The 42,113-nt window shown below is 50.6% G+C and carries 37 protein-coding genes, 1 other RNA gene and 1 other annotated feature (1 of these 39 running past the window's edge); of the genes, 22 read left to right on the forward strand and 16 right to left on the reverse strand.

The features are described 5' to 3' along the window. Nucleotides 1-68, reverse strand: the 5' portion of a protein-coding gene (locus tag ACOZIO_RS11525) for a PLP-dependent cysteine synthase family protein (RefSeq protein WP_129952830.1). Its footprint begins 976 nt before the window's first position; only the first 68 of its 1,044 coding nucleotides appear in the window; the start codon lies at nucleotides 66-68; its stop codon lies off the left edge, out of view. A 120-nt stretch (nucleotides 69-188) separates the two neighbouring features. Here ACOZIO_RS11525 and ACOZIO_RS11530 point away from each other — a divergent pair, with 120 nt between their 5' ends. The 5 genes from ACOZIO_RS11530 to amtB all read left to right on the forward strand — a co-directional run bounded on the left by ACOZIO_RS11530 (nucleotide 189) and on the right by amtB (nucleotide 6,400). Further along, nucleotides 189-644: an Lrp/AsnC family transcriptional regulator gene (locus tag ACOZIO_RS11530; RefSeq protein ID WP_217220238.1), complete on the forward strand. Its 456-nt coding sequence runs from the start codon at nucleotides 189-191 to the stop codon at nucleotides 642-644. A gap of 136 nt (nucleotides 645-780) precedes the next feature. Then, on the forward strand, nucleotides 781-2,553 hold the full coding sequence (locus ACOZIO_RS11535) for a SmdA family multidrug ABC transporter permease/ATP-binding protein (protein WP_421595283.1): 1,773 nt from the start codon (nucleotides 781-783) through the stop codon (nucleotides 2,551-2,553). Next, nucleotides 2,513-4,345 (forward strand): SmdB family multidrug efflux ABC transporter permease/ATP-binding protein, encoded by a 1,833-nt coding sequence (locus tag ACOZIO_RS11540; protein WP_238485910.1) that lies wholly within the window; start codon nucleotides 2,513-2,515, stop codon nucleotides 4,343-4,345. The genes ACOZIO_RS11535 and ACOZIO_RS11540 overlap by 41 nt, the downstream gene beginning before the upstream one ends. Nucleotides 4,346-4,686: 341 nt before the next feature. Next, nucleotides 4,687-5,025 (forward strand): P-II family nitrogen regulator, encoded by a 339-nt coding sequence (gene glnK / locus ACOZIO_RS11545; RefSeq protein WP_009639071.1) that lies wholly within the window; start codon nucleotides 4,687-4,689, stop codon nucleotides 5,023-5,025. Between the two features lie 85 nt (nucleotides 5,026-5,110). Then, the gene (amtB, locus tag ACOZIO_RS11550; RefSeq protein ID WP_015698311.1) at nucleotides 5,111-6,400 is read left to right on the forward strand and encodes an ammonium transporter AmtB; all 1,290 of its coding nucleotides are present in this window, start codon (nucleotides 5,111-5,113) and stop codon (nucleotides 6,398-6,400) included. A gap of 151 nt (nucleotides 6,401-6,551) precedes the next feature. Here amtB and tesB read toward each other — a convergent pair whose 3' ends face one another. After that, a complete protein-coding gene (gene tesB / locus ACOZIO_RS11555) occupies nucleotides 6,552-7,418 on the reverse strand; it encodes an acyl-CoA thioesterase II (protein ID WP_129992082.1) in 867 nt (288 codons plus the stop codon). A gap of 269 nt (nucleotides 7,419-7,687) precedes the next feature. Between tesB and ACOZIO_RS11560 the strand changes: the two genes are divergently transcribed. Further along, the gene (locus ACOZIO_RS11560) at nucleotides 7,688-8,269 is read left to right on the forward strand and encodes a YbaY family lipoprotein (protein WP_421595284.1); all 582 of its coding nucleotides are present in this window, start codon (nucleotides 7,688-7,690) and stop codon (nucleotides 8,267-8,269) included. 70 nt (nucleotides 8,270-8,339) lie between these two features. Here ACOZIO_RS11560 and ACOZIO_RS11565 read toward each other — a convergent pair whose 3' ends face one another. Then, nucleotides 8,340-8,648: an MGMT family protein gene (locus tag ACOZIO_RS11565; RefSeq protein WP_129952824.1), complete on the reverse strand. Its 309-nt coding sequence runs from the start codon at nucleotides 8,646-8,648 to the stop codon at nucleotides 8,340-8,342. A gap of 192 nt (nucleotides 8,649-8,840) precedes the next feature. On the opposite strand from ACOZIO_RS11565, the gene ffs reads away from it, so the two are divergent. Further along, nucleotides 8,841-8,937, forward strand: an RNA gene (gene ffs / locus ACOZIO_RS11570) — signal recognition particle sRNA small type. A 127-nt stretch (nucleotides 8,938-9,064) separates the two neighbouring features. On the opposite strand, the gene ACOZIO_RS11575 is transcribed toward ffs, so the two are convergent. Then, a complete protein-coding gene (locus ACOZIO_RS11575; protein WP_421595285.1) occupies nucleotides 9,065-10,414 on the reverse strand; it encodes an NCS2 family permease in 1,350 nt (449 codons plus the stop codon). Nucleotides 10,415-10,488: 74 nt separating this feature from the next. Beyond that, nucleotides 10,489-12,276, reverse strand: a complete 1,788-nt coding sequence (locus tag ACOZIO_RS11580) for an adenine deaminase (protein WP_377424269.1) — start codon at nucleotides 12,274-12,276, stop codon at nucleotides 10,489-10,491. A 136-nt stretch (nucleotides 12,277-12,412) separates the two neighbouring features. Between ACOZIO_RS11580 and ACOZIO_RS11585 the strand changes: the two genes are divergently transcribed. Further along, nucleotides 12,413-13,372, forward strand: a complete 960-nt coding sequence (locus ACOZIO_RS11585) for a LysR family transcriptional regulator (protein ID WP_240782839.1) — start codon at nucleotides 12,413-12,415, stop codon at nucleotides 13,370-13,372. 75 nt (nucleotides 13,373-13,447) lie between these two features. Here ACOZIO_RS11585 and ACOZIO_RS11590 read toward each other — a convergent pair whose 3' ends face one another. The 3 genes from ACOZIO_RS11590 to ACOZIO_RS11600 all read right to left on the reverse strand — a co-directional run bounded on the left by ACOZIO_RS11590 (nucleotide 13,448) and on the right by ACOZIO_RS11600 (nucleotide 14,650). Beyond that, on the reverse strand, nucleotides 13,448-13,651 hold the full coding sequence (locus ACOZIO_RS11590; protein WP_013576617.1) for an HHA domain-containing protein: 204 nt from the start codon (nucleotides 13,649-13,651) through the stop codon (nucleotides 13,448-13,450). Nucleotides 13,652-13,696: 45 nt separating this feature from the next. Then, nucleotides 13,697-14,065: an Hha toxicity modulator TomB gene (gene tomB, locus ACOZIO_RS11595; protein WP_129952820.1), complete on the reverse strand. Its 369-nt coding sequence runs from the start codon at nucleotides 14,063-14,065 to the stop codon at nucleotides 13,697-13,699. Between the two features lie 231 nt (nucleotides 14,066-14,296). Continuing rightward, nucleotides 14,297-14,650, reverse strand: a complete 354-nt coding sequence (locus ACOZIO_RS11600) for a hypothetical protein (protein WP_421595286.1) — start codon at nucleotides 14,648-14,650, stop codon at nucleotides 14,297-14,299. 380 nt (nucleotides 14,651-15,030) lie between these two features. On the opposite strand from ACOZIO_RS11600, the gene ACOZIO_RS11605 reads away from it, so the two are divergent. Genes ACOZIO_RS11605 through ACOZIO_RS11615 form a run of 3 tightly spaced genes read left to right on the forward strand, consistent with a single transcriptional unit; the run spans nucleotide 15,031 to nucleotide 17,520 of the window. Next, on the forward strand, nucleotides 15,031-15,759 hold the full coding sequence (locus tag ACOZIO_RS11605) for a metal ABC transporter ATP-binding protein (protein ID WP_421595295.1): 729 nt from the start codon (nucleotides 15,031-15,033) through the stop codon (nucleotides 15,757-15,759). After that, nucleotides 15,756-16,613: a metal ABC transporter permease gene (locus ACOZIO_RS11610; protein WP_129992077.1), complete on the forward strand. Its 858-nt coding sequence runs from the start codon at nucleotides 15,756-15,758 to the stop codon at nucleotides 16,611-16,613. The genes ACOZIO_RS11605 and ACOZIO_RS11610 overlap by 4 nt, the downstream gene beginning before the upstream one ends. 28 nt (nucleotides 16,614-16,641) lie before the next feature. Further along, nucleotides 16,642-17,520, forward strand: a complete 879-nt coding sequence (locus tag ACOZIO_RS11615) for a metal ABC transporter substrate-binding protein (RefSeq protein WP_129992124.1) — start codon at nucleotides 16,642-16,644, stop codon at nucleotides 17,518-17,520. A gap of 122 nt (nucleotides 17,521-17,642) precedes the next feature. Here ACOZIO_RS11615 and ykgO read toward each other — a convergent pair whose 3' ends face one another. The 4 genes from ykgO to ACOZIO_RS11635 form a co-directional block, all read right to left on the reverse strand. After that, nucleotides 17,643-17,783, reverse strand: a complete 141-nt coding sequence (gene ykgO, locus ACOZIO_RS11620) for a type B 50S ribosomal protein L36 (RefSeq protein ID WP_013576611.1) — start codon at nucleotides 17,781-17,783, stop codon at nucleotides 17,643-17,645. A gap of 21 nt (nucleotides 17,784-17,804) precedes the next feature. Continuing rightward, nucleotides 17,805-18,059, reverse strand: coding sequence for a type B 50S ribosomal protein L31 (locus ACOZIO_RS11625; RefSeq protein WP_120506405.1), 255 nt, complete (start codon nucleotides 18,057-18,059; stop codon nucleotides 17,805-17,807). Nucleotides 18,060-18,178: 119 nt separating this feature from the next. Beyond that, nucleotides 18,179-21,331 carry a multidrug efflux RND transporter permease subunit AcrB gene (acrB, locus tag ACOZIO_RS11630; RefSeq protein WP_129952815.1) on the reverse strand — a complete coding sequence of 1,051 codons (3,153 nt, stop codon included), beginning with the start codon at nucleotides 21,329-21,331 and terminating at the stop codon, nucleotides 18,179-18,181. Between the two features lie 16 nt (nucleotides 21,332-21,347). Further along, on the reverse strand, nucleotides 21,348-22,523 hold the full coding sequence (locus ACOZIO_RS11635; protein ID WP_129952814.1) for an efflux RND transporter periplasmic adaptor subunit: 1,176 nt from the start codon (nucleotides 22,521-22,523) through the stop codon (nucleotides 21,348-21,350). Nucleotides 22,524-22,664: 141 nt separating this feature from the next. On the opposite strand from ACOZIO_RS11635, the gene acrR reads away from it, so the two are divergent. Next, nucleotides 22,665-23,303 carry a multidrug efflux transporter transcriptional repressor AcrR gene (gene acrR / locus ACOZIO_RS11640; RefSeq protein ID WP_129952813.1) on the forward strand — a complete coding sequence of 213 codons (639 nt, stop codon included), beginning with the start codon at nucleotides 22,665-22,667 and terminating at the stop codon, nucleotides 23,301-23,303. A gap of 171 nt (nucleotides 23,304-23,474) precedes the next feature. Beyond that, a complete protein-coding gene (gene mscK / locus ACOZIO_RS11645; protein WP_129952812.1) occupies nucleotides 23,475-26,870 on the forward strand; it encodes a mechanosensitive channel MscK in 3,396 nt (1,131 codons plus the stop codon). A 60-nt stretch (nucleotides 26,871-26,930) separates the two neighbouring features. Here mscK and rsmS read toward each other — a convergent pair whose 3' ends face one another. After that, entirely contained in the window at nucleotides 26,931-27,104 is a 174-nt protein-coding gene (gene rsmS / locus ACOZIO_RS11650) for a pleiotropic regulatory protein RsmS (RefSeq protein WP_129952811.1), read from the reverse strand. A gap of 95 nt (nucleotides 27,105-27,199) precedes the next feature. Further along, a complete protein-coding gene (gene priC / locus ACOZIO_RS11655; RefSeq protein WP_129992076.1) occupies nucleotides 27,200-27,736 on the reverse strand; it encodes a primosomal replication protein PriC in 537 nt (178 codons plus the stop codon). A gap of 114 nt (nucleotides 27,737-27,850) precedes the next feature. On the opposite strand from priC, the gene ACOZIO_RS11660 reads away from it, so the two are divergent. Next, on the forward strand, nucleotides 27,851-28,219 hold the full coding sequence (locus tag ACOZIO_RS11660; protein ID WP_129952809.1) for a DUF454 family protein: 369 nt from the start codon (nucleotides 27,851-27,853) through the stop codon (nucleotides 28,217-28,219). A gap of 184 nt (nucleotides 28,220-28,403) precedes the next feature. Then, a complete protein-coding gene (apt, locus tag ACOZIO_RS11665) occupies nucleotides 28,404-28,955 on the forward strand; it encodes an adenine phosphoribosyltransferase (RefSeq protein WP_013576602.1) in 552 nt (183 codons plus the stop codon). Nucleotides 28,956-29,018: 63 nt separating this feature from the next. Here the strand turns inward: apt and ACOZIO_RS11670 are convergent, their stop codons facing one another. Next, on the reverse strand, nucleotides 29,019-31,082 hold the full coding sequence (locus tag ACOZIO_RS11670; protein WP_421595287.1) for an alpha-amylase: 2,064 nt from the start codon (nucleotides 31,080-31,082) through the stop codon (nucleotides 29,019-29,021). A 320-nt stretch (nucleotides 31,083-31,402) separates the two neighbouring features. Between ACOZIO_RS11670 and dnaX the strand changes: the two genes are divergently transcribed. The 7 genes from dnaX to ACOZIO_RS11705 all read left to right on the forward strand — a co-directional run bounded on the left by dnaX (nucleotide 31,403) and on the right by ACOZIO_RS11705 (nucleotide 39,963). Beyond that, nucleotides 31,403-33,349 (forward strand): DNA polymerase III subunit gamma/tau, encoded by a 1,947-nt coding sequence (gene dnaX / locus ACOZIO_RS11675; RefSeq protein WP_421595288.1) that lies wholly within the window; start codon nucleotides 31,403-31,405, stop codon nucleotides 33,347-33,349. Further along, nucleotides 32,685-32,749 (forward strand) — a sequence feature (DnaX frameshifting element). (Overlaps the previous gene by 65 nt.) A 41-nt stretch (nucleotides 33,350-33,390) precedes the next feature. Continuing rightward, complete coding sequence (locus tag ACOZIO_RS11680; protein WP_013576599.1) at nucleotides 33,391-33,720, forward strand: YbaB/EbfC family nucleoid-associated protein; 330 nt, start codon at nucleotides 33,391-33,393, stop codon at nucleotides 33,718-33,720. Next, entirely contained in the window at nucleotides 33,720-34,325 is a 606-nt protein-coding gene (gene recR / locus ACOZIO_RS11685; protein ID WP_015698289.1) for a recombination mediator RecR, read from the forward strand. The genes ACOZIO_RS11680 and recR overlap by 1 nt, the downstream gene beginning before the upstream one ends. A 174-nt stretch (nucleotides 34,326-34,499) precedes the next feature. Continuing rightward, entirely contained in the window at nucleotides 34,500-36,368 is a 1,869-nt protein-coding gene (gene htpG / locus ACOZIO_RS11690) for a molecular chaperone HtpG (RefSeq protein WP_165383732.1), read from the forward strand. A 278-nt stretch (nucleotides 36,369-36,646) separates the two neighbouring features. Beyond that, nucleotides 36,647-37,291, forward strand: a complete 645-nt coding sequence (gene adk, locus ACOZIO_RS11695; RefSeq protein ID WP_129952805.1) for an adenylate kinase — start codon at nucleotides 36,647-36,649, stop codon at nucleotides 37,289-37,291. A 351-nt stretch (nucleotides 37,292-37,642) separates the two neighbouring features. After that, the gene (hemH, locus tag ACOZIO_RS11700) at nucleotides 37,643-38,605 is read left to right on the forward strand and encodes a ferrochelatase (RefSeq protein ID WP_129992073.1); all 963 of its coding nucleotides are present in this window, start codon (nucleotides 37,643-37,645) and stop codon (nucleotides 38,603-38,605) included. Nucleotides 38,606-38,643: 38 nt separating this feature from the next. Beyond that, nucleotides 38,644-39,963, forward strand: coding sequence for an inosine/guanosine kinase (locus ACOZIO_RS11705; RefSeq protein WP_129952803.1), 1,320 nt, complete (start codon nucleotides 38,644-38,646; stop codon nucleotides 39,961-39,963). A gap of 38 nt (nucleotides 39,964-40,001) precedes the next feature. On the opposite strand, the gene ACOZIO_RS11710 is transcribed toward ACOZIO_RS11705, so the two are convergent. After that, on the reverse strand, nucleotides 40,002-42,113 hold a 2,112-nt coding region (locus ACOZIO_RS11710), incomplete at its 5' end, for a metallophosphoesterase family protein (protein WP_421595289.1).

Genomic DNA, 42,113 nt, shown 5'->3' on the forward strand with positions numbered 1-42,113 from the left:
GTGTCGGCTGAACGCTGATAATCGGCGTCGATTTCTCTGATGGCGTGATTGACCCAGGAATTACGCATGTTGCAGGCTCGTAAGTAAGTTTTGATAAGATAAAGAATAACGTAATCATTAGAGAAATAAGTTACTCTTTTTGCCATGAATACCCTTATTGAGAGAAAATATTTCTCCGGGAGAGCGAAATGATAGATAAAACTGACCGCACACTTTTATCGTTGCTACAGAAGGATTGCACCCTTTCTCTCAACACACTGGCGGAGGCCGTCAATCTCACGACCACCCCTTGCTGGAAAAGAATAAAGCGTCTTGAAGATGAAGGGATTATTTGCGGGAAAGTGGCGTTGCTCGATGGTGAGAAACTGGGGCTGAGCCTGACGGCATTTGTGCTGATTAAGACGCAGCATCACAACAGCGAGTGGTATCAGCGATTTGTTCAGCAAGTCGAAGCGTTTCCGGAGGTGCTGGGTTTTTACCGGATGGCGGGCGAATACGATTACCTGCTGCAGGTTCAGGTCTCCGATATGAAAAGCTACGATAACTTTTACAAGCGACTTGTGAATGGCATTCCAGGACTGAACGATGTGACCTCAAGTTTTGCGATGGAGCGCATAAAATCGACCACTGCATTGCCGATTTAATGCAAAAGTTGCAGTAAAAAGTTTCATCAGAAACACTTGTTAACTCTGGTATCCTTGTCGGCCTGAAGAGGAAACGGGGAGTTCGGCTGCCGGTTTAACTCAATAAAATCATTATTATTTGTATGGAAAATGCTGCGTGAGATTGTTTGCACAACTGGGCTGGTACTTCCGGCGTGAATGGCGCCGGTATCTGGGAGCCGTCGCCTTACTGGTCATTATCGCCGTTCTGCAATTACTGCCGCCAAAACTGGTGGGGGTCATTATCGATGGTGTTACGTCAAAACAAATGTCTTACAGCATGCTTTTTGCGTGGCTTGGCCTGATGCTGGGTACGGCTGTTGTGGTCTACCTGCTGCGTTATGTCTGGCGTGTGCTGCTCTTTGGCGCGTCTTATCAGCTTGCAGTTGAACTGCGGCAGGACTTTTTTCGTCAGCTGAGTCGCCAGCATCCTGCTTTTTATCTGCGCCATCGCACGGGCGATTTAATTGCACGTGCTACGAATGACGTCGACCGTGTGGTGTTCGCTGCGGGGGAGGGCGTACTGACGCTGGTGGATTCTCTGGTCATGGGGTTGGCGGTACTTATCGTTATGGCAACCCAGATCAGCTGGGAACTGACATTACTCTCGCTGGTGCCGATGCCGGTAATGGCCATCATCATCAAGCGCTATGGCGACCAACTTCATTCCCGCTTCAAGACTGCACAAGCTGCGTTTTCCTCGCTTAACGATCAGGCGCAGGAAAGCCTGACCAGTATCCGCATGATCAAAGCTTTTGGCCTGGAGAATCATCAGTCATCGCAGTTTGCTGACGTGGCTGCGGATACCGGTGCAAAAAATATGCGTGTCGCGCGCGTTGATGCCCGCTTTGATCCGACCATTTATGTTTCTATCGGCATGGCAAATCTGCTGGCCATCGGCGGCGGTAGCTGGATGGTCGTTAATGGTCACCTGACGCTGGGTGAACTCACCAGCTTTGTCATGTACCTTGGCCTGATGATCTGGCCGATGCTTGCGCTCGCCTGGATGTTTAACATCGTCGAACGTGGCAGTGCGGCTTACAGTCGTATTCGTAGCCTGTTGCAGGAAGCCCCCTCTGTTGTGGATGGCATCATCCCCCTACCGGCAGAGCGTGCGGTGCTGGAAGCCCGCATCACTGATTTCCATTATCCGGAAAATAGCCACGCTGCGTTAACGTCGGTCAATTTTTCCCTGCAACCTGGGCAAATGCTGGGGCTATGCGGTCCGACAGGTTCCGGTAAAAGCACGCTGTTGGCACTCCTTCAGCGCCAGTTCGATGTCACTGACGGGGATGTGCGTTATCACGGATTATCCCTTAAAGAAATTCAGCTTGATGACTGGCGTGCCCGTCTGGCTGTTGTCAGCCAAACGCCTTTCCTGTTTTCAGACACTGTCGCGCAGAATATCGCGCTCGGAAGACCTGATGCCACGCAGGAAGAGATTGAAGGAGCCGCGCGTCTCGCCAGCGTTCATGACGATATTCTGCGATTGCCTCAGGGATATGACACTGAAGTCGGCGAGCGTGGCGTCATGCTTTCCGGTGGTCAGAAGCAGCGTATTTCGATTGCACGTGCACTGCTCCTCAAAGCTGAAATTCTGATCCTTGATGATGCTTTATCCGCCGTTGATGGCCGGACAGAGCACCAGATCCTGCACAATCTTCGCCAGTGGGGCAGTGACCGTACGGTGATCATCAGTGCTCATCGTCTTTCAGCACTGACCGAAGCCAGTGAAATTTTGGTGTTCAGTCAGGGGAGTATTTCACAGCGTGGCAATCATGATCAGCTTGCTGCAGAACCCGGCTGGTACCGCGATATGTTCCGTTATCAGCAATTAGAAGCCGCGCTGGATGATGTGCCGCAGGAAAAGGAGCCGGAACACCGTGGCTGAACAAAAAATAATTAAAATTCAGAAGCTTTGGCCAACGCTAAAGCGCCTGTTAAAATACGGAAAACCCTACACTACACCGCTGTCTTATGCGGTGCTGATGCTATGGATTGCCGCTGCAGCGGAAGTGACCGGCCCTATCTTAATCAGCTTCTTTATTGATCATTACGTGGCTAAAGGTGAGATGCCGTGGGGGAAGGTTAGTTTGCTCGCGTTAAGCTTTCTTTTCCTGCAATTCCTGGCGGCAAGCCTGCATTATTTTCAGGCACTGTTGTTCAACCGTGCTGCGGTGGGTGTCGTTCAGCGCCTGCGCACCGAAGTTATGGATGCTGCACTACGGCAGCCGCTGAGTGCATTCGATACTCAACCTGTAGGTCAGCTGATTTCCCGCGTGACAAACGACACGGAAGTTATCCGTGATTTGTATGTGACTGTGGTATCGACAGTCTTGCGCAGTATTGCCCTGATTGGGGCAATGCTGGTGGCGATGTTCAGTCTCGACTGGCGTCTGGCATCGGTGGCGATTTGTATCTTCCCGGCCGTGTTTGTTGTGATGGGGTTGTACCAGATTTACAGTACGCCGGTGGTGCGCAAAGTACGTGCTTACCTGGCGGATATTAATGATGGTTTCAATGAAGTCATCAACGGTATGAATGTCATTCAGCAGTTCCGCCAGCAGAAAAGATTCGGGGAACGGCTTGCCCGCGCCAGTCAGTCGCACTATATGGCCCGTATGCAAACGCTGCGGTTGGAAGGATTCCTGTTGCGTCCTTTGCTCAGTTTATTCTCCTCGTTAATTTTATGTGGTCTGCTCATTCTCTTTGGATTCAGCGCAGAGGGCTCTGTGGGCGTTGGTGTTTTATACGCCTTCATTAATTATCTCGGACGGCTCAACGAGCCTCTGATTGAACTGACCTCACAGCAATCGATTATGCAGCAGGCAGTGGTTGCCGGTGAGCGTATCTTTGATTTGATGGACAGGACGCAGCAGCAGTATGGACCCGATGATAAATTGCTGACCAGCGGTGAGATTGATATCAAAGACGTCAGCTTTGCTTATCTGCCGGATAAATGGGTGCTGGAAAACATTTCTTTGCACGTCCCATCACGCGGATTTGTCGCGTTGGTCGGGCATACCGGCAGCGGTAAAAGCACGCTGGCAAATCTGCTGATGGGCTATTATCCGCTAAACAAAGGTGAGATCCGGGTTGACGGGCGTAACCTCGCCGATTTATCGCACACCAGCCTGCGTAAAGGTATTGCGATGGTGCAACAGGATCCGGTCGTTCTGGCAGAGTCCGTATTTGCCAATGTCACGTTAGGCCGTGATATTGATGAAGCACAGGTTTGGCATGCGCTGGACATTGTCCAGCTCTCACCGCTGGTGCGCGAAATGCCCGAAGGTATCAATACGCGTCTGGGAGAACAGGGCAATAATCTTTCTGTAGGGCAGAAGCAATTACTGGCGATGGCGCGCGTTTTGGTGCAGGCACCGGAAATTCTGATCCTTGACGAGGCAACGGCCAATATTGACTCCGGCACAGAGCAGGCAATTCAGCGCGCATTACGGGCTATCCGTCAGCAGACTACACTTGTGGTTATTGCACACCGGCTTTCAACGATCGTAGATGCCGATAATATTTTGGTATTGCACCGCGGACAAGCCGTTGAGCAGGGTAATCACTTGCAGCTGCTGGCAGAAAAAGGCCGGTATTATCAGATGTATCAGTTGCAACTTGCCGGGCAGCAATTGGCTTCTGCCGGACAGATTACACCCGCAACAGAAAACGCATAATCTTATGCCGGTGCCGTCCTCCGCGGTACCGGCTATCTTTTTTCCCCGGTTTTCTTTTCCCGTTTTTAGCTTTCCCCGCACTGTATTCATGCAGGCAAAACCTTTTTATCAATCCGGATGCACTAAAAAGCAGCGATGAGCACTTAAATGGTGCGAGCGCTGCTGTGCTGAACAGGATTTGGCAACTGTGCGCAGGGTCACGATTATTCTGAAAATGCCGTATTACGTGGGAATTGCATGAATCTGTGACCAATTTCAACTCTGGCACACCCTTTGCTTTATTCAATCCGTATCGGGCGTGAATCCTCTCACGGCAGGCCCTTAATTCGAGGAGTGGCACAATGAAGCTGGTTACTGTGGTGATCAAACCTTTTAAGCTGGAAGACGTGCGTGAAGCGCTGTCTGCTGTTGGAATTCAGGGGCTGACCGTAACGGAAGTTAAAGGTTTTGGCCGTCAGAAAGGTCATGCAGAACTTTACCGTGGCGCGGAATACAGCGTGAACTTCCTACCAAAAGTAAAAATCGACATTGCTATCGCTGACGATCAGCTTGATGAAGTGATCGACGTGATCAGCAAAGCGGCCTACACCGGCAAGATCGGTGATGGCAAAATTTTCGTTGCTGAGTTGCAACGTGTTATCCGTATTCGTACCGGTGAAACCGACGAAGCAGCACTGTGATTTCAGGTTCTTTTCTCTCACACCAATCGGTTTGAGATAAATCAGATGAGAAAAAACAGTTTTGAGAAACAGGGGTGGGTTAATAATGAAAAAACTTTTATCCATGATGGGGCTTGGTGCAGTGGCTTTGCTGCCTTCGCTGGCCATGGCGGCAGCACCAGCAGCGGCAAACGGCGCTGATAATGCCTTTATGATGATTTGTACTGCGCTGGTATTGTTCATGACCGTACCTGGCGTAGCGTTGTTCTACGGCGGCTTACTGCGTTCGAAAAACGTTTTGTCCATGCTGACTCAGGTTATTGTCACCTTTGCTCTGGTCTGCGTTCTGTGGATCCTCTACGGCTACAGCCTTGCTTTCAGCGAAGGTAATGCGTTCTTCGGTGGTTTCAGCAACGTCATGATGAAAGGCATTGGACTGGATTCTGTGACAGGCACCTTCTCGCAGATGATTCATGTTGCATTCCAGTGCTCATTTGCCTGTATCACGGTGGCGCTGATCGTGGGCGGTATCGCTGAGCGTGTACGTTTTTCAGCGGTTCTGATTTTCACGGTGATCTGGCTGACTTTCTCTTACATCCCGATGGCTCATATGGTGTGGGCAGGCGGTTTCCTGGCTGCTGATGGTGCGCTGGACTTTGCCGGTGGTACTGTTGTCCACATTAACGCCGCAATTGCAGGCCTGGTGGGAGCGTATCTGCTCGGTAAACGTGCCGGTTTTGGTAAGGAAGCTTTCAAACCACACAACCTGCCAATGGTCTTCACGGGTGCCTCAATCCTCTACGTGGGCTGGTTCGGCTTCAACGCGGGTTCAGCAAGTGCCGCAAGTTCTGTTGCCGCACTGGCTTTCCTGAACACGGTAATTGCTACCGCTGGCGCAATCCTGTCCTGGACGCTGGTTGAGTGGATGGTACGTGGTAAGCCTTCACTGCTGGGCGCAAGCTCTGGTGCTATCGCGGGTCTGGTCGCTATCACGCCGGCATGTGGTACGGTGGGCGTTGGCGGTGCTTTGATCATCGGTCTGGTCGGTGGTATCACTGGCCTGTGGGGTGTGGTTACCCTGAAAAAATGGCTGCGTGTTGATGACACCTGTGACGTATTCGGTGTTCACGGCGTGTGCGGTATCGTAGGTTGCCTGCTGACTGGCGTGTTCACTTCCAGTTCCCTGGGCGGCGTAGGTTATGCAGAAGGCGTGACCATGGGCCATCAGGTGTGGGTGCAGTTCTTCAGCGTATGCGTGACCTTGGTGTGGTCCGGTGTTGTGGCCTTCATCGGTTACAAAGTGGCTGATATGATTGTAGGTCTGCGTGTTCCTGAAGAGCAGGAACGTGAAGGTCTGGATGTTAACAGCCACGGTGAAAATGCTTACAACCAATAAGCCAGTAGTAATCTGATTTCAGAGAAAGTAGTGCGCTAACTCTCTCATTAAGCAGTACAGAACAATAAAATAATGATGATATGCAAAAGGGGCGATAGTGATATCGCCCCTTTTTAATGCGCCATTTTCACAGGACGTTTTTTAATAAAGATTATTCAGGCTTTCGCTGACGAATAACGCCTTCCTGGACCGTAGAGGCGACCAGAACGCCATCGCGGGTATAAAACTGCCCACGCACAAAACCGCGCGCACCGGAAGCAGAAGTACTTTCAACGGCATACAGCAACCAGTCATCCATGCGGAACGGACGGTGGAACCACATCGAATGGTCGATGGTCGCGACCTGCATTCCCGGTTCAAGGAAGCCAATGCCATGAGGTTGCAGCGCCGTAGGCAGGAAATTGAAGTCAGATGCATAGCCCAGCAAATACTGATGAATTCGCAAATCATCTGGCATCTCACCGTTGGCCCGGAACCACACGGCACGGTTAGGTTCTTCGACGCTTCCTTTCAGCGGGTTATGAAACTTCACCGGACGCATTTCAATAGGCTTATGGCCGATAAATTTTTCGCGGAATTTTTCCGGTATCAGATGCGCCAGATTTTTAGCAATATCGGATTCTGATACCAGCGTTTCCGGTGGTGGTACATCCGGCATGGCGTTCTGATGCTCAAAGCCACTTTCCTGGCTCTGAAACGACGCTGTCATATAGAAAATCGGTTTTCCATGCTGTACGGCTTTTACACGGCGTGCACTGAAGCTGTTGCCATCGCGCAGGATTTCCACGTCATAGATGATGGGCTTACTGCTGTCGCCTGGGCGCAAAAAATAGCTGTGGAAAGAATGGATACCCCGCTCCGCCGGGACAGTCTGCTTGGCGGCATACAATGCCTGTCCGACCACCTGACCGCCAAAGACCTGACGTAAGCCTAAATCTTCACTTTGGCCACGGAACAACCCTTCTTCAATTTTTTCCAGATCGAGCAGATCCAGCAGATTTTTTAATGCCTGACTCATAGTGGCCTCATGAAAGTAACCAGAGAAATCGACCTCAGTTGTTCGGGGTAATGCAGGCAGGAATCTTCTGAAATACGCCTTCACCGACAGGTCTAACCTGTTAATCATAGTGGATCTTCCGTTTTGCCAGAAGATCTGTTTGGCCGTTAACAGGAAAACCTCAGATTCTTGTGCCATGATTAATAGGTAAGCTGGTTAAAGTCACTACATTCATCGTCGGCGCTTATTACGGCTTGTCGACAAGCGACTATAAAAAGGGAGTACGATCAATGAAACTTTGGCAGATAGTAGGTGGAACCGCGCTGTCTCTGACTCTTGCCGGATGTGCACAGCATCATGAGGCACCAGCGCAGCAACCTCCTGTGAATACGGCGGCCAGTCCGGTCACTCAACCTGCGATCACCGGCCCGAATGTATCGGGTAGTGTGTTCATCAATCAGCGTGTTGCTTTGCCACCGGATGCTGTCCTGACGGTGACATTGTCTGATGCTTCGGTGGCGGATGCGCCATCCCGGGTGATTTCGCAAAAAGTAGCAAGAACGCAAGGGAAACAGGCTCCGTTTACCTTCATCCTGCCATATAACCCGCAGGAAATTGCTCCTGACGCCCGTATTCTTCTGAGTGCAGCGGTAACCATCAATGGTCAGATGACCTTCATCACTGATTCCATTAAAGAAGTGATTAACCATGGTCAGGGTACACGTGCTGATCTGCAACTTGTCCCTGTTGTCGCCGTACCTGTCGCGACTAAACCGAGCACTTTGGGGCCAATGAGCAACCCGTCAAATCCGCGGCTGGGCACGTCACCGGCACCGGTAAGTTCGGCACCCGCGCAACCCATGACCTATTGATTCATGACTTGTGATGGCTAAGCACCGCTCCGGCGGTGCTTATCTGTAAGATGGTTTAGTGAACGCAACATCACCATTTCCAGCCATATTTCTCTAAATCCACTTTGCCTTGCTTAAAGGTAATGCCTTCTGCCAGCAGTGCCTGACGTTGACGCTTAAAGTCTTCGCCCTGCAGGGATATTTCGCCGTGCCGGTTAATCACCCGATGCCAGGGAAGGGTGCTGCCTTCCGGCAGCTTCTTGAGTACGCCGCCGACCTGCCGCGCTGCACGCGGTGAACCGGCCAGTTGTGCGACGTTACCGTAAGTTGTAACTTGCCCGACCGGAATGGCGGCGATAATCTGAAATACGCGCTGGCGAAAGTTATCGGGTTCCGACATGACATCCTCCTCGGTGATTTGCGCCAGTATGACGCAAAAATTAAGGCATTGTTGGCTCTGATTTAGGCATATCGTTTAAGAAAACAACGGTTGTCGGCGGTTAACTTGCTTTTGCCTCGGGCATCGCAGATAATGCCCGTCGCTTCAATTCTCTTAGCAGAGAAATGAAGCCGACAACGTCAATGGGGGCCCTGTTGGTTCTCCCGCAACGCTAACTTGTCAACTTGGTCAGGTCCGGAAGGAAGCAGCCATGGCAGGTGTCGTGTGTGCCGGGATGTAGCTGGCAGGGCCTCCACCATTTCAGGTGTCTACCGATTCTTCTTATCTTCCTCATTTCTTCTTAAACATCCGTAAAGCCAGGCTGCGCCCGTAAAAAAGGGCACGTTTTCACGCACCCTCTGTTTGATTCGTTAGGGTCAGTGATGTACCAGCGTCGCAAAATAATAGACCAGCGGGATCGCCAGAATATAAAGGCTCATCGGTACCTCACGTGCCTTGCCGGCAACGACCTTAATGCTGACGTAAAACAGCAATCCGCCGGCGATACCTGTACCGAAGCTGTTGGAAATCAGCGTAATCATCACCATCATCAGTACTGGCAGCGCGTCGGTAAAATTCGCTAAGTCCACTTTTCGTAAATTACTGAACATGTTCAGGCCAATCAGAATCAGCGCCGGAGCGGTCGCCTCTTTCGGGATCATCAGCGCAATGGGGGTAAATAACAGCATCAGCAGAAACATCATGGCTGCAGCCAGCGCGGTCAGGCCAGTTTTTCCGCCTGCTTCAGCCGCTGCAGAGGACTCGATCAGTGCGGTGGCGGCAGGAATACCGACGATCGGGCCCAGCGCCGCCGCAATGGAATCCACCATGAAAGGCCGGTTGATATGTTTCATATTGCCGCGCTCATCGAGCAACCCGGCTTCACCGCCAACAGCCAGTGTGGTGCCCATTGTCGAGAAGAATTCTGAGGCGAAAAAGATAAACAGGAATGGCAGGAAGGCGATGTTGATGGCACCGGTAAGATCGACTTTGCCCAGCAGCGGAGCCACAGAATGTGGTACAGAGATCCATTGTTCAGGTAAATGTGTTACACCAAACGGTATGCCAGCCACCGTCGCCAGCAAAATGGCCCACAAAATAGCACCGGGTACTTTTCGGGCCTGTAAGCCCACGGCGACCAGCAGACCAAGAAGCGCGATTAAGGCACCCGGCGCGGTAAAATCTCCTAAAGCCAGTGCATGCGTTTTGGCATTTGCCATGACCAGTCCGGCATTGCGGAAGCCGAGCAGGGCGACAAAAATGCCAATAGAAGCGGTCAGTCCAAGTTTGATCGACTGCGGAACAGAACGGGTGACCACTTCACGCAAACCAAACACTGTCATCACGAAAAATAAAACCCCCGACCAGCATGCAATACCCAGTGCGACGGGCCAGGTAATGCCGTCGCCCGCCAGCGTAATACCCACCAGTACCGAGCCGCCAATGCCAGGCCCGACCATAAAAGGCAGGTTGGCGTAAAAGGCCATCAGCAGAGAACCCAGCACAAACACCAGGATCACACCGGTGGTGGCTGCACCTTTATCCATACCGCTGACCGCCAGTAAGCCTGGGATCACCACCAGTAAATACGCTGCCGCCAGGAAACCGGTGATACCTGCCAGACATTCCGTTTTAATTTTGGTCCCGCGCTGACGCAGATGGAAACGGCGTTGTAACCAGCTTTCGTCAGCTGAGACGGTAACATTTTTCACAGAACTTTCGGACATGCTTAAATACCCCTGAAAACAATCATTTATATTATTGTGTTTGCTGTCTTTTTGACGTGTAGTGGTTTTCTGCTTCAGATTTCTTCTGGCCAGATTTCCAGAACCGGATCGACGATTTCACGTAATCCGCCATCTGTAAGTCCTAAATCGGTCAGATGCGGGCCGGCATTACAGGCGAGACATGTCCCTTCGATAGCTTTGAAAACGCGATAAGGGGGTTCCCAGTCGGCGACCTGTGCGCTGAGGTCGCGCAGGTTTTTAAACTGCTTCGCTAATTCTGGAGCCGGTAAATCAGACAGCATGCCGCCAATCGGCATATCGATGCTTGCCAGTAATTTCCCATGCTGACTGAGGGCCATACCGCCTCCGCTGGCAATCAGTTGATTGGCTGCTACCACCATATCAGCAGGATCCCGGCCGATAACCACCAGATTATGGGAGTCATGCGAGTAAGAAGTCGCAATGGCGCCGCGCAAAGCTCCCCAGCCTTCGAGTAATGCCATTTTCGGTGTGGCCTCGTGGCGGCCATGCCGGTGCTGTACCCAAATCAGGCTGAAATCGTCGGGTATCTGCACGACACCGTTCCTCACATTCACGGTCACTTCACTCCATTGTGTAAAGCGCGCGCCTTTAATATTGCGCAGACGCGCTTTACCGTTGTTCAGACCCGGAATTTTCAGTTGGAAATCATCGGCGCTTAAGGCACTTAGCCGCATAGTATTGCGCGGAGGTGTCACGTCGCGGGCTGCCGAAGGGGTAGATAACAGTTTGCCTTGTCTGGCAACGCAGCTACCCGCAACGTACACCGCGCACGGATGCAGAGTATCCAGCGAATCAAACGCGATAATATCTGCCGTACGTCCTGCGGCAATAAGGCCTAAATCTGAACGTTGCATGCGGATCGCTGCATTGAATGTTGCCATCCTCAGTACATCTTCCGCACGTAACCCGTGTGAAATCAGAAGCCTGATTAAGGCAATCAGCCCGCCTTTTTCCAGCAAGTGATCGGGTGGAACATCATCAGTACACAGTGTTATCTGCGATGAAAGGTGGGGAAGTGCCAGCAAAGCTGCGGCGATATCGGGCAGAAGATAAGGATGTGAGCCGCGAATTTGCAGTGTCAGGCCAGCACGCAGCTTTTCCAGCGCATCTTCAGCTGAAGTCAGTTCATGATCGGATGTCACACCCGCAGCCAGATACGCCTGTAATTGTTCGTCTTTAAGGCCGCGGGCGTGGCCTTCAATGAGTTTCCCACTGTTTAATCCCGCCTCAAGAATTTCCAGCATTCGCTCGCTGCCATTGAGCACGCCATACATATCCATCACTTCGGCCACACCGGCAATTTCCGGCCAGCTAAGCATTGTCTGCATTTCCTGGCCTCTGAAATCTGCGCCGGACATCTCTAAGCCCGGCGTTGACGGCACGCTGGAGGGAGCAGCACATATCACACGTAATGGCAGATTACGGCTGGACCGGACGGCGTACTGTACACCGGCAACACCCAGTACATTCGCCAGTTCATGCGGATCCCAAAACACTGTTGTTGTGCCCTGAGCAACGACGATTTCTGCATACTTTTCCGGTGGTAAATGAGAGCTTTCGATGTGAACATGCGTATCGATAAGGCCGGGGGAGAGATAATTTCCTGATAAATCATCGACATTTTCAGTCTGCGAGAATTTCCCCCGCGGATGGACGCTGGCAATCATATTTCCGGTGATACCGACATCGGCTTCGCGGATCTCTCCTGTGACCATGTCGATGACTTGGGCGTTAATCAGCAGGCGGTCAAAAGGGATCTTCCCCAGTGCAGCGTTTATTGCCCTCTGTCGCAGAGGGCGGGAGGCGATGCTGTCGGTCATATCAGTTTCCGGATTTAAACAAGATGAAGTTAATGTAGGGAGCGGCAGGGGCTTTGCACAGATGAATTATTTTATCCGTTTATAAGATGCGGTTATGCTGAGCAAACGTTTACTATTTTTAGCGGAAGAGCTGCTCATTATGTCTGAACCCTGGCGCCGGTTGCCGGCCCTTTCCCTCAAGCAAATTCAATACTTTGTGACGCTGGCGCAACTGCGCAGTTTCACCGATACGGCAAATCGTCTGGCGATAAGTCAGCCCGCACTGAGCAGCGCGCTTCGTCAAATTGAATCCGTATTAGGCGGGAAATTACTTAACCGGACGGCACAAGGTGTGAGTCTGACAGAGCAGGGGGAAGCCGTTTTGCCTTATGCAGAACGCTTATTGAATACTGCACTTAGCGTTTTCGACGATATGCAGCAAATTATGCTTCAGGGCGGGGATGGCACATTACGCATAGGATTGGTGCCTTCGGTCAGCACGTTATTATTTCCGGTCGTTCCGCAATTACTGGCAGAATATTTCCCTGATATGCGTGTTGAATTCCATGACCTCACAAACGACGCACTATTGCTGGAACTGGAGAACGGCTCGGTGGATTTTGGTATCGGTGCAACCGACAGTACCGTGCCGGAATCCCTGGTAGTCTACCCATTGCTGGAAGATCCTTTTGTGGCCGTTATCAGACGAGATGATCCGCTTTCTCAAGGCCACAATATTCCCTGGCGGCAACTGCTGAAAAGAGATATTGCTTTGTTTTCAAAGGGGAATGTCAGCAGGCTGGTGACATCACTGAGTGAGAGCCATCGTCTGAATTTACGGGTCAGTTATCGCGTGGATTTTCAGGAGACATTATATGGGCTGGTTCGTTCGCGTCTGGCATTAGCAATATTACCAGAGTTATATACTGCAACACTCAACGATAATGAATTAACGGTGATTCACTTGCAGCAACCCACATTAAGCAGAACGGTGGCAATGATGCGTAAACCTGCACCATTACGTTCACCCAAAACAGAAGAATGTTTTCAGTTTCTATTACGGACATTTCATCGTCAGATCAACGAGAAAGCGGAACACCTTAACCCGCAGATATAGTTAAAGAATATTAACGTTATTTTGGTTAAATATTAAGCGGCCAGGCCGGAAGATATTACGGCCTGGCGTTATAGATCAGCGTACAAATTTCCAGACTGATACCGGAATTTTATCGTACAGTTTGTTCATCGTTAGCTCCGCTAAACGATGGTCAGCTGCCGAGTAAAACAATTCCAGTTCGTCGTCGGAAAGTTCATACTTATTTTTCTCAATAACACGTTCGAGTGTATCGATTGTGGTGCATTTTCTTAAACGCATCAAATAGTCGATTTTGTTCATCTTAGCCTTTTGATTTTTATCTGATGACTGCATATAAATTATTACTCAAGTCTTCATTAGGGTACAGATGTAGTCCCCTGAGAACATTCTGAATAAGCGCTTCTTGGTCTTTTGCCATTGACGCAAATCAGAATCGTTAATTCCATAATTGCTGAACAGGGTGTAGGTATCATCCAGATACTCTTCAACCAGATCACTTAAATGGTTATCAGCCGGATACTTAATTTTAAAACTCATCACAAAGGATGCAATGTGCTCAATCAGTTCATTGAGCTGTAGGTTAACGGCCGAAGTCGGATCATTAACCCAGCCATGATGGCTGTCACCCAGTGTTGCAATCCCTTCATCGTACAGCATTTCATTCAGGTAGCGTAACTGAGCGATATCGTGCCGCTTAGGCGAGTACTCATCCATATCATCCCCTCCGTAATGGTTTATTCGGTGTTGATAACACTCTGTGAGTAAACAACAAAACTTAATGGCTTACAGGAAACGGCTCTCACTAAAAACGCTATGAACTGGCTTAAACATCAAAGACAATCACAATGAGCTGTCTTCGGGATGAGGTTTAAAGGATTTTATTATATAGCCGGTATTTTAAATATAATTCATTTTTAGAAAGCTGTGCAAACGTATTACTCAAACTTACAATTCTTCGGAAGCGGAGCCTTTGAGACAATCAATAATATCAAACTCCAGTCCGTCAGGTTTAACCTGGAATGCGACGCTTTGCTTCGTTAACTCATCAGCATTAATGTCCAGACAAGCATTGAAAATCGTCCATTTGAACTGGTAAGTCATTGAATAATAGTTTTTGCCAATTTCCATTATTGACACAATCTGCAAAGAATTTGTTTCATAACGTGCATTTTCTGAAAAGTAAGTTAAATCTCCAATTAGAGGCTCTTCAATTTCAGATAAAGCAGGCTCAATAATCTGCTGTAACTCGTCAACCGTCAGAACGTTCCCCTTAATAAGGTAAGGGATTAGTATCTTCAAGGCGTTTACCTCTTAACCGTATTCCTTTTCATTATCGCATACTTTCCTCAGGATGTGTTTTGAGGGAAGAAAAAAAATTCTAAAGAAAAATTCCATAACCTGCTGATTATAAAGTGGATTGCAACTCGCTCATCATTTTTTACTTTTTTTTTACACTCGGGGGCCTCGTCCTTCGAAGATCTCCGGTTGCATCTGTACCCGTAAAAAACTGAAACAGTTGCTGTATTGATACCGAAGCTCTATTGTGATGTTATATTATAACTTTTCGGAGGGCGCATGACAAAAACACTGTTTACACTTTCTTCGCCGGTACGCTGCATTGTTGTACTGGCTGTGCTCGCTGTTTTATGGGCAGCTATCTACTGGGCAATTTCATTACCATGATTTTTGTTAACAATGTCGAAGTGGGGTATGACCGTCTGGCAGTAGCCATGCCGCTAAACGGACAGTTCTGTTCTGGCTCCCTGACGGCAGTTATCGGTGCCAACGGTGCAGGAAAATCCACCTTTCTCAAAACACTGGCCGGTTTGCAGCAGGCTGTTGCAGGGAATATTACTTTTACTGGCGGGAAACGTCCCCGGCTGGCGTATTTACCGCAGCAGGCTGAGTTGGATCGCGGTTTCCCTATCAGTGTATTTGACCTGGTTGCAATGGGATGTTGGCCGCAAAGCGGGCTATTCGGTGGCATAAACCGACAGTCAGCGACAGCCGTCGATAATGCACTGCATACGGTGGGCATGAAGGAAATGTCGCACCTGCCTGTAGGATTGCTTTCCGGCGGGCAATTACAACGTACGTTGTTTGCCCGCTTACTGGTTCAACAGGCACCTCTCATTATGCTCGATGAACCGTTCACGGGTATCGACACTCAAGCCACTGATTTACTGCTAAAAGTTATCGCGCAATGGCATCGGGAAGGCAAAACTGTCATTGCGGTTTTGCATGATATTTCGATGGTTGCCCGGCACTTTCCACATGTGCTTTATCTCAGTGCGCAGCAGAATTTATGGGGAAGCACGCCGGATGTCCTCGGGCATTTCCCTCATCAGGCACATGCCTGCATTTCGACAGAACCTTTCTCCCTGACGACGGGAGTCGCGAATTCATGATGCTTTTTCATTTGCTTGCTGACCCTTTTATTGAATTCGGCTTTATGCGCCGGGCTTTAATTGCTTGTATCGCATTATCAATCAGCGCCACGCCATTGGGTGTTTTCCTGTTATTACGCCGGATGAGTCTGGTGGGAGATGCACTGTCGCATGCTGTCTTGCCTGGCGCGGCGATTGGCTATCTGCTCTCGGGAATGTCGCTGGTCGCTATGGGGATTGGCGGTTTTATCGCAGGTCTTGCTGTTGCGATGTTGTCCGGACTGGTGAGCCGCCGTACGCAATTAAAAGAAGACGCCAGTTTCGCTGGCTTCTATCTTGGCTCTCTGGCGCTTGGGGTCACGCTGGTTTCCCTGCGCGGCTCGAGCGTTGACCTTTTACATGTGCTGTTCGGCTCAATTCTTGCCATCGATTCCTCCGCCATGATCATGGTCGGCATTATCACCAGCCTCTCTTTAGTTGTACTGGCATGCATCTACCGCGCACTGGTCATTGAGTCATTTGATTCGCTGTTTCTGCGCGTCAGTGCCGGGAAATGGCTGGCAGCAATCCACGGCATTTTCCTGGCGCTGGTGGTACTCAATCTGGTGGCGGGTTTCCAGATCCTCGGCACTCTGATGTCTGTGGGGCTGATGATGTTACCTGCTGCCAGTGCCCGTTTCTGGGCCCGTGACCTTCCTCATACCTTACTGAGTGCGATGATCATTGGTGTGATTGCCAGCGCCGTAGGCCTTATCTGGTCTTATTATGCCTCGCTGCCCGCCGGGCCCGCGATTGTCCTGAGTGCAACGGTTATCTTCTTTATTTCGGTTTTATTTGGAAAGCGGGGCGGGATGTTAACAGCTTCGCGAAATTAAGCAGCAGTACCACAATTAAGGGGACATGATGAAAGTATTACCTGTATCACTCGCAGTAGCTGCCCTGCTGTCGAGCCCGCTGGCAATGGCGAAAACCATCGATGCGGTAGCCAGTTTTTCAATTCTTGGGAATATCGTGCAGGAAGTCGGAGGTGATCATGTGAAAGTCACGACGTTAGTCGGGCCGGACGGTGATCCGCACAGCTTTGAACCTTCACCCAAAGACAGCAAAGCGATCAATGCGTCTGATGTCGTGTTTGTCAGCGGCCTGGGGCTGGAAGGGTGGATCGATCGCCTGGTGACGGCGTCGGGTTATAAGGGGCATCTGGTGACAGCATCGAAAGGCGTAAATTCCCGTAAAATGGAAGAAGACGGTAAGCAGATCACCGATCCACACGCCTGGAACAGTATGGCAAATGGCGTGATTTATGCCACTAACGTGATGAATGCACTGATCAAAGCGGATCCGGAAGATGCGGATTATTTCCGTCAGCGCGGCGCTGCCTATATTGAACAATTGCAAAAGCTGGATGCGTGGGCAAAAACTGAATTTGCCGGTATTCCGCAGTCAAAACGTAAAGTGCTGACCAGCCATGATGCCTTCGGATATTTTGGTCAGGAATATCATGTCAGCTTTATGGCGCCTGTTGGATTTTCTACTGAAGCTGAAGCCAGTGCCAGCGGAGTGGCTTCTCTGATTAAGCAGATTAAAGCGGAGAAAGTGAAAACTTACTTCATCGAAAATCAGACCGACCCGCGACTGGTTAAGCAGATCGCTGCAGCCAGCGGGGCTGTACCCGGCGGTGAGTTGTACCCAGAAGCATTGTCCGGTCCGCAGGGACCCGCGACAACGTACGTGAAGGCATTTAAGCATAATGTTGAAACGATTGTGGCCAGCATGAAATAAGATCTTTCCTCCTCACCGCAATACGGTGGGGAGGTTTACATCATGTCTTAGCATAAGAAAAGCCCCGCCGGGCAAGCGGCGGGGCTTTTTTATTGAGCAACCATGGGCATGAAGAGGCGTTGTTAACGTTTTTTCTTCTTACCCTGTACAGCTTTAAAACGTGGATTGCTTTTGCAAATCACATAAACCCTGCCTTTACGGCGAACAACGCGACAATCCGGATGACGATTTTTTGCTGAACGTAATGAACTCAGAACCTGCATAACGATTTCCCTGATGTAATTTTATTTTTTACCGAGGAAGCTACCGAAACGTTGGTTGAACCGCGCGGTGCTGCCTTCCTTGGAATACTCTTTCTGCTTACCGGTGTAGTAAGGGTGAGAGGCTGAAGACACTTCAATCGTGATATACGGGTAGGTTGCCCCTTCCAGTTCAATGGTGCGGTCCGTTGATATGGTAGAGCCGACTTTGAAGTATTCGTCAGCACTGGTGTCGTGAAAAACCACGGTGCGATATGCAGGATGGATAGTGGGTTTCATGATGCCTCTTTATGTAATGTTATACTATAACATAAATTATGCACTCATCAGGTTTAAGGTTCAAGTCTTAGGGGCGAAAAAAAGGCCGCATAAGCGGCCTTTTCAGAGTAGATATCCGGTTATAGCGTCGGATGCTCTACTTTGTGGGTATGTTCGGTATTCTCATTCTTCTTACCAAAGCGGCGGCGAACCACCACGAAGAAGACCGGAACAAAGAAGATCGCCAGCAGAGTGGCTGTGATCATCCCGCCCATAACGCCGGTACCTACAGCATTCTGAGAACCGGAACCTGCACCAGAGCTGATAACCAGCGGCATAACACCGAGGATGAACGCCAGGGAAGTCATCAGAATCGGACGCAAACGCATACGAACCGCTTCAAGCGTTGATTCGATAAGGCCCTTGCCTTCTTTATCCATCAGATCTTTGGCGAACTCAACAATCAATATGGCGTTCTTCGCGGACAGCCCGATGGTAGTCAGCAGGCCCACCTGGAAGTATACGTCGTTGCTCAAACCACGCATTGTCGCTGCCAGAAGTGCACCCACAACACCGAGCGGAACCACCAGCATGACCGAGAACGGTATTGACCAGCTTTCGTACAATGCTGCCAGACACAAGAATACGACGATCAGAGAGATAGCATACAAGGCCGGAGCCTGGTTACCTGACAGACGTTCCTGATAAGACAGGCCGGTCCAGTCATAGCCGATACCGTTTGGCAATTTAGAAGCCAGAGACTCCATCATTGCCATGGCAGCACCCGAACTTTTGCCCGGCGCTGGCTGGCCCAGAATTTCCATTGATGGCAAACCGTTATAACGTTCAAGACGCGGTGAGCCGTATTCCCATTTCGCACTTGAGAAAGCGGAGAACGGTACCATCTGTCCAGCGCTGCCACGGACATACAGATTGTTAATGTCCGAAGGCAACATACGGTATTTATTTTCAGCTTGCACATACACTTTCTTCACACGACCACGGTCGATGAAGTCGTTGACGTAGCTACCACCAATCGAAGCACCCAATGTGGTGTTGATGTCGGAGATAGAAACGCCAAGTGCCGTTGCTTTTTCCTGATCAATTTCGATTTTGAACTGTGGCGTATCTTCCAGACCATTTGGACGAACCTGAGTCAGCAAGTCAGGGTGTTGAGCAACCATGCCCAACAACTGGTTACGTGCCTGCGTCAGTTTGTCATGCCCAAGGTTAGCCTGGTCAATCAGCTGGAAGTCGAAGCCTGTCGCCGTACCTAACTCAACAATAGCCGGTAAGTTGAACGGGAACACCAGTGCATCTTTAATGGTGCTGAATGCGCCCATTGCACGGCCTGCAATGGCAGGAACTTTGTTTTCAGCGCCGCTACGTTCTGACCAGTCTTTCAGACTGACAAACGCGATACCGGTGTTCTGTCCACGACCTGCAAAACCGAAGCCGTTAACCGTAAACACGGAATTCACGTTAGCTTTTTCTTTCGTCAGGTAGTAGTTGCTGACTTCATCGAGCACTTTCTGTGTACGTTCCTGGGTTGCACCTGCTGGCAACTGCGCCATGGTCAGGAATACACCCTGGTCTTCTTCCGGCAGGAAGGAGGTTGGCAGGCGGATAAACAGGAATGCCATGCCGACAACGATCAGCAGATAAATCACCAGATAACGACCGGTGCTGCGCAGAATGTTACCCACGCTGTCGGTGTAGTGGTGCGTACTTTGCTCGAATTTTTTGTTGAACCAGCCGAAGAAACCTTTCTTCTCGTGATGCTCACCTTTAGCGACCGGTTTGAGCATGGTCGCACAAAGCGCAGGCGTCAGGATCATCGCCACCAGAACCGACAGCACCATGGCAGAAACGATGGTGATGGAGAACTGGCGATAAATAACACCGGTTGAACCGCCGAAGAAGGCCATCGGGATGAATACGGCAGACAGCACCATCGCGATCCCGACCAACGCTCCCTGGATCTGTTCCATGGATTTTTTGGTGGCTTCTTTTGGTGGCAAACCTTCTTCGACCATGACACGTTCGACGTTTTCGACCACGACGATGGCGTCATCGACGAGCAAGCCTATCGCGAGCACCATCCCGAACATCGTCAGGGTGTTTATCGAGTAACCGAACGCTGCCAGAATGGCAAAGGTACCCAGCAAGACCACCGGGACCGCGATCGTTGGGATCAGGGTTGCACGGAAGTTTTGCAGGAACAGGAACATCACCAGGAATACCAGGACGATGGCCTCGAACAGCGTTTTACCCACTTCTTTAATCGAGATTTTAACGAACGGCGTGGTGTCGTACGGATAAACAACTTGCAAGCCAGACGGGAAGAATGGCTCCAGTTTAGCCAGCGTAGCTTTCACAGACGCTGCAGTATCCAGGGCGTTAGCACCGGTCGCCAGTTTAATCCCCAGACCTGAAGCCGGCTGTCCGTTGAAGCGGGCAATAACGTCGTAGTTTTCACCACCGAGTTCAATTTTTGCCACATCTTTCAGGCGAACCTGAGAACCGTCCTGATTCACTTTCAGGATAATTTTGCCGAATTCATCCGGTGATTTCAGACGTGTCTGAGCCACGATAGAAGAGTTCAGTTGCTGTCCCGGAACCGGTGGCGTACCGCCTAACTGACCGGCAGCAATCTGGTTGTTCTGGACTTTAATGGCATTGATGACATCAACCGGCGTCAGCTGGAAGTTGTTCAGCTTGTTCGGATCCATCCAGATACGCATTGCGTACTGAGCACCGAACAGCTGAACGTCACCCACACCGGCGGTACGGCTGATAGGGTCCTTGACGTTGGAACCGACGTAGTCGGCAATATCATCCTGAGTCATTGAACCATTGTTAGAAATAAAGCCGGCAACCATCAGGAAGCTACTGCTCGATTTCTCAACGGAGATACCCTGTTGCTGAACTTCCTGCGGCAGCAACGGCGTTGCGAGCTGCAGTTTGTTTTGCACCTGTACCTGTGCGATATCCGCATCAGTACCGGAAGCAAAAGTCAGGGTAATCTGAACAGTACCGGACGAGTCACTCGTCGACGACATGTACATCATGTTGTCGATACCGTTCATGTTCTGTTCAATAACCTGAGTGACGGTATCCTGTACCGTCTGCGCATCCGCGCCCGGGTAAGTTGCGGTCAGCTGGATAGCCGGTGGCGCAACGGTTGGATACTGTGCAATCGGCAATTTAAGAATTGCCAATCCCCCGGCCAACATGATGATGATCGCAATCACCCATGCAAAGATGGGACGATCTATAAAAAACTTAGCCATGAATTACCGGCTCCTATTAAGACTTCGTCGCTGTAGCGGGCGCTGCTGCGTTTTGATCGACTTCCTGTGCAGTAACCTGTACGCCTGGCTTAATTTTTTGCAGACCTGTCACGATAACTTTATCGCCACTTTTCAGGCCCTCTGTCACAACCCATTTGTCGCCAATCGCCTGTGTCGTCGTCACAGTTCGAAGTTCAACTTTATTGTCCGCACCGATAACCATCGCTGTTGCATCACCGCGTGGGTTACGGGTGATACCTTGCTGCGGTACCAGCAGCGCGTTGTTGTTAACACCTTCATCAAGACGCGCGCGTACAAACATACCCGGCAGCAGGGCATCATTTGGATTCGGGAAGATGGCGCGTAAAGTAATGGAACCGGTAGTTTCATCAACCGTCACATCAGAGAATTCTAATGTACCCGGCTGTGAATATTCTTTACCGTTATCCATCAGCAGCTTGACTTGCGCTTTACCGTCTGTCTGTTTCAGTGAACCGTCAGCCAGTTCCTGTTTCAGGCGCAGGAAATCATTACTGGACTGCGTCACGTCAACATAAATAGGATCGAGCTGTTGCACGGTCGCTAGCGCATTGGTCTGGCCGTTAGACACCAGCGCACCTTCTGTCACAGACGATTTACCGATGCGTCCGCTGATCGGGGAGGTGACTTTGGTGTAAGCCAGATTGATGCGTGCAGACTCAACGGCTGCTTTCGCACTGACTACCGCCGCATCAGCCTGTGCCGCCGTAGCGACAGCCGTATCGTAATCTTGCTTACTGATATAGCTGGTGCCGAGCAGAGGCTTGTAACGGGTAACGGTAAGACGGGAAATTTGTGCGTTTGCCTGAGCTTTTACCAGATCGCCTTTAGCGCTGTCATACGCGGCCTGATAAGTGGCAGGATCAATTTGATATAATGAAGTACCGGCTTTAATGTCGCTGCCTTCAACAAAGTTGCGTTTGAGAATGATACCGCTAACCTGTGGGCGTACTTCAGCAATGCGAAAAGCAGCAGTACGACCTGGAAGTTCGGTAGTCACATTAAGCGGTTCAGTTTTCAGGGTAACGACGCCAACCTGCGGAGCCTGTGGCGCACCTTGTTGAGCTTCTTTATCGTTACATCCTGTAAGTGCTAAGCTTCCGGATAGCATCAGAACTACCGCCAGAGGCGTTAACCCTCTGTTTTTGTTCATAAATAAACCTCAAGTGTCCGATTTCAAATTGTCCAATGGATCACAACATTCTAAATCCATTGCTGCGCTTTTAGTATGTGCGTGCTATGTTACATACATTCAAGAATGTATGTAAATCAAACTCCCCTGAAAGATAAACCTATGGCACGAAAAACCAAATCACAGGCGCTGGAAACCAGACAACACATTCTGGATGCTGCTGTGCGCGAATTTTCTGCCCGTGGGGTATCGTCGACATCACTGACTGATATTGCTAATGCAGCCGGTGTGACGCGGGGCGCAATTTATTGGCATTTCAGGAACAAAGTGGAACTGTTTAACGCGATCTGGGAAGCTTATGAATCCCGGATAAAAGTGCTCGAAGTAGAGTATCAGACAAAGTTTCCGAATAATCCACTGCGTATTTTGCGCGAAATCCTTATTTACATACTGGTCGCCACCGTCACGGATAGCCAGCGTAAGGCATTGATGGAGATTATATTCCATAAATGTGAATTTGTTGGGGAGATGACTTCAGTCCATGAAGCCCGTAAAGCGCTCTATATGGAAGGGTACGGTAAAATCGAACGTATTCTCCTGCGCTGTATAGACGAAAAGCAACTACCCGCTAATCTTGATACCCGCCAGGCTGCCATTATTTTACGTGCCTATCTGACCGGCTTAATGGAAAACTGGTTATTTATCCCTGAAAGCTTTGATTTAGAAGGTAATGCCGGGAAATTTGTGGATACCTATATTGATATGTTGCGACACTCGTCCTTTCTCGCCGTAGTAAAGTAACGCTCTGATACTTTCTCCTGTATTAATAAGCCTGCAAATTTTTTCTCCTGTTGATGATTAAATAACCACCCTGATGTTGTATTCAGATACGCTTTTCTCCTTCCTTTCATTGTTAACACTGTTATTGTCGTTACCATATTATTCATTTGGTAAATGAGTTGGCACAGACGTATGTGTATCCGGTTTTTGACCGCTTTTTCTGATGTAATTTCTCCCCGCAAAAAAAAGGGGATGACAGGGTTTTTTACGGGGATGATTTGCATTGCCCTGTTTCTTTTCTCCCTTCCCGGTCACGCGGCCAGTAATGATATTCCCAGCCGGAATGAAGTTCAGAACCAGCTTGATGCATTAAATCGCCAAAAAAACCTGACGCCGGTCGATAAACTTTCGCAACAGGATCTGATCCACACGCTGGAATATCTTGATGCGCTTGACCGGGTGAAGCAGGAAGTTAATCAGCTGCAAAAACAGGTCGCTGAAGCTCCGCAAAAATTGCGTAGCGCGATGGATGGCCTGGATCAAATCAAAAACAACCCGAAAGATGATGCGAATAAAGCGCAGCTTTCTGCGCTGTCGCTGCGTCAGTTGGAAAATCGTCTTAACGATACGCTCGATGATCTTCAGTCCTCTCAGGAAGATTTATCGACGTTTAATACCCAACTGATTTCCCTGCAAACCCAGCCGGAACGTGTACAAAACGCGATGTACACCTATTCACTGGCCATCCAGAAAATTCGTAATCAGCTCAACGGGATGTCGCCCGGTCAGCAGGATCTCCGGACTACTCAGCAAAATATGCTGGTGACGCAACAGGCGTTGCTGACTGCGCAGATTGATCTGCAACGCAAGAGCCTTGAAGCCAACACGACGTTGCAGGATCTCCTGCAAAAACAACGCGATTACACCAATGCACACATCAGTCAGTTGGAACATACCGCACAATTGTTGCAGGAAGTGGTCAACGGAAAACGGCTGATTTTGTCTGAACGTACGGCAAAAGAAGCCCAGAGTCCGGATGACACCTCTAACATCCAAAATGATCCGCTGGTCGCGCAGGAACTGGGGATTAACCGTCAGCTCAGTGAACGCCTGATTGCCGCAACGGAAGAGGGCAATCAGTTGGTGCAAAAAAACATCACGGTGAAAAACTGGCTCGACCGTTCGGCTCAGGCTGAGCATGACCTCAAAGAGCAAATCACTGTGCTGAAGGGCAGTTTATTACTGTCGCGCATTTTGTATCAGCAACAGCAAAATACCATTCCGCCTTCCGGCCTGATAACCGACATGAGCACACATATTGCCGATCTGCGTCTTGAACAATTCAAGATCAATCAGCAGCGTGATGCCTTATTCCAGGGCGACAGTTATATTCAGGGCGTTGTCAGCAGCAGTAAAGAAACCATTAATGGCGATATCAGCGATGCGCTGGATCAGATTGTCGACATGCGACGGGAGTTGCTTGATCAACTGAATAAACAACTCGGTAATCAGCTTTCGCTGGCCATCAGCTTACAGATTAACCAGCAACAATTACTGAGCATCAATCAGTCGCTGACCGAAACGCTGACCCAGCAAATTTTTTGGGTGAGCAGCAACAAACCGATGAACTGGGAGTTCATCAAGTCTCTGCCCGATGAAGTGAAAAATCAGCTGAGCGGCCTGCATGTCAGTATTCCGCCGGGCGAACTGATGCTGGGTGCACTGCATTCTCTGCCGGTGACCATCCCGCTGTTAACTGTCATTTTGTTGCTGTTATGGCGCCGGAAATATATCAATCAGCGGATTGAAATGCTGGGTAAAGATGTCGGACAGCTCAAGCGGGACAGCCAGTTGCATACACCGCAGGCGCTGGCATTGATGGCACTGAATGTGTTGCCGGGCGTCCTGCTTATACTCGGCATCGGCTACTGGCTTTCAGTGTGTGATATCGATCCGAGTGATTTCTTATGGACACTGGCGCAACGGCTGGCGGTTTTCCTGCTGGTGATGGGCTTTTGTTATCGCATTCTCAAACCTGGCAGCATAAATGAACGGCACTTTACTATGCCGGCAACCACCTGTGCTCACTATCGTCGTTCTGTCATTCGTCTGAGTCTGATGATGTTGCCCGTGATTTTCTGGTCGGTACGCGGTGAGAAAGCGCCGCTCGGGCTGGTGGATGACATCATCGGTCAGGTCGTGATTTTCCTGACAATGCTTGCTCTGGCCGTTCTGGTCTTCCCGATTGCGCGTGATGGCTGGCGTGAAAAAGATTCACACAGTATTCGTCTGGTGGTGGTGACGGCCATTGCGCTGGCACCGCTTTTCTTTGTCGGATTGATGGTCACCGGTTATTTTTACACCACGCTGCGTCTGGCTGGCCGCTGGATTGACAGCCTTTATCTGCTGATTTTCTGGAACATTACCTATCTCACGGCATTGCGTGGATTAAGCGTGGCCGCACGGCGCCTGGCTTATCGCCGAGCGCTGGCGCGACGCCAGACCATAGCGGCGAAAGATGGCGCGGAAGGCAGCGAGCCGGTCGAAGAGTCGCAGATCGGGTTAGATCAGATCAACCAACAGTCATTGCGCCTGACCACGATGGGTCTGTTCTTTATTTTCGCGACCATATTCTACTGGATCTGGTCGGATTTACTGACGGTCATTTCGTATCTGGACAGCATTACCTTATGGCATTACTCCAGCACGGTAGCGGGTGCGGTCATTCAGCAAACGGTGACGCTGGGTAATTTACTGCTCGGTTTTCTGGCGGTGATTGTGGCCTATGTGTTAACACGAAACTTACCGGGGCTGCTTGAAGTCGTCGTGCTATCACGGCTGCAATTGCGGCAGGGGACGTCCTATGCCATCACGACTATCCTGACCTATTCGATTACGGTGATTGGCGCAGTCACGGCACTCGGATCGCTCGGCGTCTCGTGGGATAAATTGCAATGGCTGGTGGCAGCGCTGTCGGTCGGGCTCGGCTTTGGTTTGCAGGAGATCTTCGCGAACTTTGTTTCAGGTCTGATCATACTTTTCGAACGTCCGGTACGTATTGGCGATACCGTCACCATCGGGACATTCTCGGGCACCGTCAGCCGCATCCGTATCCGTGCGACCACGATGATCGATTTTGACCGCAAAGAAGTGATCATCCCGAATAAAGCCTTTGTGACTGAGCGGCTGATTAACTGGTCGCTGAGCGATACCGTCACCCGGGTGTTAGTCAAAATTGGCGTGGCGTATGGTTCTGATCTCGACAAAGTGAAGGAAATTTTATTGCAGGCGGCACATGAAAACTCTCGTGTGATGAGTGACCCCGCGCCCTTGGTGTTCTTCCTCAATTTCGGAGCCAGTACGCTTGATCATGAGCTACGGGTGTATGTGCGTGAGCTGGGGGATCGCAGTTATACCGTGGATGAACTCAACCGCAGCATTGATAAGCTGTGCCGCGAGAACAACATTAATATCGCGTTCAATCAGCTGGAAGTGTATCTGCATAATCAGGACGGTAGCGAAGTTCAGGAAGTGAAAAGGGTGCTGAGACAGCCCGGCGATCAGCAGGACCATTTCTCACCGGTCTGAGGCGTAGCGTGCCAGTCAGGGGAAAGCGACGGGTTCCCCTGAAACAGGCAGCCGGCTGGCTTAAAGGTAGCTGATCGACAGCGTACTTTTACTGTTCTTTAACTTTTCCTGATAATCGCGATGTACAATTTCCAGCGCCGCAAGAGCGGTTTCAGGGGCAATCTCATTGCACTCAAGCAGGTAAATCAAATCGACAGCAAGCTGAAGTTCGGGGGGCGCATTTTCTACGGACATATAGGCCAACGTTATGATTAGCAGGTTTTGGACTTACTATTATAGATAAGAAAAGGCTTAGCCTGAATGCCGGATTAAAAAAATGTGATAAAGATTCAAAAACCTTTTTCCTGCCGCTCGATTTGTCTCTCAATTTTGGCCAGTGCCTGCCGACAACGCATTAAACGTCCTTCGAGTGCTGCCAGCTCCTTCTGCACCCGCTGCTGATCGCTGAATGTAGCCAGCTGGCCCAGCGTCGTCTCCCGGTCTTCAATCATCGCGATCAGACGCCGCTCGAACTGCTGAGTTTCCGCCAGTTTGGTATAATTATCATGGCTTTTGCGTTCGGGTGCCTGGTGTATTTTACGCAAAGACTGGGTCGCCAGTTCGCGCTGCATGGCGGTAATTTGTGCCACCAGCCGTTCAGCAATAAATGCCACCTGTGCGGAACGTTTCTCGAGTACTTCCTGATTAAGTTGCTGCAAATTGGTTTTAATTTCTGCCAGATAGTCGCGCAACCGGGTACCTTTGGTTGAGAAAAGTGCGACATCAAACCGCGCCTGCGAGGCGGAAACATGGCCGATCGGTTCAATTTCCCTGGCCAGTGTTTCGATCTGCTGATCGAGGACATGTAAAATTCGTTCTGTGCTCACGATAATCTCCCTTAAACTCTGGCGTAGCTTACCGGTATGCCAGCTTCTGCGCACTTGTTTACACTGAGAATCCGCAAACCGGCTACACAGTCTGTTTGAAACCGAAGGAAATGCATGAAACGCGTACTACTGATTATCCTAGGCTGGTTGTGTGTGGTGCTGGCGACGCTCGGGGTGGTGCTACCGCTGTTGCCGACGACCCCCTTTTTACTGCTTGCCGTCTGGTGCTTTGCCCGCTCATCACCACGCTTTCATCAGTGGTTATTGTATCGCTCATGGTTTGGCAGCTATCTGCGCCACTGGCAGACACATCGCGCATTACCGAAAGGTGTAAAACCGAAAGCGATCGTACTGATTGTGGTGAGTCTCTCGGTTTCGATCTATTTTGTGCCGTTATTGTGGGTGCGTATTTTACTGGTTTGCATGATGTTTGCGTTACTGATCATGATGTGGCGATTACCAGTGGTTGACCTTGAGCAATAAAACAGGCGATCATGTCCGGCTGCGGGTTGCTTTTTAAAGCAGCTTTGCATAGATTTGGGCATCTCGTACGTCGGTGCGCTCCCAATTTCCTTCCTTGAACGACATGCTTTATCACGGCATGACGGGGGACATTTGACCGCCCGCGTTTAAGTATGAACAGCAGCTTTATCAGGCAATTAACATTATGACCGCTACCGCACAGCAGCTACAGTTTATTAAAGACAGTATTAAAACCATCCCTGACTATCCTAAGCCAGGCATACTGTTCCGTGACGTCACCAGCTTGCTGGAAGACCCAAAAGCTTACGCTGCAAGCATTCAGTTACTGGCTGATCGTTACCGTGATGCCGGCGTCACCAAAGTGGTAGGCACCGAAGCGCGGGGCTTCCTGTTTGGCGCACCGGTTGCGCTGGTTCTGGGCGTGGGCTTTGTTCCCGTGCGTAAGCCGGGCAAGTTACCGCGTGAAACCATCAGCGAAACCTACGATCTGGAATACGGTACTGACAGCCTTGAAATCCACGTTGATGCTATTCAGCCTGGCGAAAAAATTCTGGTGATCGACGATTTGCTGGCAACGGGTGGCACGATTGAAGCCACGGCGAAACTGATCCGCCGTCTGGGCGGGGAAGTGACCGATGCCGCATTCATCATCAATCTGCCGGAACTGGGCGGTGAAAAACGCCTGAATGATTCAAATATCAACTGTTACAGCCTGGTCTGTTTCGACGGCCACTGATTTTTACCCGTTGGTAATGAACTGGCCTCGCCGTTAACGCGAGGCCTTTTGCTTTCTGCGCCGTTATTTCCCGCTTTCTCCGGTCCAGACCACCATGACTTTATCCTCACCTTGCTGACGGCTGAAGGCATAATATTGCGCGGTTTGCTGTGATTTCTGCACGCCTGCGCCAACCGCGGGGTGTTGTTCCCTGAACGTTCCCAGTTTTTGCCAGTGCCTGAGTAAAGCCTGTTTCGGGCCAGTCAGTTCATGCCAGTTCATGTCGGACCGCGTTCCTTGTAAAGGATCTGAACCCGTCGGGCCAAACTGACGGCCACTTTCATCGCCGTAATAAATCTGTACCGCGCCCGGTGCCAGTAATAATAAATCTGCGGCACGCTGCTGTAATGCCAGAGACTCTCTGGCATCGGCAGTGAAAAACAGCCGGGTATCATGTGATGACAAATAACTGAGAACGTTAAAATCCCGCATTTTCTCCGCCATCTGCTGATAAGTTGTGTCGATATTGGCAAAACAACTCAGCGCCGCTGCTGCCTGATCCTGAAAATCAAAATTAATCATGGCATCAAATCCACTGGCGTAATAATCGCTTTTCATCACGCCATGACCCCACGCCTCGCCGGTCATCCAGAATGGCGCGTCATCAAGCACCTTTGAAGGATTGGCGGCTTTCCATTGTTTCAGGGCTTCGGCTGAACGCTCTTTAAGTAAGGCCAGTGTTGATTTTTCGACGTGTTTGGCGGTATCCACACGGAACCCGTCTATGCCGTAGTCCCGTACCCACTGACTGAGCCAGGTGACCAGATAATCACGCGGTGTTGCACCGGGAATTTCACGTGCGGCCGTATCGGGTTTGTTGCGATAGAAAACGGGCAGGCCGCTGACCTGACTGGATTCCGTTTTAATATCCGGCAGGAAGGCTAATGACATGGTCAGATCGTCATAACCGGGCGAGTCATAATCGCCAATGTCGGTACGGATCCATTTTTCACCCCACCAGGTACGCCAGCCGTCCTTGTCGCCGAAATTGATATAATCATTAAAGCTGTGCCAGTTCTGACCAGGGCCGGGCTTCCAGTCCGTCCAGTTTTTGCCGAGCATTTTTGCGATATCATCACCTTTCAGATACAACGAGCCAAAATGGAAGGTTTGCATATCCGCCAGCGTGGCGTAACCGGTGTGATTGACGACAACGTCAAATAAAATGCGGATCCCACGCCGGTGGGCTTCACTGACCAGCTTTTGCAAATCTTCCCCGGTACCCATATTGGCATCGAGTTTTGTCCAGTCGAGGGTGTAATAGCCATGATAGGCATAATGCGGAAAATCGCCTTTGGTGCCGCCGCCAACCCAACCGTGGATCTGTTCGAGCGGCGAACTGATCCACAGCGCGTTAACGCCCAGCTGTTGCAGATAATCGAGTTTGGTTGTGAGTCCGGCCAGATCGCCACCGTGGAAAGTACCGATTTCCTGCAGGCCGTCATTGTGGCGACCATAGCTGTGATCGTTTTCCGGATTGCCGTTTTCGAAACGATCGGTCAGTACAAAATACACCGTGGCATTTTTCCAGTTGAATGTGGCTGGCGTTTTACGCTCTGCTGATTCCAGTAACAGCAAACCCCCGCTGGCCGGGTCGGGCATCATGGTGATGTGGCCTTTTGTTACTGTGGCGCTCTGGCCGGAATAAAAATCGCGAACAGTTTCACCCTCAGCAAAAGTGCCGGAGACATCGACAATCAGCGGTTTCCCATCCTGACGCGGGCAGGTTTTCGCCACGGCAGCGACAGATTCCTCCGCCGTATTCAGACTGAGCTGAAGCGTAGGCGTACCGCTGCGGGTATCAATTCGAACCTGATAATCTCCGGAGCGGAACTGTTTCCAGTAAACCGGCGGGTGGCTTTTGCAGGGTTGCAGCGACAGCACCTCGTTAAGCTTTATCGCGGTAGACGGTTGCCAGCACTGATTATCCTGATGTAATTCAAGCGTACGTTGCCCTTTTGGTAACGTGGTGTGGCTGGTGAATATGCCGCTGACCGGTTCGGCGAAACCGGGAAAGCCTTGCAGCGTCCAGCTGGCCTGTGCGGCGGGGCAAACGAGCAATAATAAAGGCAGTGTCAGGGGTTTCATGGCTCTCCTTACAAAAGGCAGGAAGCATTATCAGAACAGAGGTGAATCCAGTTTAGTAAGTGCGCAAAATTTGCCCTCATCCTGTGAGACGAATTGTCAGGAGGAGAAGGAAGGGGGAGAAACTGCGACGCGGTATGCAAAAGTAAAGTAATAGGAATGAGGGCGACCCTGCTGGTACACTATGCAGTGGCAGTCTGGCTCAGGCATCATTATGCTGAGTCTTCAGTCTCCGTTTCGCAGACCCGCGCAGAAAGACGGGTTAAACGATGTTTTTTCGTGTATCGTCAAATTAATCATTATAAATCAACGATGAAGTGTTAATGAGCTATCAGGTTCTTGCCCGTAAGTGGCGCCCCCAAACTTTTGCCGACGTCGTCGGACAGGAACATGTGCTGACCGCACTGGCCAATGGCCTGTCGCTCGGGCGCATCCATCACGCCTACCTGTTTTCCGGTACCCGTGGCGTGGGCAAAACCACCATCGCCCGCCTGCTGGCGAAAGGGCTTAACTGCGAAACCGGGATCACCTCCACGCCTTGTGGCGTGTGCGATAACTGCCGTGAAATCGAGCAGGGCCGTTTTGTCGATCTGATTGAGATCGATGCCGCATCGCGTACTAAAGTCGAAGACACCCGCGATTTGCTGGATAACGTGCAATACGCACCGGCGCGTGGCCGCTTCAAAGTTTACCTGATTGACGAAGTGCACATGCTTTCGCGTCATAGCTTCAACGCGCTGTTGAAAACGCTGGAAGAGCCGCCTGCACACGTCAAATTCCTGCTGGCGACCACGGATCCGCAAAAGCTGCCGGTCACCATTTTATCGCGTTGTTTGCAGTTCCATCTGAAAGCGCTGGATGCTGAACAGATCCGCAAACAGCTCGAACATGTATTAACGCAGGAAACCATCACCACTGAGCCGCGTGCCTTACAACTGCTTTCCCGCGCTGCCGACGGCAGTATGCGTGATGCGTTAAGTCTCACCGATCAGGCAATCGCGATGGGGCAGGGTGCCGTCACCACTGAAACCGTGGCACAAATGCTTGGTACGCTGGACGACGAGCAGCCGCTGGCCATGCTCGAAGCGCTGGTCAGCGCCGACGGTAGTCAGATGATGGCGCAGGTCGAACAGGCCGCATCCCGTGGGGTCGACTGGGAAAATTTGTTGGTGGAGACGCTGGCGCTGCTGCACCGTATTGCAATGGTTCAGCTCCTGCCGTCTGTGCTGGATAATCATTACGCAGCTATTGAGCAACGCCTGCGTGAGCTCGCGCGTGTTATTCCGCCAGCTGATGTGCAGCTTTATTATCAGACTTTACTGATTGGCCGCAAAGAGCTGGCGTATGCGCCCGACAAACGCATGGGCGTCGAAATGACGCTGCTGCGCGCTCTGGCCTTCCATCCGAAAGTGATTATTGCTGAACCGGCTCCGCAACCCGTCGCAGCCCCGGTAAACGTGGCGACACCAGCGCCATCGCAACCGGCAGCGCCGCGTAACGCACCGCCGCAACCAAACTATAATGCTCCGCCGCCGGGGAATGCAGAACCGGCGGCGATGCCGGATACCACTGCGCAACTTCTACAGGCGCGAACACAATTGCTCAGGCAGGGGAGTACCACCCCAAAAAAAGCTGAGCCGGCAGCGCCAGGAAAAGCGCGGCCGGCAACCTCAGCACTGGAGCGCCTCGCTTCGGTGACTGAACGTGCGCAGACATTGGCCGTGAAGAAAGAGCCCGCCGCGCCAATAAAAGAAGAAGCCTATCGCTGGAAAGCGATGACGGAACCGGAAGTCGCACCGGAACCGGTGGCGACGCCGAAAGCGTTGCGCACCGCGCTCGAACATGAAAAATCGCCGGAACTGGCTTCCCGTCTGGCAGAAGAAGCAACTGAACGTGATGAATGGGCGGCTGAAATCAGCCGGATGTCCATTCCGAAACTGGTGCAACAACTGGCGCTGAATGCCTACCGCGAGCAACCGGAACCGGGCAAAATCTGCCTGCATCTGCGTTCGTCGCAAAAGCACCTGAATTCGCCGTCTGCACAAAAGGTACTGACGGAGGCCTTATCGGCACTGCATCAGATGCCGGTTGAACTGACCGTGCTGGAAGATGATAATCTGGCGGTGAAGACGCCGCTGGAATGGCGACAGGCCATTTATGAAGAAAAACTGGCGCAGGCGCGTCAGTCTATTATTGCGGATAACAACATTCAGACTTTGCGCCGTTTCTTCGACGCGGAGCTGGATGAAGAAAGTATTCGCCCAATTTAAACGCCGCGATTGTGACGCGGCCATTGCTGAGAGAGAAGACTATGTTTGGAAAAGGCGGCATTGGTAACCTGATGAAACAGGCCCAGCAAATGCAGGAAAAAATGCAACAGGCTCAGGCGGAAATCGCTCAGCTGGAAGTGACCGGTGAATCAGGTGCGGGTCTGGTGAAAATCACCATCAACGGTGCGCATAACGTGCGTCGTGTTGAAATTGATCCAAGCCTGCTGGAAGACGATAAAGATATGCTGGAAGACCTGATCGCTGCGGCGTTCAACGATGCAGCACGCCGTATCGATGAAACTCAGAAAGAAAAAATGGCAGCCGTGTCTGGCGGTATGCAATTGCCACCAGGCTTTAAGATGCCGTTCTGATGCAAACCAGCCCTCTCCTTGAATCTTTAATGGAGGCGTTGCGTTGCCTGCCGGGCGTTGGCCCGAAGTCCGCGCAACGAATGGCATTCCAGTTGTTGCAACGTGATCGCAGCGGCGGAATGCGGCTGGCACAGTCTTTAACGCGTGCCATGTCTGAGATCGGCCATTGCGCCGATTGCCGTACCTTCACCGAGCAGGAAATCTGTACTATTTGTGCCAACCCACGGCGCAAAGAAAATGGTCAGATTTGTGTGGTGGAAAGTCCGGCTGATATTCATGCGATAGAACAAACCGGTCAGTTCTCTGGTCGCTATTTTGTGCTGATGGGCCACCTGTCCCCCCTTGATGGCATCGGGCCTGACGACATCGGTTTAGGTCGCCTGGAAGAACGACTTGAAAGTGAAAATATTCAGGAAGTGATCCTCGCGACTAACCCGACGGTTGAAGGTGAGGCGACCGCCAACTATATCGCTGAAATGTGCGGCCAGTACGGTGTGCTGGCCAGCCGCATCGCGCATGGTGTGCCGGTTGGTGGTGAACTGGATATGGTGGACGGTACCACGCTGTCCCATTCCCTCGCCGGACGTCATCCCTTCCGGTTCTGACTGTCGACTGTCATGCGGGCGCGATTCTCTGCGCCCCGTTTTGTTCCGTTATCCCTCTGCATTTCTTCTTAAAAATTTTTCCCTGCGCTTGAAAAGCCTGACGCGTAACCCCACTTATTCCTCAACGTCTGATTTGGTCAATAACAGTATCTGGATTGAGGTAATTTGATGAGTATGAAAGGACAAGAGACACGCGGATTCCAGTCTGAAGTAAAACAACTGCTTCATCTGATGATCCATTCCCTGTATTCAAACAAAGAAATTTTCCTGCGGGAGCTGATTTCTAACGCCTCCGATGCCGCTGATAAACTGCGTTTCCGCGCATTATCTGCGCCTGAACTTTATGAAGGTGATGGCGAGCTGCATGTCCGTCTGGCATTTGATAAAGAAAAACGCACCCTGACGTTGAGTGATAACGGTATCGGTATGAGCCGTGATGAAGTGATTGATAACCTCGGGACAATCGCTAAATCCGGTACCAAAGCCTTCCTGCAATCTGTCGGTTCGGAACAGGCGAAAGACAGCCAACTGATTGGTCAGTTTGGTGTGGGATTCTACTCTGCCTTTATCGTGGCAGACAAAGTCACCGTGCGCACCCGTGCAGCCGGTGCCAGCGCTGAAGAAGGCGTATTCTGGGAATCTGCCGGTGAAGGTGAATACACCCTGGCGGATATCGAGAAAGCCGATCGCGGCACTGAAATCACTTTGCACCTGCGCGAAGATCAGGACGAATTCCTTGATGACTGGCGCGTACGCTCCATTATCAGCAAATATTCCGACCATATTGCGTTGCCGGTGGAAGTCGAAACCCGTAACGAAGAAGACGGCACCGTAACCTGGGAACAAATTAACAAGGCGCAGGCCCTGTGGACGCGCGGTAAAGCGGAAGTCACGGACGAAGAATATAAAGAATTCTACAAACATATTTCTCATGATTTCAGCGATCCGCTGAGCTGGAGCCACAACCGCGTTGAAGGTAAGCAGGAATACACCAGCCTGCTGTATATCCCTTCACAGGCACCGTGGGATATGTGGAATCGTGATCATAAACACGGCCTGAAACTGTATGTTCAGCGCGTGTTTATCATGGACGAAGCCGAGCAGTTCATGCCGAACTACCTGCGTTTCGTGCGTGGTCTGATAGATTCCAACGATCTGCCGCTGAACGTATCCCGTGAAATTCTGCAGGACAGCCGCATTACTCAGAATCTGCGCAGTGCGCTGACCAAACGCGTTCTGCAAATGCTGGAAAAACTGGCCAAAGATGACAATGAAAAATACCTGCAATTCTGGAAACAGTTTGGTCTGGTATTGAAAGAAGGCCCGGCAGAAGACGGTGCGAACAAAGAAACGATCGCCAAACTGCTACGTTTCGCCAGCACCCGCAACGACAGCAGTGAGCAGACGTTGTCGCTGGAAGACTATGTGACGGCGATGGTAGAAGGTCAGGACAAAATTTATTACATCACTGCCGACAGTTATGCGGCGGCGAAGAGCAGTCCGCACCTGGAATTGTTCCGCAAAAAAGGCATTGAAGTCCTGTTGTTGTCTGACCGCATCGACGAGTGGATGATGAGCTACCTCACTGAGTTTGAGGGTAAAGTCTTCCAGTCCGTCAGCAAGGCCGACGAGTCACTGGATAAACTGGCTGACGAAGAAAACGAACAGCAGAAAGAAGCCGAAAAAGCGCTGGAGCCGTTTGTTGAGCGTGTGAAAACCCTGCTGGGTGACCGTGTGAAAGAAGTGCGTCTGACGCACCGTCTGACTGATACACCGGCTATCGTCACCACGGGCGCTGACGAAATGACCACGCAAATGGCAAAACTGTTCGCGGCGGCCGGTCAGGACGCGCCGGAAGTCAAATATATCTTTGAGCTTAACCCGGAGCATGCGCTGGTAAAACGTGCTTCGGACGTCGCTGATGAGACTCAGTTCAGTGAGTGGATTGAACTGCTGCTGGATCAGGCACTGTTCGCCGAACGCGGCACGCTGGAAGATCCAAACCTGTTCATCCGTCGTATGAATACGTTGCTTCAGGCGTAATTTGCACATTGAACCGTAAACCGGAAGGGTGTCGTTAACACGACACCCTTTTTTTGTCTGTAAAAGACCCCGATTTCATGTTGTCGTGTGGTTTTGCACTGCAGGCGGTACAACGCTTCTGCTGGCCGTAGCCAGCCCGAAACAGGGGATAAAACGCCAGTCTGCACCGGCTTAACCCCCATTTCAGCAGGGCTTGTTCCTTGAGCAAAAGTGCTCAGAATGGTATGGTTGAGCGTTTTTCGAGATTCATAAAAATTACATGCAAGGGGATTTACGCAATGCGTATCATTCTGCTGGGCGCTCCGGGCGCAGGTAAGGGTACTCAGGCTCAATTCATCATGGAGAAATTTGGTATTCCGCAAATTTCTACCGGTGATATGTTGCGCGCCGCTGTGAAGGCCGGAAGTGAACTCGGCAAGAAAGCAAAAGAGATTATGGATGCGGGTAAACTGGTGACCGATGAATTGGTTATCGCACTGGTGAAAGAGCGTATTCAGCAGGAAGATTGCCGCAAGGGTTTCCTGTTAGACGGTTTCCCTCGTACCATTCCGCAGGCTGATGCCATGAAAGACGCGGGCATCAAAGTTGATTATGTGCTGGAATTCGATGTGCCGGACGAACTGATCGTCGATCGCATCGTAGGTCGTCGCGTACACCCTGGCTCTGGCCGTGTGTACCACATCCAGTACAATCCGCCGAAAGTGGAAGGTAAAGACGATGTCACCGGTGAAGAACTGATCACCCGTAAAGACGATCAGGAAGAAACCGTGCGTAAACGTCTGGTGGAATACCATGAACTGACGGAGCCGCTGGTGTCTTATTACAGCAAAGAAGCCGAAGCGGGCAACACCAGATACGTCAAAATTGACGGCACACAGCAGGTCTCTGCTGTGCGTGACGAACTGGCTGCCATCCTCAGCTGATCGTCTGCTCTGCACGCCATCACGGGGTGACTTCGGTCGCCCCGTTTGTATTTTAAGGCTCCTCACCTTCCTCATAACCCCAATATTCCAAGTGGCAGAACGGCGGCAAGCGGGCGGAGCCCCGATGAGCTTACTAAAGTAAGTGATTCGGGTGAGTGAACGTAGCCAATGTATCAGCCTTTGAAATAGAAAGGGTATTAATAACAATTCGCATTGATAGCTTCTGCCGTTGTTCCGATCGTCATTGTTTTCGTTACAATGGCCTGCGCTTCTTTACTGCATCTCCAAATAAACGGTGGCGCCCATAACTTTTTGCACTGGCTTCAGTGCCTTCAATTTAGGAAATTCAGCATGACGCAGACCAAATTCGGTGTTCTTCTGGTCAACCTCGGGACTCCGGAGGCTCCGACTCCGCAGGCCGTTAAAAAATATCTGGCTGAATTTTTGAGTGATATTCGTGTGGTTGATACACCCCGTTGGCTGTGGTGGCCTGTACTGAATTTAGTGATCCTGCCGCTGCGTTCTCCACGTGTGTCCAAACTGTACAAAGCCGTGTGGATGGAAGAAGGTTCACCGCTGATGGTATATAGCCGTCGTCAGCAGAAAGCTCTGGCAGAACGCCTGCCGGGTACGCCGGTCGAGCTGGCCATGAGCTACGGTAAGCCGGGCATGAAAGAGCCTATTGAAAAACTACTGGCGCAGGGGGTGACCAAAATGGTGGTGTTGCCGTTGTATCCGCAATACTCCTGCTCCACCAGTGCTGCAGTTTTTGACGGTGTTGCGCGCGTGCTGAAATCGCAGCGTCGTCTGCCTTCAATGAGCTTTATCCGTGATTACGCCACGCATCCGGCGTACATTTCCGCACTGAAAGCCAGCATCGAACGTTCGTTCGCTCTGCATGGCGAACCGGACCGTCTGGTGTTGTCCTTCCACGGTATTCCAAAGCGTTTTGTGGCGGAAGGTGATGACTATGAACAGCGTTGCCGCGATACCGTGCAGGCGCTCACAGACGCGTTGCAACTGCCTGTGGGCAAAATAATGCTGACTTTCCAGTCCCGCTTTGGTCGTGAGCCCTGGCTCACGCCATACACCGATGAAACACTGAAAGGCCTTCCTGCTCAGGGAGTTAAACATATTCAGATCCTTTGTCCGGGCTTCGCGGCAGACTGTCTCGAGACCCTGGAGGAAATTAAAGGCGAGAATCGTGAAGTTTTTATTCATGCAGGCGGCGAGCGCTTCGAATATATTGACGCCTTGAACGACCAGCCGGAGCATATTGATTTGCTGCAACAACTGGTCACTCAGCACTTCTGAATGAAGCCTGAGCTTTTTGAACTCCCCGAGAATAATGAATGAAATTTCCTGGTAAACGTAAGTCCAAACACTATTTTCCGGTCAGCGCGCGCGACCCTTTATTACGTGATTCTATGTTGCAGGACATGCTGCCGGAGTCAGAAGCCGGTGCTTCGTACATCACCGGCATTGACCAGACGATGGTCGATATCGAAGCGCGTGTTGATGAAAATTTTGTTGCCCGCTACGGGCTGACACCGGGTGAATCCAATATTCTTGATGATGAGATGTCGGAAACGCTGTATCAGGAACTGATGAGCAACGCGCTTATCACGCATCAGTTTGCGGGCGGCACCGTCGGTAACACGTTGCATAACTATTCGGTGCTGGCGGATGACCGCTCCGTTTTGCTTGGCGTAATGTGCAACAATGTCAAAATAGGTGATTATGCCTATCGCTATCTGTGCAACACCTCCAGCCGTGTGGATCTTAACTTCCTGCAAGGCGTGGACGGTGCAATTGGCCGCTGCTTTACCCTCATCAGTGACACTGGCGAACGTACCTTTGCTATCAGCCCCGGTAAAATGAACGATCTGCGTGCACAAAGCATACCGGAAGATGTGATTGCCGGTGCATCAGCACTGTTACTGACATCGTATCTGCTGCGCAGTAAGCCAGGTGAACCCATGCCGGAAGCGACTATGCAGGCGATTGAATACGCGAAAAAGTATCATGTGCCGGTGGTACTGACGCTGGGCACCCAGTACGTTATCGCGGAAGATCCCCAGGCATGGCGCGATTTCCTGCGTGATCACGTCTCGATCCTGGCAATGAACGAAGATGAGGGATTTGCGCTAACGGGTCTGAGGGATCCGCTGATGGCGGCTGATAAAGCGCTGGACTGGGTTGATTTGGTGCTGTGTACCGCCGGGCCAAACGGCCTGTTTATGGCGAGTTATACGGAAGAAGAATTCAAACGCACCACCCAACATCCACTGCTGCCTGGCGCAATAGCTGAATTTAACCAGTATGAATTTAGCCGCGCCATGCGCCATGACTGTTGCCGTCAACCGTTGAAGATTTATTCCCACATTGCACCCTATATGGGCGGGCCTGAAAAGATCATGAATACCAACGGAGCAGGAGACGGCGCGCTGTCAGCATTGCTGCATGATATTGCCGCGAATGGGTTCCACCGGACTTCAGTGCCGAATTCCAGCAAACATGCCCGTGAATATCTGACCTATTCCTCTCTGGCCCAGGTGTGCAAATATGCAAACCGCGTGAGTTATCAGGTGCTGAACCAGCATTCTCCGCGTCTGACGCGTGGCCTGCCGGAACGTGAAGACAGTCTTGAAGAAAGTTACTGGGAACGTTAAATAAACTAGGCGGGGATTTTCATCCCCGCCGATACTTTTTATCCGCAATAACCCCAACGAAGGTTTTTAGGTAGTGTTCCCCAGCTCTTAATGCAGACATCTTTATAATTGTTCAGACTGACGTTATAAATCGACCGACCGGATTTTGATTTCCCAATAACCTGAACATTTTTAGCCCCACGTGGCACTTCGACAGTGACGGTGTTGCCCAATGCCAGACGATGATCAATGGTTGCATTTGATCCGTCTTCCCGGACGTATTTAACTTTATAAATACCAATGTAACCGCCACCGTTTTTCAGTGTAACCCTGAAAGCATTTTCCTTAATGGTCTTATCTACCACGGAAAGTTTAAGTGGGATAGTGGCTTCCAACTTTTTCGTTTTCAGGTCGTTATCTGAAACCTCATAAATGGACAATTCTCTTTTAAGGTTATTAACTTCAACCAATAAAAATGTTTCTTTGAATGTCGCACCACTGTTGGCGTAATAGTCACCTACAGACATTTCATGAGTATGGCCGTTGAAAATAGCGGTAATATCATAATCGCTATTTTTCGCCGTCATCTGTTGCAGACGTGAACTTGCTGCACCCATATTTTTAATATGCGAAAGTAATATAACAGCTTTGCCTTGTTTACGGGCATCAGCGAGTTGTTGTTCCAGCCAGTCGACAGAAGGGGTGACTTTTACTGTATATTTGCGGGCATCTTTCATACTGAAGCCGCTAAATTCCTTGGTATATTCGGCATAGTTGTTCAGTTGGATAAAGCGAATGCCTGACATATCAAAGCTATAAGAGAAACTCCCAATATAGTTCGTCGATAGTGAAGGGAATGAATAACCTGAAATTACGTTGTAATCGATCGCATTAATATTTTTACGCGATTTAAGATTGTTGGTAAGTTCGCGGATACTGCGTACGGCACAGTTATTGGTGAAACAATCATTGACATTGTTTTCGTAGTCATGATTGCCTAGTCCATACCAGTAATCATGGTTAAGCGTTCCCAGGGCCTTTTTCATTTCTGACCACTGCCAGTCATGACCAAAATCCGTAATATCACCGTTAATGATGGTGCCCTTAAAGGCATCACCATAGGTGCTTTTCAGACTGTTGAGCACTTGGTACTGATTGTAGATTGCCGGTTTTGCCTGCTCTTCCTGGTCAACACCGTTGGGAGTACGGGCATACTGCGGATCAGAGGTAATCGCGTAATACTCAATCGGGTGAACAATTTTCCACCAGGTATTATCTTTATTATTTTCCGGATAATACCATTTGTTTTGCCCAGGCGCACCGTCTTGTTTAGCTTCAAAATAGTGACGACCATCCGACCAGTCCGCGTAGTAAATCTCACCTTTGGTCCCTGCTTCATTCCAGGTTTTAGGTGAACCGAGTGAACCAAAATGGGCAGTACTATTTCCCTGCTCATTTTTGATTTTTTCAGCCATTCGGGTTTTAAATGTCGTCAGCGACATTTCCACATCATCTACAGAGTCTGACAGTATTTCATACTTTTCAGTCTGTTTGCCGCCATGGGCGGTATAATTCACTTCACCGGAAGTAAAGGCATAATCCCCATTGCTGACATTATTTATCTGCGTAGGGGCGGACAATACAGGATATAAAGTATCTAACTTATCTGACATTACAGCATAGGTATCATTATCTGGCTCGATATTAGCCTCGCCAGACTCCACATCGACAGAAGGAACATTGTGTTCAGGATTTATGCAATTTAGTTGATCAGGGGCGGTTGTACCCTTATTGGCCTGTAGGGAATGTGTTTCGTTATTACGGGATATGCCGCCTATGTCCGTTGTTCCCGCCGGGGTTACTGCTCCTCCGGTTCCTGTATCATCGTTTCTGACGCTTACATCCGTTGAACGGGTGCAATTATAAGGGGTTATATCTGCGCTCGTTCCCGCCGGGACAGTTGCCCCCGATGGGATACCTGCACCGTCGCGCTGGACGGTTGCATCCATAGAGCTGGCGTTATTATGAGAGGTTATATCTATACTCGTTCCCGCCGGGACAGTTGCCCCCGATGGGATACCTGCACCGTCGCGCTGGACGGTTGCATCCATAGAGCTGGCGTTATTATGAGAGGTTATATCTATACTCGTTCCCGCCGGGACAGTTGCCCC

The organism is Rahnella sp. PD4 (assembly GCF_049199325.1).
In the GTDB taxonomy this organism is placed as follows: domain Bacteria; phylum Pseudomonadota; class Gammaproteobacteria; order Enterobacterales; family Enterobacteriaceae; genus Rahnella; species Rahnella perminowiae.

Excerpts from the sequence above, each read along its gene's own strand:
- ACOZIO_RS11530 (WP_217220238.1), top strand. The coding sequence starts at position 189 with ATGATAGATAAAACTGACCGCACACTTTTATCGTTGCTACAGAAGGAT.
- amtB (WP_015698311.1), top strand. The coding sequence starts at position 5,111 with ATGAAAAAACTTTTATCCATGATGGGGCTTGGTGCAGTGGCTTTGCTG.
- ACOZIO_RS11575 (WP_421595285.1), bottom strand. The coding sequence starts at position 10,414 with ATGTCCGAAAGTTCTGTGAAAAATGTTACCGTCTCAGCTGACGAAAGC.
- ACOZIO_RS11610 (WP_129992077.1), top strand. The coding sequence starts at position 15,756 with ATGATGCTTTTTCATTTGCTTGCTGACCCTTTTATTGAATTCGGCTTT.
- ACOZIO_RS11540 (WP_238485910.1), top strand. The coding sequence starts at position 2,513 with ATGATGTGCCGCAGGAAAAGGAGCCGGAACACCGTGGCTGAACAAAAA.
- acrB (WP_129952815.1), bottom strand. The coding sequence starts at position 21,331 with ATGGCTAAGTTTTTTATAGATCGTCCCATCTTTGCATGGGTGATTGCG.
- recR (WP_015698289.1), top strand. The coding sequence starts at position 33,720 with ATGCAAACCAGCCCTCTCCTTGAATCTTTAATGGAGGCGTTGCGTTGC.
- adk (WP_129952805.1), top strand. The coding sequence starts at position 36,647 with ATGCGTATCATTCTGCTGGGCGCTCCGGGCGCAGGTAAGGGTACTCAG.
- tomB (WP_129952820.1), bottom strand. The coding sequence starts at position 14,065 with ATGGATGAGTACTCGCCTAAGCGGCACGATATCGCTCAGTTACGCTAC.
- ACOZIO_RS11705 (WP_129952803.1), top strand. The coding sequence starts at position 38,644 with ATGAAATTTCCTGGTAAACGTAAGTCCAAACACTATTTTCCGGTCAGC.
- apt (WP_013576602.1), top strand. The coding sequence starts at position 28,404 with ATGACCGCTACCGCACAGCAGCTACAGTTTATTAAAGACAGTATTAAA.
- ACOZIO_RS11590 (WP_013576617.1), bottom strand. The coding sequence starts at position 13,651 with ATGAACAAAATCGACTATTTGATGCGTTTAAGAAAATGCACCACAATC.
- ACOZIO_RS11680 (WP_013576599.1), top strand. The coding sequence starts at position 33,391 with ATGTTTGGAAAAGGCGGCATTGGTAACCTGATGAAACAGGCCCAGCAA.
- rsmS (WP_129952811.1), bottom strand. The coding sequence starts at position 27,104 with ATGTCCGTAGAAAATGCGCCCCCCGAACTTCAGCTTGCTGTCGATTTG.
- ACOZIO_RS11625 (WP_120506405.1), bottom strand. The coding sequence starts at position 18,059 with ATGAAACCCACTATCCATCCTGCATATCGCACCGTGGTTTTTCACGAC.
- ACOZIO_RS11615 (WP_129992124.1), top strand. The coding sequence starts at position 16,642 with ATGAAAGTATTACCTGTATCACTCGCAGTAGCTGCCCTGCTGTCGAGC.
- mscK (WP_129952812.1), top strand. The coding sequence starts at position 23,475 with ATGTGTATCCGGTTTTTGACCGCTTTTTCTGATGTAATTTCTCCCCGC.
- glnK (WP_009639071.1), top strand. The coding sequence starts at position 4,687 with ATGAAGCTGGTTACTGTGGTGATCAAACCTTTTAAGCTGGAAGACGTG.
- htpG (WP_165383732.1), top strand. The coding sequence starts at position 34,500 with ATGAAAGGACAAGAGACACGCGGATTCCAGTCTGAAGTAAAACAACTG.
- ACOZIO_RS11660 (WP_129952809.1), top strand. The coding sequence starts at position 27,851 with ATGAAACGCGTACTACTGATTATCCTAGGCTGGTTGTGTGTGGTGCTG.
- ACOZIO_RS11635 (WP_129952814.1), bottom strand. The coding sequence starts at position 22,523 with ATGAACAAAAACAGAGGGTTAACGCCTCTGGCGGTAGTTCTGATGCTA.
- ACOZIO_RS11670 (WP_421595287.1), bottom strand. The coding sequence starts at position 31,082 with ATGAAACCCCTGACACTGCCTTTATTATTGCTCGTTTGCCCCGCCGCA.
- ACOZIO_RS11560 (WP_421595284.1), top strand. The coding sequence starts at position 7,688 with ATGAAACTTTGGCAGATAGTAGGTGGAACCGCGCTGTCTCTGACTCTT.
- ACOZIO_RS11580 (WP_377424269.1), bottom strand. The coding sequence starts at position 12,276 with ATGACCGACAGCATCGCCTCCCGCCCTCTGCGACAGAGGGCAATAAAC.
- ACOZIO_RS11605 (WP_421595295.1), top strand. The coding sequence starts at position 15,031 with ATGATTTTTGTTAACAATGTCGAAGTGGGGTATGACCGTCTGGCAGTA.
- dnaX (WP_421595288.1), top strand. The coding sequence starts at position 31,403 with ATGAGCTATCAGGTTCTTGCCCGTAAGTGGCGCCCCCAAACTTTTGCC.
- acrR (WP_129952813.1), top strand. The coding sequence starts at position 22,665 with ATGGCACGAAAAACCAAATCACAGGCGCTGGAAACCAGACAACACATT.
- hemH (WP_129992073.1), top strand. The coding sequence starts at position 37,643 with ATGACGCAGACCAAATTCGGTGTTCTTCTGGTCAACCTCGGGACTCCG.
- tesB (WP_129992082.1), bottom strand. The coding sequence starts at position 7,418 with ATGAGTCAGGCATTAAAAAATCTGCTGGATCTGCTCGATCTGGAAAAA.
- ACOZIO_RS11565 (WP_129952824.1), bottom strand. The coding sequence starts at position 8,648 with ATGTCGGAACCCGATAACTTTCGCCAGCGCGTATTTCAGATTATCGCC.
- ykgO (WP_013576611.1), bottom strand. The coding sequence starts at position 17,783 with ATGCAGGTTCTGAGTTCATTACGTTCAGCAAAAAATCGTCATCCGGAT.